The organism is Muriicola sp. E247, from assembly GCF_041358175.1.
In the GTDB taxonomy this organism is placed as follows: Bacteria; Bacteroidota; Bacteroidia; order Flavobacteriales; family Flavobacteriaceae; genus Muriicola.
The window spans coordinates 115,343-173,013 of sequence record NZ_JBGKBE010000007.1 but is presented as its reverse complement, the minus strand read 5'-3'; the positions used below and the strand labels follow the sequence as shown (position 1 = coordinate 173,013).

The 57,671-nt window shown below is 43.2% G+C and carries 44 protein-coding genes and 1 tRNA gene (2 of these 45 running past the window's edge); 23 read left to right on the top strand and 22 right to left on the bottom strand.

Going from position 1 to position 57,671, the window contains the following annotated elements; genetic code table 11:
- The 5 genes in view from ACA086_RS11320 to ACA086_RS11300 are tightly spaced (at most 17 nt apart) and all read right to left on the bottom strand, a layout consistent with a single transcriptional unit that may run on beyond the window.
- A protein-coding gene (locus ACA086_RS11320; protein WP_371003417.1) for a carboxylesterase/lipase family protein crosses the window boundary here: on the bottom strand, window positions 1–439 show its beginning. The gene continues 1,190 nt to the left of window position 1, outside the view; the window shows 439 of its 1,629 coding nt (coding positions 1–439); it begins with the start codon at window positions 437–439; its stop codon lies beyond the left edge, outside the window.
- A gap of 12 nt (window positions 440–451) precedes the next feature.
- Window positions 452–904, bottom strand: a complete 453-nt coding sequence (locus tag ACA086_RS11315; protein ID WP_369747501.1) for a nuclear transport factor 2 family protein — start codon at window positions 902–904, stop codon at window positions 452–454.
- 17 nt (window positions 905–921) lie between these two features.
- Window positions 922–1,353 carry a putative quinol monooxygenase gene (locus tag ACA086_RS11310; RefSeq protein ID WP_371003416.1) on the bottom strand — a complete coding sequence of 144 codons (432 nt, stop codon included), beginning with the start codon at window positions 1,351–1,353 and terminating at the stop codon, window positions 922–924.
- Window positions 1,354–1,366: 13 nt separating this feature from the next.
- Window positions 1,367–2,482, bottom strand: coding sequence for an alpha/beta fold hydrolase (locus ACA086_RS11305; protein ID WP_371003415.1), 1,116 nt, complete (start codon window positions 2,480–2,482; stop codon window positions 1,367–1,369).
- A gap of 10 nt (window positions 2,483–2,492) precedes the next feature.
- Window positions 2,493–4,724, bottom strand: a complete 2,232-nt coding sequence (locus ACA086_RS11300; protein ID WP_371003414.1) for a DUF5916 domain-containing protein — start codon at window positions 4,722–4,724, stop codon at window positions 2,493–2,495.
- Between the two features lie 140 nt (window positions 4,725–4,864).
- Here ACA086_RS11300 and ACA086_RS11295 point away from each other — a divergent pair, with 140 nt between their 5' ends.
- Complete coding sequence (locus ACA086_RS11295) at window positions 4,865–5,773, top strand: helix-turn-helix domain-containing protein (RefSeq protein ID WP_371003413.1); 909 nt, start codon at window positions 4,865–4,867, stop codon at window positions 5,771–5,773.
- A gap of 17 nt (window positions 5,774–5,790) precedes the next feature.
- On the opposite strand, the gene ACA086_RS11290 is transcribed toward ACA086_RS11295, so the two are convergent.
- Window positions 5,791–6,675 (bottom strand): dienelactone hydrolase family protein, encoded by an 885-nt coding sequence (locus ACA086_RS11290; protein WP_371003412.1) that lies wholly within the window; start codon window positions 6,673–6,675, stop codon window positions 5,791–5,793.
- Between the two features lie 173 nt (window positions 6,676–6,848).
- On the opposite strand from ACA086_RS11290, the gene ACA086_RS11285 reads away from it, so the two are divergent.
- Entirely contained in the window at window positions 6,849–8,921 is a 2,073-nt protein-coding gene (locus tag ACA086_RS11285; RefSeq protein ID WP_371003411.1) for a tetratricopeptide repeat protein, read from the top strand.
- Between the two features lie 166 nt (window positions 8,922–9,087).
- Here the strand turns inward: ACA086_RS11285 and ACA086_RS11280 are convergent, their stop codons facing one another.
- On the bottom strand, window positions 9,088–9,219 hold the full coding sequence (locus ACA086_RS11280; RefSeq protein WP_369747508.1) for a hypothetical protein: 132 nt from the start codon (window positions 9,217–9,219) through the stop codon (window positions 9,088–9,090).
- 107 nt (window positions 9,220–9,326) lie between these two features.
- On the opposite strand from ACA086_RS11280, the gene ACA086_RS11275 reads away from it, so the two are divergent.
- The 6 genes from ACA086_RS11275 (at window position 9,327) to ACA086_RS11250 (ending at window position 15,945) form a co-directional block, all read left to right on the top strand.
- Entirely contained in the window at window positions 9,327–11,399 is a 2,073-nt protein-coding gene (locus tag ACA086_RS11275) for a hypothetical protein (protein WP_371003410.1), read from the top strand.
- A 46-nt stretch (window positions 11,400–11,445) separates the two neighbouring features.
- The gene (locus ACA086_RS11270; RefSeq protein ID WP_371003409.1) at window positions 11,446–12,828 is read left to right on the top strand and encodes a caspase family protein; all 1,383 of its coding nucleotides are present in this window, start codon (window positions 11,446–11,448) and stop codon (window positions 12,826–12,828) included.
- Between the two features lie 79 nt (window positions 12,829–12,907).
- On the top strand, window positions 12,908–13,816 hold the full coding sequence (locus ACA086_RS11265) for a toll/interleukin-1 receptor domain-containing protein (protein WP_371003408.1): 909 nt from the start codon (window positions 12,908–12,910) through the stop codon (window positions 13,814–13,816).
- A 15-nt stretch (window positions 13,817–13,831) separates the two neighbouring features.
- Window positions 13,832–14,494: a hypothetical protein gene (locus tag ACA086_RS11260; RefSeq protein ID WP_371003407.1), complete on the top strand. Its 663-nt coding sequence runs from the start codon at window positions 13,832–13,834 to the stop codon at window positions 14,492–14,494.
- A 127-nt stretch (window positions 14,495–14,621) separates the two neighbouring features.
- Window positions 14,622–15,164, top strand: coding sequence for an RNA polymerase sigma factor (locus ACA086_RS11255; protein WP_371003406.1), 543 nt, complete (start codon window positions 14,622–14,624; stop codon window positions 15,162–15,164).
- A complete protein-coding gene (locus ACA086_RS11250; RefSeq protein WP_371003405.1) occupies window positions 15,154–15,945 on the top strand; it encodes an anti-sigma factor domain-containing protein in 792 nt (263 codons plus the stop codon). Before ACA086_RS11255 ends, ACA086_RS11250 begins: the two co-directional genes overlap by 11 nt.
- Before the next feature lie 60 nt (window positions 15,946–16,005).
- Here the strand turns inward: ACA086_RS11250 and ACA086_RS11245 are convergent, their stop codons facing one another.
- A complete protein-coding gene (locus tag ACA086_RS11245) occupies window positions 16,006–16,656 on the bottom strand; it encodes a TetR/AcrR family transcriptional regulator (RefSeq protein ID WP_371003404.1) in 651 nt (216 codons plus the stop codon).
- 197 nt (window positions 16,657–16,853) lie between these two features.
- Here ACA086_RS11245 and ACA086_RS11240 point away from each other — a divergent pair.
- Window positions 16,854–16,927 (top strand) — tRNA-Arg (locus tag ACA086_RS11240).
- Window positions 16,928–17,416: 489 nt separating this feature from the next.
- Here the strand turns inward: ACA086_RS11240 and ACA086_RS11235 are convergent.
- Entirely contained in the window at window positions 17,417–19,360 is a 1,944-nt protein-coding gene (locus ACA086_RS11235) for a helix-turn-helix domain-containing protein (RefSeq protein ID WP_371003403.1), read from the bottom strand.
- Between the two features lie 192 nt (window positions 19,361–19,552).
- Between ACA086_RS11235 and ACA086_RS11230 the strand changes: the two genes are divergently transcribed.
- Complete coding sequence (locus ACA086_RS11230; RefSeq protein ID WP_371003402.1) at window positions 19,553–20,254, top strand: hypothetical protein; 702 nt, start codon at window positions 19,553–19,555, stop codon at window positions 20,252–20,254.
- Window positions 20,255–20,375: 121 nt separating this feature from the next.
- Here ACA086_RS11230 and ACA086_RS11225 read toward each other — a convergent pair whose 3' ends face one another.
- Complete coding sequence (locus tag ACA086_RS11225) at window positions 20,376–20,789, bottom strand: hypothetical protein (RefSeq protein WP_371003401.1); 414 nt, start codon at window positions 20,787–20,789, stop codon at window positions 20,376–20,378.
- A 204-nt stretch (window positions 20,790–20,993) separates the two neighbouring features.
- Here ACA086_RS11225 and ACA086_RS11220 point away from each other — a divergent pair, with 204 nt between their 5' ends.
- From ACA086_RS11220 to ACA086_RS11205, 4 genes are all read left to right on the top strand, one after another.
- Window positions 20,994–22,124, top strand: a complete 1,131-nt coding sequence (locus ACA086_RS11220; RefSeq protein ID WP_371003400.1) for a glycerate kinase — start codon at window positions 20,994–20,996, stop codon at window positions 22,122–22,124.
- A 61-nt stretch (window positions 22,125–22,185) separates the two neighbouring features.
- Window positions 22,186–24,351: a DUF5916 domain-containing protein gene (locus ACA086_RS11215; protein WP_371003399.1), complete on the top strand. Its 2,166-nt coding sequence runs from the start codon at window positions 22,186–22,188 to the stop codon at window positions 24,349–24,351.
- Between the two features lie 42 nt (window positions 24,352–24,393).
- The gene (locus tag ACA086_RS11210; protein WP_371003398.1) at window positions 24,394–25,131 is read left to right on the top strand and encodes a prolyl oligopeptidase family serine peptidase; all 738 of its coding nucleotides are present in this window, start codon (window positions 24,394–24,396) and stop codon (window positions 25,129–25,131) included.
- A 46-nt stretch (window positions 25,132–25,177) separates the two neighbouring features.
- A complete protein-coding gene (locus tag ACA086_RS11205) occupies window positions 25,178–27,289 on the top strand; it encodes a thioredoxin domain-containing protein (protein ID WP_371003397.1) in 2,112 nt (703 codons plus the stop codon).
- On the opposite strand, the gene ACA086_RS11200 is transcribed toward ACA086_RS11205, so the two are convergent.
- The 3 genes from ACA086_RS11200 to ACA086_RS11190 all read right to left on the bottom strand — a co-directional run bounded on the left by ACA086_RS11200 (window position 27,246) and on the right by ACA086_RS11190 (window position 35,540).
- The gene (locus ACA086_RS11200; RefSeq protein ID WP_371003396.1) at window positions 27,246–30,572 is read right to left on the bottom strand and encodes an FG-GAP-like repeat-containing protein; all 3,327 of its coding nucleotides are present in this window, start codon (window positions 30,570–30,572) and stop codon (window positions 27,246–27,248) included. The genes ACA086_RS11205 and ACA086_RS11200 overlap by 44 nt on opposite strands.
- Before the next feature lie 104 nt (window positions 30,573–30,676).
- Window positions 30,677–32,362 (bottom strand): RagB/SusD family nutrient uptake outer membrane protein, encoded by a 1,686-nt coding sequence (locus ACA086_RS11195; RefSeq protein ID WP_371003395.1) that lies wholly within the window; start codon window positions 32,360–32,362, stop codon window positions 30,677–30,679.
- Window positions 32,363–32,366: 4 nt separating this feature from the next.
- The gene (locus tag ACA086_RS11190; RefSeq protein WP_371003394.1) at window positions 32,367–35,540 is read right to left on the bottom strand and encodes a SusC/RagA family TonB-linked outer membrane protein; all 3,174 of its coding nucleotides are present in this window, start codon (window positions 35,538–35,540) and stop codon (window positions 32,367–32,369) included.
- 303 nt (window positions 35,541–35,843) lie between these two features.
- Between ACA086_RS11190 and ACA086_RS11185 the strand changes: the two genes are divergently transcribed.
- From ACA086_RS11185 to ACA086_RS11175, 3 genes are read left to right on the top strand one after another with little or no spacing between them, the layout of a single operon-like run.
- Window positions 35,844–37,562: a GMC oxidoreductase gene (locus ACA086_RS11185; protein ID WP_371003393.1), complete on the top strand. Its 1,719-nt coding sequence runs from the start codon at window positions 35,844–35,846 to the stop codon at window positions 37,560–37,562.
- 4 nt (window positions 37,563–37,566) lie between these two features.
- Window positions 37,567–38,280: a gluconate 2-dehydrogenase subunit 3 family protein gene (locus tag ACA086_RS11180; RefSeq protein WP_371003391.1), complete on the top strand. Its 714-nt coding sequence runs from the start codon at window positions 37,567–37,569 to the stop codon at window positions 38,278–38,280.
- Window positions 38,281–38,317: 37 nt separating this feature from the next.
- The gene (locus ACA086_RS11175; protein ID WP_371003390.1) at window positions 38,318–39,154 is read left to right on the top strand and encodes a sugar phosphate isomerase/epimerase family protein; all 837 of its coding nucleotides are present in this window, start codon (window positions 38,318–38,320) and stop codon (window positions 39,152–39,154) included.
- 5 nt (window positions 39,155–39,159) lie between these two features.
- Here ACA086_RS11175 and ACA086_RS11170 read toward each other — a convergent pair whose 3' ends face one another.
- Complete coding sequence (locus tag ACA086_RS11170) at window positions 39,160–40,263, bottom strand: glycoside hydrolase family 130 protein (RefSeq protein WP_371003389.1); 1,104 nt, start codon at window positions 40,261–40,263, stop codon at window positions 39,160–39,162.
- 78 nt (window positions 40,264–40,341) lie between these two features.
- Here ACA086_RS11170 and ACA086_RS11165 point away from each other — a divergent pair, with 78 nt between their 5' ends.
- On the top strand, window positions 40,342–41,055 hold the full coding sequence (locus tag ACA086_RS11165; protein ID WP_371003388.1) for a M15 family metallopeptidase: 714 nt from the start codon (window positions 40,342–40,344) through the stop codon (window positions 41,053–41,055).
- On the opposite strand, the gene ACA086_RS11160 is transcribed toward ACA086_RS11165, so the two are convergent.
- The 6 genes from ACA086_RS11160 to tsaD form a co-directional block, all read right to left on the bottom strand.
- Complete coding sequence (locus ACA086_RS11160; protein ID WP_371003386.1) at window positions 41,036–42,226, bottom strand: class I SAM-dependent methyltransferase; 1,191 nt, start codon at window positions 42,224–42,226, stop codon at window positions 41,036–41,038. The two genes, ACA086_RS11165 and ACA086_RS11160, sit on opposite strands and share 20 nt — an antisense overlap.
- Before the next feature lie 7 nt (window positions 42,227–42,233).
- On the bottom strand, window positions 42,234–43,334 hold the full coding sequence (locus ACA086_RS11155) for an AI-2E family transporter (protein WP_369747558.1): 1,101 nt from the start codon (window positions 43,332–43,334) through the stop codon (window positions 42,234–42,236).
- 3 nt (window positions 43,335–43,337) lie between these two features.
- Entirely contained in the window at window positions 43,338–43,988 is a 651-nt protein-coding gene (locus ACA086_RS11150) for a DUF4159 domain-containing protein (protein WP_371003385.1), read from the bottom strand.
- Between the two features lie 92 nt (window positions 43,989–44,080).
- Window positions 44,081–44,788 (bottom strand): 16S rRNA (uracil(1498)-N(3))-methyltransferase, encoded by a 708-nt coding sequence (locus ACA086_RS11145; RefSeq protein ID WP_371003384.1) that lies wholly within the window; start codon window positions 44,786–44,788, stop codon window positions 44,081–44,083.
- 14 nt (window positions 44,789–44,802) lie between these two features.
- Window positions 44,803–45,147 carry a TfoX/Sxy family protein gene (locus ACA086_RS11140; RefSeq protein WP_371003383.1) on the bottom strand — a complete coding sequence of 115 codons (345 nt, stop codon included), beginning with the start codon at window positions 45,145–45,147 and terminating at the stop codon, window positions 44,803–44,805.
- Between the two features lie 74 nt (window positions 45,148–45,221).
- Window positions 45,222–46,247 carry a tRNA (adenosine(37)-N6)-threonylcarbamoyltransferase complex transferase subunit TsaD gene (gene tsaD / locus ACA086_RS11135; protein WP_371003381.1) on the bottom strand — a complete coding sequence of 342 codons (1,026 nt, stop codon included), beginning with the start codon at window positions 46,245–46,247 and terminating at the stop codon, window positions 45,222–45,224.
- A gap of 130 nt (window positions 46,248–46,377) precedes the next feature.
- Between tsaD and ACA086_RS11130 the strand changes: the two genes are divergently transcribed.
- The 4 genes from ACA086_RS11130 to ACA086_RS11115 all read left to right on the top strand — a co-directional run bounded on the left by ACA086_RS11130 (window position 46,378) and on the right by ACA086_RS11115 (window position 53,852).
- Window positions 46,378–50,769 carry a translocation/assembly module TamB domain-containing protein gene (locus tag ACA086_RS11130; RefSeq protein WP_371003380.1) on the top strand — a complete coding sequence of 1,464 codons (4,392 nt, stop codon included), beginning with the start codon at window positions 46,378–46,380 and terminating at the stop codon, window positions 50,767–50,769.
- A gap of 148 nt (window positions 50,770–50,917) precedes the next feature.
- Window positions 50,918–51,907, top strand: coding sequence for a 6-phosphofructokinase (gene pfkA / locus ACA086_RS11125; protein WP_369747564.1), 990 nt, complete (start codon window positions 50,918–50,920; stop codon window positions 51,905–51,907).
- Between the two features lie 10 nt (window positions 51,908–51,917).
- Window positions 51,918–52,919 carry a type I glyceraldehyde-3-phosphate dehydrogenase gene (gap, locus tag ACA086_RS11120; protein ID WP_369747565.1) on the top strand — a complete coding sequence of 334 codons (1,002 nt, stop codon included), beginning with the start codon at window positions 51,918–51,920 and terminating at the stop codon, window positions 52,917–52,919.
- An 81-nt stretch (window positions 52,920–53,000) separates the two neighbouring features.
- The gene (locus ACA086_RS11115) at window positions 53,001–53,852 is read left to right on the top strand and encodes an N-acetylglucosamine kinase (RefSeq protein ID WP_369747566.1); all 852 of its coding nucleotides are present in this window, start codon (window positions 53,001–53,003) and stop codon (window positions 53,850–53,852) included.
- Here the strand turns inward: ACA086_RS11115 and ACA086_RS11110 are convergent.
- Window positions 53,845–54,231 (bottom strand): RidA family protein, encoded by a 387-nt coding sequence (locus tag ACA086_RS11110; RefSeq protein WP_369747567.1) that lies wholly within the window; start codon window positions 54,229–54,231, stop codon window positions 53,845–53,847. The two genes, ACA086_RS11115 and ACA086_RS11110, sit on opposite strands and share 8 nt — an antisense overlap.
- 19 nt (window positions 54,232–54,250) lie before the next feature.
- Entirely contained in the window at window positions 54,251–56,959 is a 2,709-nt protein-coding gene (locus ACA086_RS11105; protein ID WP_371003378.1) for a putative LPS assembly protein LptD, read from the bottom strand.
- Between the two features lie 170 nt (window positions 56,960–57,129).
- Here ACA086_RS11105 and ACA086_RS11100 point away from each other — a divergent pair, with 170 nt between their 5' ends.
- Window positions 57,130–57,671, top strand: the 5' end (the start) of a protein-coding gene (locus ACA086_RS11100) for an N-acetylmuramoyl-L-alanine amidase (protein ID WP_371003426.1). The gene runs 700 nt beyond the window's last position; only the first 542 of its 1,242 coding nucleotides appear in the window; its start codon is at window positions 57,130–57,132; its stop codon lies beyond the right edge, outside the window.

Genomic DNA, 57,671 nt, shown 5'->3' with positions numbered 1-57,671 from the left:
CAAACTCATCACCGGCAATTCCAGCTCCGGAACCACTACCACCAACAAAGCCTCCGCCATGAATCCAAACCATAACGGGTAGGTTCGCACCCGTTTTTACATCAGCAGGTTTCCACACATTCAGGTATAGACAATCTTCGGATGAACCTTCACTAATGGTTCCCGGGGCCCCACCCCAACCAGACTGTGCGCAGTTAGCGCCATATTCCGTAGCATCCAATTCACCTTCCCAGGCTGATAATGGTTGAGGAGCCCTCCAACGAAACTCACCAATTGGAGGAGCCGCAAAGGGAATTCCTTTAAAACTATCTACTTTATTGTCAGTAATTCCACGAATTACACCCAATTCAGTTGTGACCCTTACGGGATTATAGACCTTTTCTTGTGCTATTAATATTGAACTGAATACTAACGCTAATCCTATTATAATTTTTTTCATCTTACATCTTTCTTAGTGCTCTATTTTATGGGTATCCCGAACACTACTAAAAGTAAGATCCAGCAATTTCCATTCTCCTCCCTCTTTCTGATAGAATTCAGTGACTGTAAATTCATTAGAAACATCGTTACCACGAACATGGGCCATAAGCGTAATTCGGTTCCAAAGCACCACTGTATTTTCATCAAATATTTCTACTACCACATCGTGTACATCGGCATTTTTATACCAAATGCTTCCGGTCTCGATAATTTCAAGTTCCCTATCTTTTTTCCAGGAGCCGCTCATATGAACAAACCTTGATTTGTCATGAAATAAACTGGCCAACTTGTCCACATCTTTATCGGCCATCCATTGCCATTTGGCTTTTGAGATTTCTTTGATTTCCTTTTCTATTGTGGATTCCTGTGCAAAAGACAGGGCTCCAATTGCTGTAAATACAAATCCAATAATAAGTGACCTCATAATGTTTTTATTTTAAGTTAGTAATTAAATTTTTTAAAAATCGCCGGCATGGTTTCGGGGTCAATCGCCTCAACATCGATTAATCGCAGGGATTTGACCATATGCAGTGTAGATTCTTTGTAAACTTTGAAATGGGGAGTTTGGAGATGAGATTCATATGCTTTTTTATTCGCATAGATCTCAAGTAACCTGATTTGCGTTGGATTTTCTTTTTGAAACATGGGATAGATACAAATGACCCCGGGTTCTAATCTTACAGACGCTTCTGATTCCTCCCTGAGTATATCCAGGTACTCATCCAAATACACAGAATCGATATCAATTTCTGCGATCCTGATCATTGCATCTTGTGGGTCCGTATCAACATTTTTAGTCTTCGATTCGCCAATACAGGAAATAATCGGGAGGCAAAGAAACATAAGGATCAAGGATGATTTCAGAACTTTCATTGATATTGTTTATTTAATCTAAGTTTTTCTCCTTTAACCAGATTGACAAGTGGTTTGCGATCTCCAGGTTGTTCAAGTCAGAAAACGGAAAATGAGTATTTCCCTCAATGCCGATTTCAGGGAGATGAACCACTGTAACATCGCCTCCGTAATTGTTAACCACATCACGCCATTTACGCGCCATTTCAAGGCGAACGCGCCAGCCGTCCGTCCCGGGATTGGGGTCGTACTCTTCAGGAATAAAGTCCCCGTAATAAATGATTATGGGAATTTTAGTCAGGTTTAAAAAATCTGCTTTGGTAACACCAATAGCCTGCAAATCACCTGCTGAGCTTTCCAAGGGCCCCGGCACTTCTCCTTCAGGAAACGGGAAGCCGGAACCAGGTTCGTAGGACGCAATAGCCTTCACTTTGTCATTTTTTATGGCGGTTGCCCAGCCAAAGCCACCTGAATGGGAATGGGTGATCAGGATGCCTTCCCCAATCTTGTCAAAAAGCCGGGATACAGCATCTGTAATCACTTCGGTGTCAAATCCCCCGATATTGGGTGTTATCTGCCTGAAATACTGATTGAGTGTTTCCTTATCTTGGGCAAATTGAACTCCGGGGAAATAGTCCGGCCAGATCCCTATACGAAATGTATTGAACCAAAACTGCTCATCGGGGGTTGGAGTGATCGTGGCTTCAACAGTACTTCGCCCGGCTCTTCCCCGTCTTGGCTGGTCTATGATATAGGTACTGAAATCTCGTCTTAAAAAGATGTTTTGGTATCCTTCCCGCCCGTCTGGGGTAGTTTCCCAGGTCTTGGCGGATTGTCCGAAACCATGCCACATCACAAGGGGATATTTTCTTGGATCAACCGGAATTTGGTAAAATACATAGGCGTGGTCACCGTGATAAGTCTGGCCTTCAGGCGTGCGTTTAATGGCATCAAAAGTCCCTGGATTTTCGATAACACTACCGCCAACTGCAAAACTTCCCTGATCCTGAATTATCATTGGTTTGTTCTGGGAAGATAGGATTACAGGTATTATAAGCAGAGCGATAAGCAAACTCCATTTCAATAAGCTTACGTCTTTAGGATTGCTTTTCATTTTCATGACAACTAGAAAATATTGGATTTGATTCATTTGGAAGAACTTATATGTTTAACCAGTACGTTAATTTAAGGTTTATAGACCGGAATCTCGGTGCAAATGTCTCTGTAAAATAATTATCGTTATAGACAAGAAACAGATCAGAAAGGGGTGCGAATCGCCATTGTAACCTCGAATTGATCCCAAGGTTTTCCTGTCGGTTACTGTACTGCACCAGGGTATTCCAGAACAGGCTCTTACTGAAGGTGATATCCGATCTGAAGGTGGCAAAAAAGATGTTTGCATCCGCATAGGGATCGGGAAGTCGTATCCCGTTATAGTCTAGTCTTAGACTGAATTGGGCCTTAGGTTGCACTCTGAATCCAAATTGTGCTCCAAGGGCGGTAATATTGCCATTAAAAAACTGGCCTATTGTAGCATTAGCACCATAGGTAAAAACACTAGTGTTATTAGAAGCAAATTCTATGCTGGCCTGGTTAAAGGTGTATCCCTGATCGCCCGGTAGAGGTGTCGCTCCTGCGGTTCGGGAAGGATCGAATGGTGCGGTAAGAAAAATATAGTTGTTGGTAAAGGAAAATTCTGCCGTAGCCTGATCCCGAAAGGCAAACTCCCAGCTCCCCGTATAACGATGGTCTGTCTTTTTATAATCAAGCGAGGGCCGCCAGTAGACTATAGTTAGTAAACGGGGTGCATGCGTATTGATGATCCCATTTTCGGGATAAAAGATATGCTGTATTCCATTACCCCATTTCAATACATCGGTTCGTGGAACAAAGCCAAGGTCTGCTGTAAAATCCTGGTCAATATAAACCAGGTCCTCAGTAATTCGCCATTTACGGGGATTATAAGTAACAGTGGCCTGGGAAGAAAAATTTCCTGTGTTGTCTCCTGGCTGAAAAGACTTGTGGAGGTAGAATTTTCCATTCCAGTTGTTGTCTTCTGAAGCTAGATTATAATCCGCCCCTATGACCCGATTGAAATTATCATCAGGGGTAATATATCCCTCATCGCCCATCACCTGTCTGTTGACCCAAAACACGCCAATGTTAGATCTGGCACCAACTTTCCGCTGAAGGGCCAGCATCATATTATTATTGGAAGCAATTTCATTGGCTTCGTCCTTGGCAGTCTGTATGTTAAGCACTCCCAAACGCCAGTCTTTATTAAGTTTCCCACTGAGACGGACACCGCCAATAATATCATTTTGAATGAGGTTCCCTTCGGCATTCCGTGCAAGACCAATCCTCCGGGAAAAGAAAGGTTTGGCTTCATTAAAGGTATTTCCGAAATTTTCAAAAAGATCGCTGTTATCTATAAAGAACTGACGCTTTTCAGGTAATCTCACCTCAAAACGGGTCAGGTTTGTAAAAATATCATCCACTTCCACATTGGAAAAGTCGGGATTCAGTGTGAGGTCGAGATTCATACCGTTGCCAATTGAAATTTTAGCATCGCCCCCGGTTTTAAATTGTGTGTCAGACTCATCTGCACCATAGTTTTTGTCCGCAAGGATATTGATATATGGAATCAAAGCAATGGGCATTCGCGATTCACCCAGAGGTTTTTCAAAAATGAGTTCCCCCATATCAGCCAGACTGGATAGCAGTTGTTGCTGAGGAACTTTTACCCAGCTATCCTGCTGGTTCGACTGGTTATTCCAACGATAAGGACGGAAACGCCATGTTGAGGTCCCTTCCGGAAATTTTAAGGAAGTAAACGGGATGGCGACTTCTATTACAAAATGATCATCAAATCGACTCGCCTCAGCCTGCCATTTGATATCCCAGGTATTGTTAAAAGAAGCCCCGCCCTCTGAGACCAAGCCTTCACGCAGTACACCATAGGGGGTAACTCCAAAGAAATAGGCTGTAGTGCCGTCGCTGAAGGTATCGAATAGGAGAGAGATATTATCATTCGTAAGGGCACCAAAATCTCTTTTTAAGGTGGAGACTACATAATCCCCTGGAGCTTTTTCAGCGTAAATACCCACATACAGATGAGTCTCAGAATATAATACTCTTACTTCGGTTGTGTATTGTGCCTCAACCTGGTCTGAAGGAAAGAATTGCTGAAAATTACTGGCAACTTCGGCAGTTTGCCATATTGTTTCATCCATCAACCCATCCAATACAATGTTATCAGTGATGAGTCTGGCAGTAATTTGCTTACTAGTACTTTGCCCAAAGGACAAACCACATACAACAAACAGCAATCCTGAAAAGATCATTCTGAATCTGGAATATTTCCACCAATAGTTTATCCTATTCTCTGTCATGCAACAAAATTAAAGCCTGTCTATGATCTATTAATTACCCGGATTACGGATTTATCTACCATTATTACAGAATTCTCTAAGGATGTTTGATTCGCTGGTTATCAATGTCTTATCTTTAACAAAATATTAATAACGGGATAATGAAGGTGTATGAAATTAAAGCAGTAGGAGACTACCTCAAATTGCGCAACCAGGAGGTTTTACACCCATTAGTTGGGGTGGTTGATTTTCAGGATGTAGATGAAGACGGAAAGACCATTAAAGACTTTAATGCTCTGCGATTTAACTGCTATGCCATTTTTCTAAAGGACGCTACCGGGTGCAAGTTGAAATACGGCGGAAAGCCCTATGATTATGATGAGGGTACTCTGGTTTTTGTTGGACCCGATCAATTGGTTGAGCTTTCATATGATGATCCAAATTATCGTCCGAAAGGCTATGCCTTGTTGTTCCATCCCGATTTATTTTTGGGCACCGAACTGGGTCGTAAAATTCATCATTATAACTATTTCTCGTATTCACTTTTTGAAGCACTACATCTTTCGGCCAAAGAACGAAAGGTGATCGTAAGCTTGTTGGATAAAATTCAGTTTGAACTGGACCAGACTATCGACAAGCACACCAAAAAACTCATTACTGCTAACATCGAACTTCTGTTGGACTACTGTGTGCGATTTTACGATCGACAATTCCTTACCCGGGAAAAAGAGAACAATAGTTTCCTTGAGAATTTCGATGTGCTCTTAAAGGAATACTTTACTTCTGACAGACCTCAAAAATACGGAACACCCTCAGTGGCGTATTTTGCAGATCAATTACATTTATCTTCTAACTATTTCGGAGACCTCATTAAAAAGGAGACAGGCCATTCTGCCCAGGAATACATACAGAATAAATTAATCGAAGAAGCAAAGGAGAGGGTATTCGACCCCACTAAAACAGTCAGTGAAATTGCCCATGAACTGGGGTTTAAATATCCGCAGCATTTCACCCGTCTCTTTAAACAGCGCGTAGGTCACTCCCCAAGTGAATTCAGATCTATGAACTGACTCATTTTGCCGGATAACTAATTCAATTTCTCTTTAAAAAATTCAATAGTCCTCCCCCAGGCCAGTTCCGCAGCCTCTTCATCGTAACGTGGCGTACTCGTATTGTGAAAGCCGTGGTTGACATCCGGGTAGGTGTAGGCCACATACTCCTTTCCGTGTTTCTTTAAGGCTTCTTCATAGGCCGGCCAACCCGCATTGACGCGTTCGTCGAGTCCTGCAAATTGAAGCATCAGAGGTGCTTTGATCTTGTCGATATCTTCCTTGGGCTGTCCGCCGTAAAAAGGTACGGAAGCAGCCAGGTCAGGTACTTTTACCGCCATCATATTAGAGATCCAACCCCCAAAACAAAAACCAACCACCCCGATCTTACCGTTGCAGTCTTTGTGTTCCTTTAAATAGTTAAATGCGGCAATAAAGTCCTCCAGCATTTCATTCCGATCGCGTTTTCGCTGCATGGTCCTTCCTTCGTCATCATTTCCCGGATAACCGCCCAGGGGCGAGAGTGCATCGGGCGCCAGGGTAATAAAACCGGCAAGTGCTGCCCTTCGCGCAGTGTCCTCTACATAAGGATTTAGACCCCTGTTTTCATGAACCACCACGATTCCGCCCAAAGCAGATTTGGCTTCTTTGGGTTTTGAAAGCAGGCCCTTGATCTTACCGCCTCCCTTCGGAGAGTCATAGGTAATAAATCCTGAATCCAGGCCGGGATCATCCTGTTTTACTAGGAGGGTGTCCTTGTAATTCGGCATAAGGAAACTCATCAGTGAAGCAACGGTTATCCCGCCAACGGCATAGACTGATAGCTTCTCAATAAATTCCCTGCGTTGCAACTTGTTGTGGGCATAAGCATCGTAAAGCTCAAACACCTCCTGTTTAATTTCACCTTTCTTTAATTTTTTCATGAGTACTTTAATTTAGAGTAAAAGCCAAAAGCTCTTTTTGCAACTAAAAAGATACCAAAAAAATAGGTTAGGACATGTTGTATATACAATTATTCCTGGGGTGATCTATCATTCAGTAAGGTTGTCTTAAACAATTAATTATTATCTTGAAGTGTTACTAGCCAACCACAAGAATGAATTTAAAAGAATTTGTAAAAGAATGCCATCAGAAAGAGGTATTTAAAAATCTTTCCATTTACGTCGTTTCCAGCTGGGTATTGATACAGGTCTTTTCGGAAATGTGGGAACCTTTTGGACTGCCTAAGATCTCCATGACCTACCTCTTGCTGGTATTGATTGCAGGTTTTCCATTCTATACTTATCTCATCTGGCGGTATCGCCTAAAACCATCCGAGACCAAACTGAGTCGGCGTGAAGGGATGAAATTCGTAAAAAATAAAACAGGAGATAAAGGGGTAGAATCTCAACTTAAGAAACGAAAGGTACATCTCCCGGGGATCCATTTCTACAGTCCCTTTCAAAAAATGTATTTCACCTTTCTCTTTGCCATCCTGCTTATTTCGGTATTTGCTGTAGCCCTGATTGTCCGAGCCAATTTTATCAACGAACCTGAACCGGGCGTATTTGCCTTCGCCAAAGATGATAGCAATGACAAGATCGCCGTGCTCTCCTTTGAAAATAACACAACCAATGAAGAACTTGATGTGGTGGGAAAAATGGCGGTCGACTGGATTATTCACGGAATTACACAAAATGACATGGGGCAGGTAATATCCCCAAAAGTGGTAGAGCAGTATGCAACGGTACTAAAGGCTTCCCTGGTACCGGATGAAGACAATGGAATACTGACCGAATACCTGAAGCCCGGTAAGATCATTTCGGGGAATTACTACCTGAACAACGGAAAACTTTTGATCCAATGCACCATTCTGGATGGGAATATGAATGAAACCCTGGAGACCATTGAACCGGTTTCCTGCGACTCAGACAGTCCGCTGGTCTGCATAGAAATGCTCAAACAAAGGCTGCTCAGTGCGCTGTTAGAGGAAGATGAATTATATACCGTATATGAAGAAACACCCCCTAATTACGAAGCCTACAAGTTGATGCAGGGAATGAATAAATTTGAGAGCCATACCCCCGAATACTTAAACCTCCTCAATGAGGCCATAGCCCTCGACAGTACGTATTTTGAGCCCAAACTGCACAGGATGGCCTATTATTATAACCTGGAAGATTTTGCCATGGCCGATTCCATGGCAAGGGAGCTTTCATCTGCAAATCTAAAAAGCAAAAGGCAACAAAATCTTGTAAAATTATGGACTGCTCTTATTAAAGGCGATAATAAGAGGGCATTTACCTACCTAAAGAAAGAGTATAATACCGAACCCGATGATCTCAACAACAACAGTAGTACCATGGTGTTGGCGCTTCAGTTTGTAAACAGGCCGGAGGCAATTGATTCCATCTATAACAAACAGCCGATCATGGCTAATATAGACAGTTTAAGCTGCCAGACCTGTGAATACCGTCACTTTAGCAAAGGCATGGCCGATATCGCCCTCGGCAAACCTGAAAAGGCCATAGAGATGTTTAAGGACTATGGAAGAGTAAAGGAGTTTTACTGGATAAAAGACGTCTTAATGTATGCCAATATGCGCATTAGCGATCATTCGGAAGTCGATAACATTATGAACACTATTAAGCTTACTGGCGATCTGGATACCTGGAGAGAAAAATGCCTGTTGGTAGCCAAACAATACCTTCTGCAGGAAGACCGTTCACGAGCCGATTTGTATTTAAATAAGCTGCTCGGATCACTTGAAGATCAGTCGGCTGAGTTGACTATTGAGGAAAAGGAATTAAAGGCGTTCACCTATTTTTATTTGGATGAATTCAAAGAAGCAAGTGAGATCTTTCAAAGTTTACAGGAGATAGACCCTGAAGATGTGGACTACATCTCTTTTCAAGCGATGTGCTTGTTTGAGGAAGGGGAGTTGGAAAAAGCGGAAAAGCTGATGGGGGATATCGACCGACTAAGGGCTGACTATCAGTATGGTAAAATCGACTATGCGAAAGCCAGATATTATGCAGTTAAAGGGGATACCGATCTACTAATTCAAAACCTGATCCGTGCGGTAGCAGCAGGGAAACGGTATAATCCAGGGACATTCCATGACGATGTCCTGATGAAGCCTTATACAGAATTAGAGAGTTTTAAGAATGTTCTCAATTTCTGGCATTGAGTCAAAGTCTATGAGGTAATTTGGTGTAGCTTTTTCAGAATGTAATTTCACAGATATTTATTAAAAAACCGGACACAAAAGTGCCCGGTTCTGATTTCTTGAAAATTTAACAGCAAACTGCCTATGCGATTCTGCCCAAATTAATTAGGAGATAATTCTCGCAGATTTACTTGGTCTTTGGAACATGACCTCCTTTAGAGGTTGCTTTCGTCTTTGGAACGTGGCCTTCCTTTGAAGTTACTTTTGTTTTTGGAACATGTCCTCCTTTGGACGATGCTTGTGGTTTTGTGGTCCCCATGGTTATAATTTTTAGAGTTAATTTATCACTATATTAGTGAAAAATTAGCTCGATTCCTAAGGTATTTTGTTAAGACTTCTATATAAATCCCATACCGATTCTATTAAATGAATTTTAAAGCCTTTGTTAAAGAATGTCATGAAAAGGAGGTTTTTAAGAACCTTTCCATTTATATTGTTTCCAGCTGGGTCCTGATACAGGTGTTTTCGGTAATCTATGAACCCTTTGGGTTGCCTAAAATAAGCATGACCTATCTTTTACTTGTTTTGCTTATCGGATTTCCCTTTTATGTTTATCTGATATGGAGGTATCGATTAAAGCCTCTCGAGTCCAGATTCAGCCGAAGAAAGGGTTTAAAAGTAACATCCAAGTCGGCAAACTCAGCAGAGGAAATCAAGGGTCTGAAAAAAAGGAAGGTACATTTGCCCGGGGTACATTTCTACAGCCCTTTTCAAAAATTGTATTTCACTTCCTTGTTTGTTATAACCCTCGTATCTCTCTTCTCTGCCGCCCTGATCGTAAAAGCAAACTTTATCAATCAGGAGAACATGAGTGCCTTTACTTTTCCCGAGGAACCAGACAACGACCGAATTGCCGTTCTGCCCTTTGAAAATAATACGACCGACCCCAATATGGATGTTGTAGGTAAAATGGCAGTAGACTGGATTATGCATGGGATTACCCAGAATAAAGTAGGGCAGGTGATCTCACCGCAGGTGGTGGAAGATTACACCAAAGTACTCAAGGCCACCCTTGTGCCGACAGGAGAAAATGGTGTACTTAAGGAGTATTTGAAGCCCTCAAAAGTCGTCACAGGCACTTACTATCTTAAAGACGGCCGATTGTTACTGCAGTGCTCGGTTCTGGATGGCAATATGAACAGGACACTGGTATCATTTGAAATAACAGAGTGTGATGCTGATAGTCCGCTTGATTGCATTGAAGCAATAAAACAACGGGTGCTGGGCTATCTGGATTCAAAAGGTATGGCTCAGTTGGCCCTGGAAGAAACTCCTCCTAATTACACTGCATACAAGTTATGGCTGGAAAGTGATGCCCTGCTCGAATTGCAATCTGATGAACAATTAAAATACATCAATGAGGCAATTGCTGCCGACAGTAGTTTTTTTAAACCCAAGATAGACAGAGTTGCTTACTACTATAACCGGGATCAGTTTGCGGTGGCTGATTCACTGTTACAGGTGTTGGCTGCTGAAACTGGCACCAAGAAGGAACAACTCAATATGATACAACATTACGAGGCCTGTTTTAAGGGGGATAACCGTACTGCATACAGAACCTATCAGGAAGAATACAACGTGGCACCGATAGAGATTGAACTCAATTTGAGTACTATGGTCCTTGCCCTTCAATTTGTAAACAGACCCCAGGATGTGGATAGCATTTATGCAGCGATTCCTAAAAACGACTTTGATCTTGACAATTGCATCTCCTGTGAATACCGGTATTTTGTCAAAGGCATGGCCAACCTGGAACTGGGAAAGGTAGACGAGACCATAGAATTGTTAGAACCTTATGCCCGAACCGCAGGACAAGAGTGGATCAAGGAAGTACTAATGAAAGCCTATGTGCTGGACGAAGATCACGCAGCCGTTTATGAATTGTTGCAACACATCCGTCTGCTAGGGAGGATAGACTACTGGCAGCTGATGATGTTAAAAACCGGACTTGAATACCTGAAAACCGGGGACGAAACCAATGCGAACCGCTATTTTGATGATGTTCTGGCATATCAGGAGAAAAGGGGGAATTTATTAACCCCGGCAGAAAAAGAACTCAGTGCGGAAATCACATTTTATAAAAAGGACTTTCCTGAGGCCGAGAAAAGAATTGAAGAGGTTTTAACAGAGAGTACAAATGAAATACCGATGCTTTCTTTTTTAGCGATGTCTTCTCATAAGAATGGGAAGGATGAAAAAGCAAAACAAACTCTGGAAAGAATTGAAAATCTGAGAGCCAAATATCAATTTGGGGAAGTAGACTATGCCCTGGCCAGATATTATGTATTTACAGGGCAGGATGCGTCTGCCCTGGATCATCTTACCAAAGCCGTGGCTGCCGGAAAACGATTTACAAGTACTACCTTCCAGAATGATGTCCTCTTTCAATCATTAAGATCATCAGAACGATTTAAAAAGATACTCACCTTCTGGTACTAATCAGAAAATAATTCTAACAGCAGTCAACCAGAAAAAAACCAACTCAATGTTCAACTCGGAAAATAATTTTGCCCTCATCATCGGGGTGGGAGGGGATAAAATAGAATATACAGTCAACGATGCACGGATGCTTCAGGAAAGCCTGATAGATGATAAACTTATTGGCTATCCAAAAGACAATGTGATCGTCAGGACGGAGAAAGAAGCCAGCAGGGACGGAATTCTTAAAGCCTTTGACGAGTTAAGGGAAAAAACCAATGAGGATTCTACAATTCTGTTGTACTATTCAGGGCACGGCGGTAAATACAGCGACCAGCATAAATTTTTTCTGCAACCCTCAGACATGACCGCTGATAATATTGAAGAGACCATGATCACGGCTGAAGAACTCCGGGAAAAGATCAATGCACTTCCATCAAATAAACTGGTGCTTTTTCTCGACTGCTGCCACGCTGAAGGAATGGTGCAAAGTGGGATCAAAGGCCTGTACGGGATGGCCCAAAAACTCAATGACGAACAGGGAATCTGGATTATGGCTTCCTGCCAGGACAATCAAAAATCTTATGGTTACGGAGACCATAGCTTCTTTACACAGGCATTGCTCGACGTACTGGCCGGACAGCATGTTAGGCCGTTCACAGACCCTGAAGTTAGTATGATGGATGTGGTGGAATACATCTTTAATGAAGTTCCTAAAATGGCTAGTAATTGTGAGGACGAGGAAGGTAATGCTATAGTACAGACTCCGTATTTTAAAACGCAGATGTCTGAAAATCTAATCCTGAGTCACTTTCCTCAGAATGCGCATGATCACGAAGCCATCATAGCCGAATTAGAGCCCAATCTGGAAGCCCTTGATGAGGAGAGTTTTATAAGGTTGATTAAATCTATGGAGGCCGTCGGCAGGGTGGAAGACGCAATAGTTGCTCTGAATAAAAACAAAAGGACTAAGTCTGATCCCGACCTGATGGAAACCCTGGGCGATTTGTATCGCAACTACTACATAAAACACAGGTTGCAGAAGGAAGGACAGGAGGCCCTGGAGATCTATAAGAAGGCTTATGAACTGGCAGTTAAAACTGATGATGAAGAACAGGTTTTTACCAATGCGGTAAAAGTAGCCTTTATGATGGCTAAGCTCGATCTCAGTAAAAAAGATATGCGGGAATACGCCGCGGTTGCCTTAAGCGCTGCCGACCAATATCCCTACGATAGTGTACCGAAATTTGTAACGATGGCCGAGGCGAGTATTTTTCTGGGCGATCTGGATGCTTCTAAAAAGCACTACACAGTTGTGGATGAAAAGGCTGGGATCAGATACAAAATGAAGTGCTATGAAAGGGCTGTTCTTATTTACGACACACTCTATGACACCAAAAACGAGAAAGACCCTTATATCGAATTTTTAAAGGATACGCTGCTGAGTTAATGAGAATATTAATTTGTATTCAATAATTTTAACAGTTCAAGAAAAAATAGTAATTTTCTGAACCAACAAAACCAAACCAATGTCTTCTGAGTCGGCTTTTATCATGTATTCTTCCAAAGATTCGCAGCAGGCCCATCAATTTGCTGAAAGGCTGAGCGATGCAGGAGCATCTGTTTGGATTGATACGATTAATCTTCGCGATATCACTGAGGAGCTAGATGAAGAAGAAGTAATGGAGTCTGCACTTCTCGACTCCAAAGCCGTACTTATTCTCACCTCTCAAAATGCCCTGAATGACCAGTTTGTGAGAAATGACAAGCGCTTTGCCCGGGTGAATGACAAAAAGATGATTCTGATTATGCTCGAGGCATGCGATCTGAGTAAAAAAATGAGATGGAATAATCTCAAAACGATAAATTTCCACCAAAACGAGGAAGCGGGGATTGATGAGATTCTCGAATTACTTCAGGTGACGCGGAAATCTGGCTCCGCAGCTGCACCTTTATCCTCTGATGAGGAAGTTGAAACTCCGCGGAGCGGGCAAAAGAAAGTAAAGTCGGTTACTTCCAAGAGTAGTGTCAAGATTCCTGAAGAAGAATTAGCGTTGCTCAATGAACTGAAAGACGATATAGAATACTACAAGTTTAAGATGAAGGAGCAGATCTCAAAATCCAAGATGTATGCCTATCTGGGTATTGGGGGAGCGGTGATTATTGCCGTAGCAGCGATTTTCTTTATCCCGGAACTTGTTACTAAGGTTTCAGAAGTTCAGGATAAAATTCAATGGGCAGGAGGATTATTTGGGGGTACTTTACCTACAACCTTTAGCTTTTCATCTTTAAACAGTACCAAGGACAAAAAAAAGCGCCTGGAAGGTGTTCAGTTATTCGAAAAGAAAATATCGAGATTCGAACACGGAGTACTTCCGGTGACTAAAGCCGATCTGTTGGCCCTGGAAGATGATTTTGGCATCTACATCAATACGTAATAATCCCAAATCAATATGAGTAAATTAAAAGACAGAATTGAGGAGATTAATAAAACGGTCCAGAAAAGCCGTAGAATTAATAACTTCCTCTGGATAGTTGTGATCATCTTTGTTGGCACTTCCATTTATTTTGCAATAGATTCTGAAATATCCAAAGAACAGGCTATTGATAATAAAGAAGAGGCATTGGCAGCGAGAGACTCCTTAAAGCTGTTGGAAGAAGATCTGCAGGGAGAGAAAAACAAGCTTGAAGAGTTTAAAAAGAAATACGATTCACTTGTTAAAGAGAAGCTGGAAACAAACGATGATTTATGGCAATATACTGTTGAAGCTAATACCTTTGAAGCTTATATGGACTATATCAATATCAAGGGTGAACAAGGTATTTCTGAACACGAAGACGAATTGAATTCCAAATTAAATTCTTTCTTTAATAGAACGGGTTATGTTCAATTTCAGGAATCGAATTCTAATATTCTCTTTGAACCTATCTCTTTTGGCAATAGGGAAGACTTTTATACCCCTAAATCAGCTCGCAGTGTACGAAAAGGAGTAATTGGTGTTGATCAGTCCTATGGGCGCAACGGTGATGTAATCCTTGAAGGCCAGATAGTGCAGGTAGTCGAAACTATTCCAAGCGGGAATTCAAAATGGGTAAAAATCAGATACAGTAATTAAAACACAAACTTATTTCTGAATATTATAACATTTAACAGTCGATTGCCTTCGGATGGAATATATTTCATTGTAACTTCCACTTTTTTAATTTTTACTTATTTAAAAGTTAACACTTTTTCGGTTTTCTATGGACCTTGACCTTCTTGTACAACGTTTTCAAAAAAAAGACATCAAAGCGTACGAGCAATTGTACGCTATGTATGCTGAAAACATAACAGGGGTGATCCATACCATTGTAAGGGATGAACAGCTGGCACAGGAGATTTGCCAGGATGTCTTTCTGAAAATCTGGGACAAGGCAGATAGCTACAATAGTTCCAAAGGCCGTTTCTTTACCTGGATTCTCAATATCGCCAGGAATGCCGCCATCGATAAACTGCGTTCAAAATCCTATAAAAAGAATAAACAAAACCTTTACACAGATAATTTCGTAGGTACTTTAGAAGATAGCATGGAAGATGACTCCAGGCCTGACACTTCAATTTTAAAAAAGTTGTTGAAAGGGTTAAAGGGAAAATGTGTTTCGGTCATTGAAATGCTTTATTTTAAAGGTTATACACAAAAAGAAGTTGCGCAGGAATTGTCAATTCCCCTGGGGACGGTAAAGACCAGGAACCGGGATTGTATTGGTAAACTGCGAAAAAATATGACATTGTTGCATGGACATTAAGGACTACATAGTATCAGGGGTACTCGAGCTCTACGTTGCCGGTAAGCTCTCCGAAACGGAGAACCTGGAGGTGGCTGCTATGGCCAAGGAGCATGTAGAGGTCAGAACCGAAATTGAAGCAATAGAAAAGGCGATACTTGAACTTACCCGGGCGACTGCACCAAACACTGTTCTTGATTTTGAGGAGATCAGAGATAAAATCGCTGTATCGGAGCCCAAAGTGATTCCAATCACAAAACCAGGAACTGCATGGTTTAACTATGTGGGATGGGCAGCTTCTGTACTGCTAGCCGTGGGCTTGTTATGGATGTACAATAACAATCTAGAGCTGAGAACTCAGATGGAGGCCGCATCTGAGGAAAAACTTCTGCTCGAAGAACAGATCGCCAACGCCAATAATTCTCTTGAACAAACAACAGACCTGCTCAATACCATCCGTGAAAAGGGAATTTCAGTTACTTCCCTGGCAGGGCAGCAAGTTTCACCTGATTCCTATGCAAAGGTCTATTGGAATAAGACGGAAGAGAAAGTTTATATCGATGCCATGGGTCTGCCGGAGCCGCCTCCGGGGATGGTCTATCAGGTCTGGTCGTTAAAACTCGACCCACTGACTCCTACCAGTGTGGGACTGCTAGAGGACTTTACTTCTGATGAGAACCGGATTTTTGCCCTTACTAACTCCAACGAATCAGAGGCCTTTGGTATTACCCTGGAACCTGCAGGAGGTAGTGAATCCCCTACATTGGAGCAACTATATACCTTAGGGGTAGTTTCCTCTTAAAAGGAATTACGGGAAATTAAAAAAGAGACCTGCATTCACAAATCCCTTATCATTCTGCAGTTATTCAGTCGAACTAAGATCTTGTCTTAGCTTTTCCAGGAATCTTTTATTTGCTTCGACACCTTTTTCTGTCAAATATGGATATATAAGACTGAAATTTGATTCCATTCCTTTGAGGACCAAATCCTCTTCGTAGCCTTTTATACGTGCATATGAGATCCAGAAATGGGTATTCCTCCATTGATGTGCAGCCAGTTCATCGTAAAGACTCGGAAATTCTTCTGGTTCAGGCTTCATATATCCCATACCTATAGCGAGGTAATTAACGCCTTTGATCATTTTAAAGGCTTCTTCGATCTGCTCTTTGATCAGTTTGTTGACCTCAGGATACGTTTTTAATATATTGGGAGTGTCGAGGAAGAAAAAGCAAAATTGCTGCTGGAAGACGAAGAAGCTTTTGGTGATCACTAGGCCTTCACCTTCCATGATAAAGGTTTTGTTGCCGTAAACATCTTCAACAAGGACTTCTGTCATATAATCGAAGATCGCTTTAACCAGGTCTTTTTTGGTGGCGTAATGATAATTGAAATTACTAAGGCTTATCCCACTTTTTTTGGCAATATCCTGATTCCTGACATTGTGGATTCCGGATTCATTGAAGAGTTCTACCGCGGCAAGGATGATCTTTTTTTTCGTTTTACTTATGGGCATAAGATCTCTGTTTCAAGCTCAATTATAACTTATATATACTATATCGCTTTATTTGGAAAATTAGTGTATGATATACTAACATTATTTTCACATAGTCTCTTAATAAATACGATGGAAGTGGGCGGGAGTATAAATAATGAGATCAATACCTTTTATACTATACAATACATTAGTATATTTGCCCCGCAAAAAAGAGAGGTCGCGTAGCTCAGCTGGATAGAGCATCTGCCTTCTAAGCAGACGGTCACAGGTTCGAATCCTGTCGCGATCACTTAAAGCACAAACCCTGCAACCTGGTTGCAGGGTTATTTATTTCATGAAGCCTTTCAAATATGTTTGAAAAAGGCGAAATGAAATAAATAACCATAAAGCGCATCGCGCTTTGCCGGTTTGTATTTTCACATGGGAATGTCAAGGATCACTGTAAGTAATCCTGTCTCTATCCCAAGGAATAAAAATAAAAGCAAGAGTTATAACCCTTGGATTTTCTACCTGCCTGCCGGCAGGCAGGTTTGCAAAGGGGAGTACAAAGGATCACTGTAAGTAATCCTGTCTCTATCCCAAGGAATAAAAATAAAAGTAAGGGGTGGTAACCCTTTGGTTTTCTACCTACCTGCCGGCAGGCAGGTTTTCACATGGCAAAGCAAGGGATCACTGTTAGTAATTCACATCATTTTTCTTTTTTTTGAATTTCAACAAGGGGTACTGTCAGGATCACTGTAAGTATTTCTCTTTATTTTCAAATCGGAACTTTGCAGGATCAACGCAGGACAACGTCCCCTTCATCTATATTGAGCATTTTATCCCAGGCGGGATCCCAATCCCACTCCGCCTTTAAGTATGCGATGACCTCAGCCCGCATTTGGTGCATTTCTTTTTCAATATCGTTGTTGAGTTCCAGGAACTCCGGATTATCCTCAAAGGCGGCATACTTCGAACATTTTAAATTTCTGTAAAAGGCCAATCTGTTCTTCTCCTCAAAAAAGGTTTTCCTGGACAGACTAACAAACCCATCAATATCATTTTGCAGATAGAAACAATCTAATGGATCAAATTTCTTGCCTATGGAATTTCTGTCGTAATACTGCTCATAATAGGAGCAAAGGAAATCGGCAAAGATATCAGCCTTTCGGTGTTCTTCTTGCTTTCGCAATGCTTCCACATAGGTACTGATAGGTTCTATATCTGAGTTCCTGATATATTCAGGGCCGTAATTTCCTGTCTCAATACTGTCATAAAGACTTGTAAATTGTTGTAGGAGTATACGTTCTGAATTCTGGGCATCTCCCTTTAGAAGATGGATCTTCGCTATTCTGGCTATGGCCAGATCTTCCTGCAGACCCTTGTTCACTTGCCAGATGATGGTCAGGTCTAACGCATCTTCATACCTGCCTTCTGCGATACAAAGAGCAAACGCAGGTTCGTAGGTATAATATGTATTTTCCGGATATCGTATTTGGATCAGCTGACTGTATTTTTTAGCCATAGGTAACAGGTCCAGGTCAAGTGAGATCATGCTGTTCCAGTACATAAAGCCATACAAGAAGGGAGAAACCTTTAGTGCTTTATGAAAATTCTTAAAGGCCTGCACATGTCCGTCTATGGAACTCTCAGCCAGAAACAATGACTTGAAATATAAGCCTCCTGGTCGATCACTGTTAATGATGACCTCCTCTATCATATCCATGGCTCTTTCTCGCTCATTCTTTTTCCAGAACAGGTCCCTGGCCAGTACAGTTTTATAGAAGTAATTTTGTGGTTCCAATGAAGACGATTCCAATAAATGAGCATGAGAGGTTTCGTACTGGCCCAGGCTTCGATACACCTGGTACAAACGATAATGGGCCCTGTCATTTTCCGGATCCTCTTCCAATACGCTTTGGAAGGCTCCGATGATCAATGAGGAATCCCGGGGGAAAACCCGGTTCTTCCAGGCCAGATCTGCTTTTGCCAATAGTACTTCCGCACTTTCCGGGTCTAGTTCCAGGGCCCTCTGGGTATATTTTTTCATCATCTTGTCTCGCTCCTGTTTTTTCAGGCTGCCGTAATAGTGCCACTGTCCATACAGGAAAGACAACTCTGCATGGGCTTCGGCAAAGGACGGATCGAGGGCAACAGCCTCCTCCAGCAGGCCAATAGCCTTGGGCAATATACTATCTATTCTTTGTTCTCCTAACTCCCGGGCTTCAACATATAATTTGTAGGCTTTCAGGCTTGTTCTGCGGTTGACTGATAAATCGACGGTGATCTCTTTGTCGGACTTTGAGCCACCAAGTGCGCCCATTGACCAGAAGACAAGGATTAGGACTGCTATGGCTCCCAGAACAAGAGGAATGGTCCTGTTTTTTGTTTTTGGAATTTTCTCGGATTTTGAAACATTTCCATTCTGTTTGGAAACACTTGGGGAAAACCCATAATAATCCTTGAAAGCGGTGGAGAAATAAGTTGGGCTACTAAATCCGACCATAAAAGCGATCTCCCCAATGGAATAGGATTCGGTTTTAATAAGTTCCAGGGCCCTTTCCAGTCTGATTTCACGAATAAACTGGCTGGCCGACTTATTCTCAAACTTCTTGATCCTCTTGTAGAGCTCAGAACGGCTTACCCCTAATTCCTTAGCGAGCATCTCCACCCCGAACTGAGAATTGAGAAGGTTGTCTAAGACGATCTCCCTGGCCCTGTAAATAAAGTCTGAAGCATTCACGAGGTAGAAGTAAATTAGGTACCTATTAAAGTTAAGGGATTCGGCTGATTAATAAAAATGTAACTCATTGAAAGTGAATGACATCATAATTTAAAACCTTAAAAAAAATTTTAAAGCATCCGCCACATGGTTAAAATGCTCTTTTTCTGTTTTTAGGGAACTTTAATTCACAACCTTAAAAACACTCGCATTATGAAAACTAAAGCACTGATTTCACTGTTTACAATTTTCTTCTTTTTTTCCTGTTCAACAGAAGAAGAATCCGACCTTCAATTAAATGACATGCAAACTCTGCAAACTAAGCACCCCCTGGCAGGCATGCTTGCTACCGAAAGTGGCAGGCAGTCCCTGGCGGCCTTTGTCAATGCCCGAAACACAGCCAAAGGCAACGGTAATGGGGTGGTCTTTATCAAAAATGGGGCAGACTATGCTGCCTGTGGATGGGACGATAAGAACGCGGTCTGTGTCTATGAGATCGATGAGAATGGTTTTTACCGCTCGCCTATAGACGTGCATTTACTGCCTAATGGAGAAGCCCAGTTCATTGGGCATTCTAAAGATTTCGCCGTGGAAGTATACGCCCTCCCTGAATGGGATCTTATCTATTCTAACCTCTGTATGGATAAATTCAGAGGCAACCTTCACATCAACCTAAAAGGCACATACGAACTCATCACCGACGATCCCTTTGTGGATTTTGATTACTACACTTTTGTTGAGCCTTCTTCTGCTAATAATATGCAGATCACAACATGGGTGGATGATGCAGTGCGGAACCTGGATATCGATCTCCTGACCTGGGATTGTGTAGAACCCACTACAGAAAAGAAATTAAAGGTCACTAGTCTCTTTAAGCAAAATGGAGGGATGAATTTTAAGATCCGGGGACTTTAATGGTCTGGAGTAGTATTACTCAGAATTTATTCAGCAAACCAATACTTATTCGAGGAAAGTCCACCCTAGTGGACTTTCTTCTTTTCATTATCTATAACACAGCCTTCTGAATATTCTGGCCTTAAGGCCTTTCCCATCCAAAATGCTCCTTTACCATGGCCTTCACCTGATTATCTGTCATACTATCGGCTGTATCAACCGTCTTTACTTTAGCCGCTATTTCAGGATACTTTTCAGACAATTCTTTGGCAAATTTTTCCTTCACCTCTGCGGGTCCGAAAACTGATATCACATCCGCACTTTTTATTGCGTTGGCCAGATTTGTAAAATAATCCCGCATCTGATGCTTCTCCCGCTCCAGATACTTGCTGTCATGAACCACCTGTTGCGGGCCCCAGCGGGTCTTGGAACGCGATCCCCCGCGTACATTAAACGATTCCAGTTCTGATGCTATCGTTTTAAAGTGCTCTTTTTCTCCCTCCAAGGTGACGATATGTACCTTTTCCTTATCGATCCAGATACCAATTTTTTTCATGACCGTAATTTTTAATTCAAACTATAATACGCCTCCAGTTCAAGGCGATAATTCAAATTACAACTTATACATGGAGGTTAAAATGATAATTGTCAGGCTGCCATGACAATTGATCTATTCTTTTTATCGAGTCTATCCAACTATTGATTATTTTAATGCGATGGATAGATTGAAACTAATACGTCCTTCTAAGCTTTTTGTCCTATGAAGAAGTTTGCGCTTGCCCCGGATAAGTTTAAAGGTTCCCTCACAGGTATGGAATTTTGTGAAGCCTTTGAGACCGGATTGCGAAAGGTATATTCGGAAGTTGAAATAATCAGATTACCTCTGGCCGATGGAGGCGACGGCACCATCGAAGTGGTTCGATATTACCTCAATGCCGATACCTTTTTAGTAACCGTAAACGACCCCTTATTCAGATCAATACAGGCATCCTACCTCTATTCACCAGACTCTGCAACGGCATATATCGAAATGGCCGAAGCTTCGGGTCTTAAGGTATTGCAGGACCATGAAAGGAACTGTATGAGAACCACAACCCTGGGGACAGGACAACTAATAGCAGATGCCATTAGCAAAGGAGCTAAGGAGATCATTCTGGGTATTGGGGGCAGTGCCACCAATGATGCCGGAATGGGGATGGCCACTGCCATGGGTTTTCAATTTTTAGACGAGTATGGAAAGACCCTTAGTCCGGTTGGAGCTAATCTCCTCCATGTTGCCAGCATTGATACCTCTGGGGTGATCCCTGAACTAAAGCATGTACTTTTTAAGGTAGCCTGCGATGTGACCAACCCATTCTACGGTCCCAGCGGGGCAGCTCATGTCTTTGCCAGGCAAAAGGGGGCATCTGATACAGATATAGTAGAATTGGATAAAGGATTGAGAAGTTTTGCCAAGGTTCTTGAAAGTCATTTTAATATAGACGTACAGGGAATAACCGGGGCAGGAGCCGCCGGTGGAATGGGTGCTGCCGCCTGCGTTTTCCTCAATGCGGAACTCGTCTCGGGGATTGAGATGGTCAAAGACCTGGCAGATTTTGACAGCAAAGTAAAAGGGGCCGACTGGATTATTACCGGGGAGGGAAAACTGGATGATCAGACCTTGTCGGGCAAAGCCATACAGGGAGTCCTTGATTCAGCTAATAAATTTGGAATTCCGGTTGCTGCTTTTTGTGGGATCATTGATATCTCCGAAAGCACTGCTAAAAAATTAGGTCTGGCCTACTGGGTTTCCGTATCCCGTGACATGCCCAATTTAGAAGAAGCACTTAAGCATAGTTATGCCAATGTGGTAAACGCCGCAGCCGATTTTGCCGAAAAACAGCTCAAATAATACATCCATATTTAGGGCAGATTCCCGTATCTTTAGTTTCAATTTTTCATGAAATTACCTGGTGTTCCGAAATCTCTTTTTTATTTTTTTCTTCGCACTCTTTAGCAGTATTCTGCAGGCTCAGGTGGAGGCTAGACCCTCGCTGGCGGCCGGGAGATTTGAAAGAGAGATCAGGATTGACGGCCTGCTCGATGAGGAGGAATGGAAGAATGCACCTGTGCTTGATAGCTTTCTTACAACGGTCCCTGAGGAAAAAGGTACTCCCTCTGCCCGTACCCTGGTAAGGGTACTGGTCGATGAAAGAGCCGTGGTCATTGGAATCCAATGCTTTGATCCCGAACCCGATAAGATTGTACGTTTCTCCAAGCTTAGGGATACGGATATATCCGAAGAAGACCACGTAAAAGTCGTGATAGATCCTTTCCTTGACGGCCAATCTGGGTATATCCTGGCTGTGAATGCCAATGCAGCGCGTTACGATGCCCTGGTCTCCAACAGGGGCGAGTCTGAGAATGAGGACTGGGACGCTATCTGGGAAGCCCGAACAAGTATTAATGAAGAGGGATGGGTGGCAGAGATCCGTCTGCCCATCCAAAGCATCTATTTTGATAAAAGCCTCAATGAATGGGGGTTTAATGTGGAAAGGCGCATTCAAAGAAATCAGGAGACCATCCGATGGGCCAATGTACAGCGGGATCAATTCTTCGGGCAGACCAGCAGGGCCGGCTTACTCACCAACCTACCGGTTTTCAACTATGGAATAGGCGCTAATATCAGGCCCTCCCTTGTGGGGGCCATGAATAAGGTTGGGGAAGACGGGGCCGCAGTGGTAGATATGGCCACAAGCCTGGATGCCAGTCAGAGATTGGGTGCCAATGTGCTGGCTACGCTTACCGTAAATACCGACTTTGCAGAAACAGAGGTAGACACCCGTCAGACCAACCTCACTCGCTTTCCGCTCTTCTTTCCTGAAAAAAGGACATTCTTTCTCGAAGGCTCCGACATATTTGAATTTGGTTTTGGAACTGGAAACAGGACCGTTCTCCCCTTTTTCAGCAGGAGGATCGGGCTCTTTGGGAGTAGTCAGGTCCCCATTATGTTCGGGGGTAAAATAAACGGCAGAATAGGGAATACGGCCTTCGGGGGCCTGGGGATAAGAACAAACTCCTTTGAGGACGACGGCACCTCCTACGACGCTACCACCATGGGGGTAATGCGTGTTCGTCAGAATGTTTTTAAAGAAAGTACGGTGGGCATGATCACCTCTTTTGGGGATCCATCAGGGAGGGAGGGTAGTTTTATGTCGGGCCTCGATTTCACCTACCAGACCACCCGTTTTAATGGAAACAAAAACTTCATTGCCGGTGCCTGGGCACTCTATACAGACCGGGAGGATCTTAGTGACGATCGCTCCGCTTTCGGTTTTAAGGTAGACTACCCCAATGATAAATGGGACCTTTCCTTAACCTATGCGCGGATCGGTGAATTCTTTGACCCTTCCCTAGGCTTTGTTCCGCGAAAGGGCATTCACTCTCTGAGGATAGGCTCTATCTACGCCCCCAGGCCTGAATGGCCATTGGTGAGGCAGATGTTTTATCAATTCTTTCTCACTTATATCAAAGGCATAGGGGAAGAATGGCAGTCCTATAGTGTTTTTACAGCACCGATAAACTGGCAAATGGAAAGTGGGGATCGCATTGAAATGAATGTGAGGCCTGCAGGGGAAAATATTCTGGTGCCTTTTGAAATTGCAGATAATGTGATCATTCCTGAAGGCAAATATAATTTTATGAGGTACAGGATGGAGATCGAGTTTGCGCCAAAGAGACGCTTAAGCGGACAGGCTACCTGGTGGTTTGGAAGTTTTTATGACGGTACCCTGGATGAACTGGAGCTGGAATTAAACTGGAATCCCACTTCTTTACTCGGGTTCGAATTTAATGGCTTGAGGAATATAGGCAGGCTGCCCTTCGGGGATTTTGATCAAACCCTGATAGGCACACGGATTCGTTTTAATGTTACATCAGACCTGCAACTCAACAGTTATGTTCAGTACGACACAGACAGCAGGATATTGGGGATCAATGCGCGTATTCACTGGATATTTTCACCTTTAGGAGATGTATTCCTTGTCTTTAACCACAATACATTTAATGACATAACCGACCGGTGGACGCTTCAGAATGAACAGATCTTGCTAAAAGTGCGCTATAACTTTAGATTGTGAATGTGGAACGGGCTTATTTAACGATTAAACGATTAGTAAAAAATGGAATCTATAAAGATGTACAACAATCTGTCAATTAAGATGTTAATTGGCGTATTTCTGATGATATTTTCTTCCTGCAGTGCCCAGAAACAACTCATTGAGGGGGAAGAAGAGACCCTGATCAGGGAAAATCTGCAGTACTATCTCTACTTTCCCGAAACCTATGAGAAAAATGAAAGCGAACTATTTCCCTTATTGCTTTTTCTCCACGGGGGAGGGGAGTCCGGGGATAGTCTGGCGGTGTTAAAGAAGAACGGTCCGCCTAAAATGCTGGCCGAGGGGAAGCAGTTTCCCTTTATGGTGCTGGCCCCTCAGAATCCCCATAAAAAACAATGGTGGAATGTTCGTGCAGTGATGAAATTACTTGACACTGTGATGAGCCAATACCGGGTGGATCCAAAAAGGATCTACTTGTCGGGTCTAAGCAGGGGTGGGAGTGCAGCCTGGGAACTGGCGGTGCAGTACCCTGATCGCTTTGCTGCCCTGGCCGTCGTTTGCGGTATGGCTCCTGTACCCTATGCATCCTGGATCAATAAAGACCTGCCTATCTGGGTCTTTCATGGCACCGAGGACAGGTCCATCCCCTTTACGGAGTCCGAGGCTATGGTTGCCTCTTTAAAACAAATGGGATACGATGTCACTTTTACGGTCTATGAAGGTGTAGGCCATGACTCCTGGATACAAGCCTATCAGACAGAGGCATTATACGACTGGATGATGAAACAGAAGCTGGAATGAAGATGCGTAAATATTGTATTTTCGTCATTCAAACTGCACAATTACAATGAAGCTGCATTACCGTTATTCTTTTCTCCTGATTACAGTCCTTGGTCTTATCTTTTCAACTTGCAAGGAGAAGGCCGATAAAGGAGAAGAACACGCCTATACCAATGCCCTGGTGCATGAGACCAGCCCTTACCTGCTGCAGCATGCGCATAACCCGGTGGATTGGGTTGCCTGGGGCGAAGAGGCTCTGGAAAAGGCTAAGGAAGAAGAAAAACTAATCATTGTAAGCATAGGGTATTCCTCCTGCCATTGGTGCCACGTAATGGAGGAGGAATGTTTTGAAGATGAGGAGGTAGCTGCGCTGATGAATGAGAACTTTATCAATATAAAAGTAGACAGGGAAGAACGGCCCGATGTGGACGAGGTGTATATGACGGCGGTACAACTCATGACAGGTAACGGGGGATGGCCGCTGAATGTGATCCTTTTGCCAAATGGTAAACCGCTATATGGAGGAACCTATCACACCAAGGCCCAATGGATGGAAGTCCTGAGTGAAGTCAATGCCAAGTACAATAACGACAAGGCCGGGGCCGAAGACTACGCCAACCGGGTGGCCAAGGGAGTAGCTGAAGTCAATTTTATTCCAAAAGTAGCCTCAGAACAACCCCTTCCGGATGATTTTCTGGAAAAGCCAATGGAGTCCTGGAAACTGCAATGGGATATGGAGAAAGGCGGGAACCTTGGGCGGGAAAAATTCATTATTCCGGCCAACCTGAATTACCTTCTTAATTACGCCCGACTTGTAGATGATCTGGAAACTGATGTTTTTGTAAAAAATACCCTGGATAAGATCCTTCAGGGCGGAATCTATGACCATGTAGGTGGCGGATTTTTCAGATACAGCACAGACCCCTCATGGAAAGTCCCTCACTTTGAGAAAATGCTTTATGACCAGGCACAACTCCTAAGCCTGTATTCAAAAGCATATGCCTTGTATAAAGAGCCGGCCTATAAAAAGGCAGTATTGCAGACCATTTCTTTTCTCGAAAGGGAGATGAAGGGATCGGATGGGGGATTTTATGCGGCTATGGACGCCGATAGTGAAGGGATGGAAGGCGCCTATTATACCTGGAAGGAAGAAGAGTTAAAAAGCATATTGGGAGACGATTTTGGGTTGTTTGCTGAATATTATTCCATTAATCCTGCCGCAGCCTGGGAAGAGGATCGTTATGTTCTTTTTAAAGAAGAGCCCGATGTTGCATTTGCAAAGGCACACGATATTACCCTTGCCGATTTATCATCCAAGACAGATACCTGGCATAAGGAATTGCTGGAGGCCAGAAAAGAACGTATCGCTCCACGGAAAGATGATAAGATCATCACCTCCTGGAATGCCTTGTTGATCTCTGGTTTTATAGATGCCTATAAGGCTTTTGGAGATCCGGTGCTACTGGAAAAGGCAATTGTGATATTCCAATCTTTAAAGTCATCCGCATTTACAGATGGAAAAGTATTACACTCTTATAAAAAAGGGAGCACTCGTGAAGAGGGATTCCTGGAAGACTACGCTTTTCTGGCTCGGGCCAGTTTTTCCCTCTATGAGGTTACACTGGATACTACTTATCTCGATTTTACTGAAAAACTTATGGGGGAATTAGAATCCCGTTTTTCAGATGAGGATTCGGGAATGTTCCGCTATAATGAGGGGGATGAGCTCATCGCCAGCATCATCAAGATTGACGACGGGGTGATTCCATCTCCCAATGCCGTAGTAGCGGAGAATTACCTGTTACTGGGGCATCTCAAGTACGACAAGGCTTACCTGGAAAAAGCCGATCAGATGTTAATGACTGTAAGTGCGCGAGTGGGCCAGGCCATAAACAACTATTCATATTGGTCAGATCTTATCTTAACCAGGGTGAATCCATTTTATGAGATCGTGACAGTAGGGGAGGAAGCTGAATTGCTTAGTGCAGAATTCCACAAGCTGTTTTTACCGAGTGCCCTGGTTGTCGGTAGCCCGGTATCTAGCGATCTGGCCCTGTTTAAGGACAGGTATATGGAAGGGGAGACCTATATCTATGTCTGCACCAATAACACCTGTAAACTGCCTGTTAAAACCGTTATTGAAGGCTTGCAGCAATTGCGGGACTTTCAGGGGAATTGACCTTGACCAGTTGCAGGGAATCGCTATTCCTCGCAACCAGGACATATTCATCCCTGTCTATTTCTATTACCGCCATATCCTTTACATCTCCGGGGGTAAACCATCCACTTTCAATTCCAGTTTTTGCAGTAAACTGTCCGTTGCCATTTCCTTTTAGGAAAAGTCCGTTGCTGGCATCATTCCTGGGAGTCTCTACTTCTGAGCTGTACAGATTACCTGCGATGACGATATCCAGGTGGGAGTCACCATCGTAATCGTCTACCAGGATCTGGTTGATGCTGGAGAGTTGTGCCATATTAGGCAATTGGTGAGAAACGAATCCCTGGTCTGTATTTTCCAGATAAACACTGGCAAATGAGGTAACCTGGTAATGCAAAGCCTCTTCCAGGTATTGTTCGGTATAGACATCCTCCAGGGTAGCTGTTGAAAAGGAGGCGTAATCCTCAAATTTTTTCTTGATTCCCGGCATTTGCTGGGAGGAGCATTCGCGTCCGCGTAGCGGATATTTCTTCCCGCCATTGAAATAGCTCAGAACAATGTCAGAGGTTCCGCTTTTGTCAAAATCGTGGTAGTAAATGTCAAAAGTCTCCTGTTCGTTGGCCTTGTATTTATAATTCAACCCCAGGTTCCCTGCGATATAATCCATATCCCCATCCGAATCGAAGTCGCCTTCCTGAACACTAAACCACCACCCGGTAGAACCTGCCAGTCCCACATTTGTGGTCACGTTTTCAAAAGTCCCTTTCTTGTTCTCAAGCACCGTTAGTGGCATCCATTCTCCGGTTATAAGCAGATCCTCCCACCCATCATTGTTGTAGTCCGTCCAGATGGCATCGGTTACCATCCCCAGGTCATTGAGGTAAGGAGCTACTTCATCTGTGATGTCGGCAAAGAGGGCTCCCCCTTTATCGGTACTTATATTTTCGAGAATATAACTTGCGGCTGGCAAGGGATACTGTCCGGGAACAAGCCTTCCTCCAACAAACAAATCCAGGTCTCCATCCTTGTCAAAATCAGTTGCTTTTACTCTCGATCCACTGCTGAACATCTGCGGAAGCGATTTTGGAGCCTTAACGAGTTGACCGCTTCCGTCATTGAGGTAGAGTCGGTCCTGTAGTAATTTTGATCCTGGGCTGAATTCATTTCCCCCGCTTACCATATACAGGTCATTGTCACCATCACCCTCGGCATCAAAAATTAGAATGCCCAGGTCTTCATAAACACTGTCGCGGGCTACGGAAGGCATCACTTGTCTTTCGAACCCTTCAGTGCTTTTAAAATAGATTCCTGCAGGGTGATTAGCAGCTCCTCCCACCACAAAGTCGTCTTCCCCGTCTCCATTGAGGTCCCCAACCCCAATCCCAGGGCCAAACATGGAAGTCTGGTGGGGGAGGAGGATCTCCTTAAGGAAATCGTTGTAATAGTTTTCCTCATGCCTGAAATCTATCCCCTGCTTTCCAGGATCTACCTTAGTAAAAGGTTTTTCCCGAATTGCAATTTCATTTCTGATCGCCTCTCCGGCTTCCGAATAATCAATTAGCATCCTGCTGTCTGAATTCAAGCCGGTGAGTAGTTGTTCCTTTCCATCGGGCCAACGTACCAGAAGGCTGTCTAGTTGCTCCTGCTGTCCCAAACCGAAATGCAGTTGTGGTGCCACAGACGACTGAAATCCCCTGCTGAGGGTCATTTCCTGAAACTGTTTTTCCCCCTGCCTCATCACCGTAACCTTTACACCTATACCAAAAGGATTCTTTTCGGGCCCCTTAAAGTTTAGGGTGAGGGAATTGTTGCTCCCTGAACTCAGGTTTTCAAAAACTGAAGCTACGTCGTCAATATTATTGGTGATGACCTCCAGGTCGCCATCATTGTCCAGATCGGCATATACAGAACCATTGGAAAAACCTTCGAAGCTAATACCCCAGGTCTTGTTCATCTGGGAGAAGGTGAGGTCCCGGTTATTTCTGAATACAAAATTATCTATGGGTTCTGATGGAATGGTTTGTGATCGCTCAAGAAGATTATCCATAGGCCTGCCCTCTTTTTCCCAGTTCAGGAAAAAGTCGCGGTTGTTGATCTCTCGCCGCGTCCCGTTGGAAATAAAAATATCTTTCCACCCATCGTTGTCGAGGTCAGCAAATAAAGGGCCCCAGCTCCAATCTGTGGAAGAGACTCCTGCCAGCCTTGAGATATTACTGAAATCCGGCAGGCTGTCATAAAGAAGGCCGTTGTTGAGCTGCAGGCTGTTCTGCATATATTGATAGTGGAAACCGGAATTTACAGTAGACCAGAAGAGGTCGGGATTCATACTGGCCATGTTGGCCTTTGATCTGCGGTTTACATTGGCGGTCATGTCTACCTGGAGGATATCGAGGAGTTCATCGTTGTTAAAATCTGCGATATCGGCTCCCATGCCGTAAAAGGCTGTATTCTTGGTTACCTGTCTTACGACTTCAGAAAATGTACCGTCCTGGTTATTGACAAAGAGATAATCGGGTGTGGAGAAGTCGTTCGAAACATAAATATCGGGCCAGCCGTCCTTATTGAGGTCTCCAACAGTGGCGCTGAGGGAAAGCCCAAAGGTCTTTAATCCTGCTTCTTCTGTAACATCAGAAAAGAACTTCCCATCATTTCGGTATAGCTTATCTATTTCCAGGGGTTTTGGATATTGCTGCTTAAAAGCATAATGACTATTAGGTGCATTGAATGGAGTAGGAGGATAGTTGGCCAGGTACATATCCAGATCGCCATCCAGATCATAGTCAAAAAATGTAGCCTGTACGCTATTTCCGGTATCTGCCAGGCCGTAGGCTTCAGCTTTTTCTGTAAAGGTATTGTCGCCGTTGTTGATAAACAGCTGATTTTCTTTATTCCCATAGCGTCCTCCTACAGAGCAGTAAATATCGAGCAATCCATCATGGTTTACATCTGCCATCGTGGTTCCAGTATACCATCGATCGTCTCCCGAAATACCAGCGGACTCTGAAATATCTTCAAAGGTCATATTTCCTTTGTTGAGGTAGAGTTTGTTGGGGACCATATTTCCTGTAAAAAAGAGATCAATAAGTCCATCATTGTTGATGTCTCCTGCCGAAACACCTCCCCCCATGTAGATATACGCATAGGTAAAATAATTGAGGGAATCACTTTCTACTAGTCGGTTTTCAAAAGAAATCCCGGTTTGATTCATTTCCAGTTTTCTGAAAATGGGGTCATTTTCCTCTTTATTTGATGAACAGGATAGTAGAAGTAAAATTGAAAATATGGCTAAAAGAAAACGGTTCATGAAAAAGATTTTGCAGAGAATATAAAAATAGAAAATCTCGGGGTACACCTAATAAAAAAACAGGGCATTTAACATGCCCTGTTTTCTAAAAAGGTTGGTTTGGCCTAGAATCCCGGATTCTGTGTCAACACTCCTCCACTTAAGTCGATAGCATTGATCGGAATCGGCATTAGATTCATATTTGGCATATAAGTTCCAGCTTTGGTTCCAAAGTTGGGAATTGTTCTGGCTTCATTCTGTACATAAGCGTTGAGTACGCTTTCAGAAACCCCCCATCTTCTGAGATCAAAGAGACGGTGGCCTTCCATGGCCAGTTCCAGTCTGCGTTCGAAGCGAACAGCCTTACGGGCTTCAGTCTGATCAGCAAAAGAAGGATATGGCTCTATCTGGTAATTAGCCGCAGGCCCTGTACCCGTATCGTTTTGCACATAGGTCATATTCTTGGCCCGGTTTCTAACCTGATTCACATAATCAAGAGCCGTTGCCAGATCATTAGCCTCAACAGCTGCTTCTGCAGCCATCAGCAATACATCTGCAAATCTGATAATATGGTAGTTAACTCCGGAATGCTGCTGTCCCCATGCTCCTGTTCCCACATTGCCATCTTCGCCAGCCTGGTAAACATTCTTTTTAGAAAGGTAAGGACCTGATATATCGGCATCAGATGCCCTTATCCAGTCCTGACCTACATGTGGTCCGTATCCATTATAGTCGATTCCCCTTCTCCCCACAGTATAATCCAATCTTGGATCAAGTGGCCCGGCATGTGGAGTAAAAGGATCAGCGCTTGCCAGATCCTGATCATTTGTCACATCGGTCTGATTAAAGGTATCGAGTAATGGTAACCCTGTACCATCGGTCTGATATGCATTTACAAGGTCCTGAGTAGGCTGATAGAAACCGCAGCAGGATCCAAAGGGTCCCGGATTGGGAAAATTCAAAGTACCTCCTCTGTTTCCATTAAAAGACTGTCCTCCATCGGTAGTAAACTGAATGGAGAATATAGCTTCAGATCCGTTCTCTCCTGCAAGGGAGAAATTGGCAAGGAATTCAGGGTTCAGTGAATAGGGTCCATTGTTGATAACATCAGTAAATAAAGGAGCCGCTGCCGCATAATCTGACTGGTGCATATGCACTTTTCCCATATAAGCTTTTGCTGTCCAGGAAGTAGGACGCCCTACATCTGCCTGAGACGCAGGCAAATTGTCGATGGCGTACTGGAAATCAGCTTCGATCTGGTCCCAGATTGGTCCTGAATTGGGCTGATTAAATTCCGTGTTAGCAAAATTCTCTTCAGAGATGTAAGGAACATTACCGAACATCTTTTGAAGTTCAAAGTTATAATGTCCTCTGAGAAACCTGGCTTCTGCCAATTGAGAAGAGAAGTCTCCCTCGGGAATGTTGTTTATAAGATTGATTACAGCGTTAGCTCTGTTCACCCCTGCAAATCGACCATCCCATACTGTAAGATAAGGATTAGCTGATGTCCAGTCGTAAATCTCCAAAAGGTAAAGGTCGGCCTGATCTCCGTCAGTACTCCCTTTATGGGCGTCATCCGAGATCACATCAAACCACCAGTTATCACCACTAACGGTCCAGTCGGCGCCTCCCTGGTTATTTCGAATTCCGTCCAATACGGAATAAGCCCCAACCAGTAAGAGATTCACACCTTGTTCATTTTGCAGTGTCGCGTCACTCAGGGCTCCAATAGCCGGCACGTCTGTAAAATCATCGCTACAAGCAAAAATTGCAGCGAATAAGGTTAAATAATAAAAGATTCTCTTTTTCATTTTTTTAGAATTTTGTGTTTATACCAATTGTAAGTATTTGTGCAAGTGGGAATACAGGATTTGGTCCATCCACACCTAAAGATAAGTTATCTGTAGAAATTACTTCAGGATTTAATCCTTCGTAATCCGTGATAGTGAACAGGTTGGTACCCTGTATATATACCCGGAACATATCCAGTCCGATAGAGCTGGCGATGTTTTCATCAAAAGTATATCCTATCTGTAGATTCTTCAATCGCATAAAGGATGCGTCTTCTACAAAATAAGAATTAGGCTGTGTTTCTGCATTCGTAATGGACTGACTCAATGCAGGTAATGTAGCATTGGTATTTGATGGTGTCCAGGAATCCAGTACACGAGTACTTCGGTTACCGTTAAAGAAGGTAGGGAAGTCTGTAAAGATCTTCTGATAGTTGTACGCATCATTCCCTGAGGATCCTGAGAAAAATGCTGACATATCAAACCCTTTAAAGTTCAAGGCTATGTTGATACCATAGGTGAAATCAGGGTGTGGAGATCCAATATAGGTTCTGTCGTCATCATTGATGGTTCCGTCTCCATTGACATCTTCATAGGTGAAACGTCCACTGCCGTCAAAACCTGTTACCCTGCGTCCGTAGTATTCAGAGATTGCTCGTCCGACCTCGGTACGAGTTACAGCCCCTCCCCTGAGATCAGTTCTTCCTATCTGGAAATCACTGATCAGGTTCTGAACTTCATTCTTATACCTGGAAATATTTGCATCGATGGAATAATTCAGGCCAAAAGAGGTCTCATCGCTATAACCTAAAGCTAAATCAAAACCAGTGTTTTGGATATCTCCAAGGTTTACCAATGGCGCCGTAGCATCAATTGCTGTTGTACTGATAAGGCTCAGATCACGGGTGATCAAATCCTTAGTATCAATATCAAAGTATTCGAAGGATACAGAAAGTTTATTGTTGAATAACCCCATATCAAAACCAAAGTTGGTTGTGACACTGGTCTCCCAACGCAAATCGGGATTTCCTACCTGACTCAGAATCGCCCCGGTAGAAATGGAACTTCCATTTAAGGCGTAGTTAGCAAGACCTTCGTTAAGATTTGAAATATTAATAGTTGGGTTACTAGACGGCAAGGTCTGGTTTCCTAATTCCCCGTAAGAGGCTTTCAACCTTAATCTGCTTACCCATCCATCCTGAGGGAAGAAATCCTCGTCGCTGATCTTCCAACCTGCACTAAAGGAAGGGAAGGTCTGACTCTGATTGTCCCCTAGGAATCTTGAGGATTTATCATTACGCAGGGTAACCGTTGCAAAATACTTGCCCTGGTACGAATAGTTGGCCGTACCGAAGATGGAGAATAATGTATTTCCTCCGTCGTAGGCAAAATCTACGTTAGGTGTTCCACTACCATTACTCAGCAAATAGAAATCGGGTGTTTCAAAAAGAAACCCATTACGACTAATTTGCTTCCCTTTGCTGTTTTCCTGAACGGCCTCAACCCCGGCAAGGGCATTGATGTTGTGCTCTCCAAATACTCCGTTATAGTTAAGAACGTTGTTCCATGTCCAGGAATAATTGTTGATATCCTGCTCAAACAGTGTATTAGTAGACAATGGCTCTATAAATTCAGGATCTAAAGCCTGGAATCTTCTTTGGCTGAAATTCTCTATGTTTCCACTCACTGTTGTTTTAAAGGTCAGACCTTCGTAAAGCTGAGCTTGTAAATACACATCTCCGAAAACACGGAAGATTTTGTTGTAATTGTCTGAACCTCTTGAGAGCAATGCCACAGGGTTACGCGTATTACTCAAACCAGGACCACCTGATCCGGCAAAATCTCCTTCATCGTCAAAAACGGGTACCAGCGGTGTAAATCTGTAAGCCATATTGATGGCCTCGAGCGTTCCCTCTTGTTGGCGGGAAAAAGAGGCATTGAGGTGTTCCCCAATAGTGATGAACTCGCCAATTTTGAATTCAGAGTTCAATCGGGTTACTCCTTGTTTAAATCCGGTATCATTTAGGATACCTTCACGATTCAGGTAGTTAGCAGAGAGGAAGTATCTCCCGGTTTCATTACCATTGGAAATCGATAGATCAAAATTTTGTGTAGGTGCATTCTGGGTGATTTCATCAAACCAGTTTGTTCCGTTTGGTTGTTTAACTGTCGCCGTACGAGGAGCTCTTGTTATAGGGTCGTAGGAGACAACTCTAGTGTAGTCCTGAACAGTGGTTGGTACAACCGGCGAAGGACCATTTCCGTATTGAGGGTGTTCAACAGATGCCCCGTCATTGGCAAGACTCTGGAAAATCATTTCCCCGTGTTGCTGCACGTTTAACATGTTGGGCAGATTCGTCGCTCTGGAAATACCGGTGTAAGCATTAAAAGTCACGGTAGGCTCGGCCTGGTTGTAACTTCCGCTTTTGGTAGTGATAATAACTACCCCGTTAGATGCCCTGGCACCATAAATCGCCGCTGCTCCATCCTTTAAGACGTTGATCTGCTCAATATCTCCAGGATTTATACTATTAAGGATAGAAGGATTGTCTGTCTGTACGCCATCAATAATATAGAGTGGGTTGGTATTATTACTGGTTCCAAAACCACGGATGACAATTTTCGGTGAGGAACCCGGTGTACCGGCATTGGTCACTGTAACACCAGTAACCCGTCCTTCGAGTGCCTCTGCGGCATTCACCAAAGGTGCTTTGGTGGCCTCACTGATATCAACGGATGCAACAGAACCGGTAATATCTCCCCTGGTCTGGGTAGAGTAACCCGTTACGACAACTTCAGAGAGCTGACTGGCATCTTCTGCCATTTGAACGTCAATTCTGCTTTGTCCGTTAATGGGCACTTCCTGCCGGGCAAATCCGATATAACTAAAAACAAGTACATCGTTGGCATTGGCTGTGATGGTGTAGTTTCCATCAAAATCGGTTTGGGTACCATTGGTGGTTCCTTTTACCACTACGTTTGCTCCCGGAAGTGGAGCTCCGAGGTCGTCGGTTACCGTTCCGGTGACTGTTTGCTGAACATTTTCTTCAAGTCCATCGTCCGGAATCATAACCGGATTGGCAAATGCGACGGATACTGAAAAAAATAAGAGCAGAGAAAACATCCCTGCTAATGCGGATTTCGCGAATGAATTCCACTTCCCCGGATTTAACCCGGGTTGGGTAAATTTTCGATTCATAATCGTGTCTCGTTTAGTTAGTTAATGACTATCTCTTTAATTAATTCATCCTACGATATCGATTGCGTAAAATGTTAAAAAATTAAAAATCAAATATAATATTACTAAAATAATGTGAAAGCCTCCAAAAGATTCGCGAAATTTTTACGAATTAATCATGTTAAATTATTGTAGACTTTATAGGATATGTCTTCAGAAACAAATGTAATCCTAGGTCTCATTTATTTTTTTAAGCTAAAATTTAAATAGACCAGATGTCCAATTTAATTTTTAACTTGTCTCCATATCCATAAACTATTTCCAATGCAAATCAAAGAATCTACTGCTCTGTACGATGCCATCATTGTTGGCTCTGGGGCGGGAGGCGGTATGTCTGCTAAAGTTCTGGCTGATGCCGGACTAAAAATTGCTGTCGTGGAAGCGGGGCCCTATTTTGATCCGGCAGATCCAAAGCAAATGACCCAGTTGAAATGGCCTTATGAATCGCCCAGAAGAGGTGCGGGAACCTCCCGGTCATTCGGAGAATTTGATATGGCCTACGGTGGATGGGAAATTGAAGGAGAGCCATATACCCAAAAGGACGATACTAATTTCTGGTGGTACCGATCACATATGCTTGGAGGTCGGACGAATCACTGGGGCAGGATATCCCTTCGATTTGGCCCCAAGGACTTTAAGCACAAGGATGTGGATGGCCTGGGTGATAACTGGCCCATTGGATACGAAGATGTAAAACCTTATTACGATAAAGTAGATAAACTAATAGGTGTATTTGGAACCAATGAAGGATTACCAAACGATCCAGATGGTTTTTTTCTCCCCCCACCCAAACCCAGGCTACACGAGTTATTCTATATCAAAGGTGCCCGGAATTTAAATATTCCGGTGATTCCTTCGCGTATGTCAATGCTCACCAAAAAGATCAACAATGATAGGGGAGTTTGTTTCTATTGTGGACAATGTTCCCGTTCCTGTCAGGTGTATGCCGATTTCTCATCGGGTTCCTGCCTGATATTTCCCGCCCAGAAAAGTGGAGGGCAGGTAGACCTGTATGTGAATTCAGTGGTGAGGGAAGTGACCACAAATGAAGAAGGAAAGGCTACAGGCGTATCTTATATTAATAAAGAAGATCGGAAAGAATACAAATTAAAGGGAAAAGTGGTCGTCCTCGCAGCGTCAGCCTGTAGCTCTGCACGTATCCTTTTAAACTCAAAAAGTAAACAACATCCCAATGGCCTCGGGAACAGTAGCAACCTGGTTGGGAAATATTTGCACGATTCAACCGGGAGCAGCAGAGCTGGTTTTATTCCCGGCTTGATGAATCGAAAAATGTACAATGAAGACGGAGTAGGAGGGATGCACGTCTACACCCCCTGGTGGTTAGATAATAAGGATCTCGACTTCCCCCGTGGTTACCACATTGAAGTGTGGGGTGGCATCGGTATGCCCAATTATGGATTTGGATTTAATCCCAATGACTTCAATAAATTTTTTGGGCTACCTACCGGAGGGTACGGACCTTCCCTCCGGGAGGACGTAAAAAAATACTATGGCTCCGTTATCGGATTCGGGGGAAGGGGTGAAGCCATAGCACGGGAAGACAATTATTGTGAGATTGACCCTACTACAGTGGATGAGTTCGGGATTCCGGTACTCCGCTTTAAGTACCAATGGTCTGATTTTGAAAAGAAGCAGGCAAAACACATGCAGGAGACCTTTGAAGAACTAATCCACAGTATGGGAGGGGAACCACTGGGCGATACGCCAACCAAGGAACAGGATTACGGACTACTTGCACCCGGGATGATCATTCACGAAGTGGGCACTACCCGGATGGGTGACGATCCTAAAAAATCGGTCGTGAATCGTTTTCAGCAATTACACGATACTGATAATGTCTTTATCACTGATGCCGGCCCGTTTGTATCACAGGCAGACAAGAATTGTACATGGACCATCCTGGCACTATCATGGAGAGCATCAGATTATATTGTAGAACAATTGAAGCAACAAAACATTTAAGGAGATGGACAGAAGAAAAAGTATAAAATCGATCTTACTGGGTTCTGTGGCCGGAGGCTTGGCCATTCACGGCTGTAAACCGGGTGAAGAGAACGAGGCATTGGCCCAGGAAATTCTCAAGGACACCAATTACTTTGGTCGTACTCAGGAAGAGTTGGAGGAGATCGAGAAACTCAATGCAGAGCAATTTTTTAATGAACACGAACTCGAAACCATTGATGTACTGAGCAATCTGATCTTGCCCCCGAATGAAAACGGAGGCCCGACAGAGGCAGGGGTTCCCGATTTCGTTGAATTTATGGCCAAGGATATTCCGGAGTTGCAAACCACCCTCAGGGGGGGTCTAATGTGGCTCGATCACAAAAGCAATACCGATTACGGTACAGAGTTCAAGGTAACGGAGGAGGCCTCCCAGAAAGAGATCCTGGATGCTATTGCTTTCTACGATTCGGAAATCCCCATGGACGACCACCCTCTGGAAGTTCAGTTTTTTAACCTGATGCGTAACTTAACCTTAACCGGGTACTACACTTCTAAAGTGGGGATTAAAGACCTGGGATACCAGGGAAATATGCCCAATATCTGGGACGGGGTTCCTCAGGAGGTGCTGGATCAACACGGAATGGCATATGAGGAGGAGTGGCTTGCGAAATGTGTGGACCAGAGCAAACGAGCGGTGATCGCCGAATGGGATGAAAATGGCAATTTGCTCACTTAAAGAATCAACAATCTGATCAAAATCATTTATAAATACTATGGATAAATTTAAAAGTTTTTATTTACTCGTTCTGATAACTTTAATGGCAATGCCTTCCCTGATGGGACAGGAGGTGGGACTGCAGCTATACAGCCTGAGGGATCAGTTTAAAAATGACGTTGAAGGTACGCTGAAAACCATACACGATTGGGGCATTACTAAGATTGAAGGGGGCGATACCTACGGCCTGCCACTTGACGAATTTATCACTCTCCTGAAAAAGTACGAACTCGAAGTAGTTAGTGTAGGTGCCTCATTTGAGGAATTAGAAAACAATCCGGAAGGGGTGGTTGAAAAAGCCAAAGCTTATGGTGCTTCCTATGTTATGTGTGCCTGGATCCCTCATGATGGGGATAATTTTACTATAGAAGACACCAAAAAGGCAGTTGATGTTTTCAATACCGCAGGGGAAATTTTAGACAGGGATAATATTATTCTTACCTATCACCCTCATGGATATGAATTCAGGCCTCATGGGGAAGGCACCCTCTTTGATTACATGTCTGAGAATGCCGAAGACTTCTATTTTGAAATGGATGTCTACTGGGTGCAGCACGGAGGAGCAGATCCGATGGAGTTATTGAACAGGTACTCCGATCAGTTTGTCCTTATGCATCTGAAGGATATGGAAAAAGGAGTGAAAGGGAATGATACCGGACATGAAGATGTAGAAACCAATGTTGTTCTCGGGACCGGGCAGATAGATATGTCCGCGATCGTGGCAAAAGCAAAAGAACTGGGAATTAAATACCTGTTTATAGAGGACGAATCTTCCCGGGTAGTGGAACAGGTCCCTAAGAGTCTGGCCTATCTCAAGACCCTTAAGAACCAATAAAATTCCTATTCCTTTTGTGATTCTGCTATGGCAACGCCTACCATGGAATCGGCTGTGCCGTAATAGAGGAACCATTTATTTTTATAGTATACCAAACCTTCCACAAAGGTAGTTCCGGCCTGGTATTGCCCGCTGGTCTCATGAGGCAGGCTTGGACATATAAATGGTTCGGAAAGACGTTTTAAGAACTTAGCTGGATTCTCCCCACTGAATAACACCTGCCCGCCACAATAGGTATTCTCCGCAACCATCGTTCCTGCGCCCTCACCACTGAGATTTTTCCCATTGTAAAGTACCAGGATACCATTATCTGTATAGAGGGCCGGTGGTCCGGGTTCTACCAAATGACTGTCGAAATCCTCCAGTGTAGGTTCTAAAACATGAAGTAGTTCCCCCTCATCATCCAGTAGGGGTTCCCAATTGACACCATCCTCAGAGCTGGCTACATTCATAAATAATTCACCCCAGTACATCCAGTATTTATCCATTATTTTCTTAGCGATGAGTCGGCCATCCACCAATTCGGTAACGACAGAGCCCGACTTGCTCCAGATATCGAGGAAACGACCCTGATGTGCCTTTTGGAAAACAGGACCTTTCTTTTCCCATGATCTTAAATCCTGTGATACGGCTGCAGAAAGTCGTGCCGTTTTTGCATTCCAACTGGTGTATAACATCAGGTAAGTTCCATCAGCTAATTCAACTACTCGTGGGTCCTCAACTCCACCGGGTTGATCCCAAATGGCAAAGTCGTCATTGTCCGGATATAGAACCGGATCGTCATACTTGGTAAAATGAATGCCATCTGTGCTATAAGCCAGCCCAATTCTGGAAGTTCTTCCTCCCAGGATGGCCGTGGGATCGTCTTCTGCCCTGAAGAGCAGAAATACAGTGTCGTTTCGCACTATGGCGCCGGGATTGAAGACATCTGCCTTTTGCCATTGAACAACGGTTTTATCTATTGGATCATTGAATACTGCTGTACTATCGGCCTGTAGGATTGGATTGGTTGCAGGTTTTTCAAAGTTGAGAAGCCATGGACTCTGAGCTGTTAAGGAACATCCACAAAATGTTAGGACAAAAAACGAAATTACTTTGAGGGATTGCATCTGTATCTTGATTTACCTTGTAAGGTACGCCTTTTTGATATTATCCTTACTTTTAAATCGGTATATAAAAATCTCGACTTGAAAATAAAATTTCAGCTCCTTCTGATACTACTCTTCATCTTTGGCTGCAAGGAGAAAGGCAGTGATAAATTGAAAGAAATCCCATTAGAGGTAAAAGAACAGCCAGTAGATACAGTAAAGGCTACTGAAGTTAAGGAGCCTTTGCCTTCACTTATTGAATTGGCCGATACTACCTTTGTACGGCTTGCAGATTACAGCTCTGATTTTTCTTTTGATATGCGATATGCCACAACAAATAACTTCCTTAAAACCAAGGTGTACGATTGTCCGGAATGCTATACCCGAAATAAAACGGCTCAGGCGCTTATCGCAGCAAATACAGAATTAAAGAAAAAGGGATTCAGGATCAGGTTCTTTGATTGTTACCGACCCAATTCCGTTCAATACAAGATGTGGGAAATATACCCCAATCCGCAATATGTAGCTAACCCGGATAAAGGATCAATTCACAATAGGGGCGGGGCTGTAGATATTACCCTTGAAACCCTCGATGGGAAAGTACTGGATATGGGTACCGATTTCGATTTCTTCGGCAGGGAGGCGCATCACGATTACTTCGATTTACCGGAGGAAGTACTCCGAAACAGGGCGCTTCTCAAAGAGGTGATGGAGGCTCACGGTTTTTGGTCGGTACGAACGGAATGGTGGCATTACAACCTGGGAAAAGCCACAAGGGATCCGGTTGCAAACTTTAATTGGAAGTGTCCTTAGAACATTGAATAACAATACGTTGATTACCCTTATTTGTAGTAAAAAATAAATAGTTGTCCCCTCCGTCTTTTATCTGGTATTTTTTCCTGATTCCGGCGACGCTTTCAGGAAAATTCCGGGTGCTTACATTTGCTTTAACGCCTTTAAACCTTTTCATGGATTTATTGCTGAAGGGTATAGTTTCTATGATTTTGAACACCCGTCCCGGGAAAGGAAGCAATGAATCTGAAGTATAAAGATGACTGTTTTCATGAAGTTTATTTACATCAAATGCTGCGCACAATGACCTGAATCCGCCGGCTTTGAGTATAGCACTGTTGGGCTCGTACAAAAAGGTCTGTGGATCGGTGTAAGAGCACATGGATGACTTTTCTTCCTGCCGATGAAATTGGAAGGCCTGTTGCTCATTCTTCATAAAATTAATCGTCCTGATTTTTATATCTGAAACAGGCTTGTCATTTCTGAGGATCCACAATAATTCCTTTACCTCATTGCTAACGGCAATAATATGGATCTCGTCAACATGTTTCAATTGCCCTATGCCGGCGCTGAGGTCGAGCAGGGGGGAGGTTTTAATCATTATCGCCCGGGCTTTTGAAAGCAGAAGATCGAGGTGCATTACTACATCAGGGGTGCAGTCGGAGAGCTGGAATACTTTGTTTTTAGACTCATCACGTCTGCTGGGATCGATATAGATCCAGTCGAATCCCAGGCTTGTATTTCTCAGGAACTCTATCCCGTCCTCACTGCGAAAGTCCACATTGTCAATTCCTAAAGATGTGGCATTGTGACTCACTATTTCATGCAATTCAGGGTCTATTTCACAATGAGTTATATGCGGTAATTTCCGACTGAAAAAATAAGTATCTACTCCGAAGCCTCCTGTGAGATCCGCAAGCCGGTTTCCACTGACCAAAGCCGCTTTGTATTCTGCGGTTTTTTCGGAAGAGGTCTGCTCCAGATTTACTTTTTCAGGGTAGTATATCCCGGGAGTTTTAAACCAGGTTGGAAGCTTTTGTTTTGCCTTTTTCTTTCCCTCTAGCTGTTGTGCAAGTTCCTGTTGGGAAATTTCAGGAAAATGGGGCTTTGAAAGCAAAACTGACACGATGTCAGTATCGTAATTATTTTTTATAAAAGACTGTACACCAGTTTTTAATATATTTTTATTCAAACTAAAACTATAAATCTTCAGTGAGTTTATTTACGATCTTATTATCGGCCAGAAACTCCTTTAAAATCACCTTAATTGCCGTATATCCGGGTACGGCTACAATCATCCCCAGGACACCGAAAAGCAAACCGGCTATAATAATCACCAGGAAGATTTCCAGCGGATGAGATTTTACACTGTTTGAGAAAATAAAAGGTTGTGAAAAGAAATTATCGATCAGCTGACCAATTGCAAAACCGATGAGCACATATCCGGTTTTTGGAAGGATAACCTCGGTAAAATCTGCCCCCAGGTTTGAAGTCATGGAAAGAGTAACCATAAGTACTGCTCCGATAATAGGTCCGATATATGGAATGATGTTAAACAGGGCACAAAGGAAGGCGATAACAATCGCATTTGGTATGCCTACGATCAACAGAACGATGGTATAGATAACAAAGAGGATCATGATCTGAAAAAGCAGGCCAACAAAATAACGGGATAGCAATCCATTTATCTTGTTTATGGAATTCACCATTCCCGACTCCTTATTATCCGGAACGAATGTCAGGAGTCCACGTTGAAACAGGGAACTGTCCTTGAGAAAGAAAAACGAAATAAACAGTACTGAGAATAATCCAATTCCGGCAGCGCTAAGGGTATTGACAAAGGTGTTAAGGATGTTGGGGATAAAGCCAATGTCGAGGCCTTCGATCATATTTTTCTCCAGTTCTGTACCTTTTATCAGATCATTGACCTGATCGGGCGAAGCCCCGAAATAGAGGATAATCTCCTGATACAGTGAACCGATTTTTGACCTCAGTTCCTCAATATTTAGTAGAGAAAGATTTGCAGCCTGTTCAGCCACTAAGGGAAAAAACAAGGCAATAATCCCTGCAAGAACGGCAACCATGAGTAACATGGTTGTGATTACAGCCAGTGTATTTGCGAATTTGAGACGCTTCCTTAGAAAAAGCACAACAGGCCTTCCGATAAGCGCGACGACCGCCGCCATAGAAAGGTAAGCCAGGACCGATCTGATCTCGTAAAGAAAGTACATGAGAATAGCGATACCAGCCAGTATGCCGATCGCACGTACTATACCTTTGGAAATTGTAATGGAATTCATAATCTAATTCTTAAAAGCATACTGTATGATGTTCGCCCCCATTTGAAGCGCCTTTTGCCTTACCTCCGGAGGGTCGTTGTGAACTTCCGGGTCTTCCCATCCATCACCCAGATCACTCTCAAAAGTAAACAGGAGTACTAACCGGTTTTTGTCGAAAATGCCCAATGCCTGCGGCCTTTTTCCATCGTGTTCATGGATCTTGGGCAGGCCGTTCGGAAACTTAAATCGTTCTGAAAAAATGGGGTGTTCAGTACTAATTTCCTCCAGTTCCTTTTCGGGAAATATCTTTTTCAGCTCTTTCTTAAGGTAAGGTTCCATCCCGTAATTATCATCGATATGTAAGAAGCCACCAGCTAGGAGATAAGTCCTGAGGTTGCTCGCTTCTTCATCACTAAAAAATATATTGCCATGGCCGGTCATGTGTATGTAGGGATATTGAAACAACAGAGCGCTTCCGGGTTCTACGGTCTGAGGTTTTGGGTTGATCTCCGTACGGATAGTTTGATTGCAATATCGGATGAGGTTGGGTAAGGCAGTGGGATTTGCATACCAATCACCTCCGCCCTTGTATTTTAAAACGGCGATTTCCTGTGCTGTTGCTGTCTGGAATATCATTCCAAAACCAATTGTGATTAACAAAGCGAAATTTCTCATCCTTTTGTCATTTGAGCACTCAAAAGTACATAATAAGAGGCGTAATCTGCGATCCGGGACTTTCACAACTGTTCCGGGTACTTATTCTACATTTATCTGCTGTTAAAAACAGCTACCGCGGTGCATGCGTATATTGCTGCGGTTTCGGTGCGTAGCCTGCTTTCCCCGAGCGAGACTGATAAGAATCCTTTCTCGTAGGCCAGATCCACCTCTTTCTCCGTAAAATCGCCTTCCGGCCCTATCATGATAGTAATACGCTTATCCGGGGCGATCCTTCGTTTGAGCTCCACTTTTTCTTCTTCATGACAATGGGCAATAAATCGGATCCCAGGATGATCCATTTCCAGAAATTCTTTCAGACTCACTGCCGGATGCAAAATGGGAAGATAGGCCCTTTGAGATTGCTTCATCGCTCCCTGAATCACCTTCTGTAACCGATCCATCTTCAGTGATTTTCTTTCAGATCTGGAACATATTATAGGGGTGATCTCATTGATCCCGATTTCCGTGGCCTTCTCCAGAAACCATTCAAAGCGGTCGTTACTTTTTGTTGGGGCAACCGCCATATGGAGGGAATGCATCTTAGGATGTCTTTTCTCTGATGATACAATGGTGGCCGTAGTGTTTTTAGGATCGGGGCTCTCCAATGCCGCTACGAAAATCCTGCCCCTGCCGTTGGTCACATGGAACTGATCTCCTTTTTTCTTCCTCAGTACTTTTAGCAGATGTTTACTTTCTTCGGGACTTAAAGTAAATTCGCTTGACGATTTGGTAATTTCCGGATTGTAAAATAATTGCATATGCCTTTGGTGTATTATAATTTTAATTTGCGACGAGCATGTTCAATACCCAAAGCAATCCATTTCTGCAGTTCTTCTTCACTTTGATAGGCCTCCTGCGAAACAAAAATAAATTCTTTCATCGGTTTTTTGGTAAAATCCATAGCTCGGACACTTTCAATAGTGAGCATGTCCTCCATTTTTTCCTCAACGACCCTTACTACCAGTTCGTCGCCAATGATTCCGATTGTCATTTTGCCTTTCAGAAGAAAAGCCAGTCCACCAAACATTTTCTTTTCCGTAATATCAGAACGTAAAGTTTCTGGATAAGTGTGGAACGCTATCCGAATTCTTTCGGCCAATACATCGTCAAAGGGCATGGACTATGAGTTGTGGAATCGAGAGTGATAAATATAGCTCATTTTCCGAAACAGTTTATTTTTCGTTTCCTGATTCAGGGAATGATATATCTCGCCTTGGCTGTTACACTTTGATCGGTAAACTTCCCTTCGCGAAATTTCAGATACCCCACGATCCCAATCATAGCTGCATTATCTGTGCAATATTCGAACTTTGGAATATAAGTGGTCCAGCCCAATTGGCTCTCCGTATTTTTTAATGCGATTCTAATTCCTGAATTGGCAGAAACACCACCCCCGATGGCCACCCGTTTTATTCCGGTCTGTTTAACAGCTTTTTTAAGTTTATCCATCAAAATTTCAACAATAGTATATTGGATGGAAGCACAGATATCTTCCCTGTTTTGTTCGATAAAGTTCGGATTTGCTGCAGTTTCCCGTTGAATAAAATACAGTATACTGGTTTTTAGTCCGCTGAAACTGAAATTTAGCCCTTTTACTTTTGGTTTTGGAAAGGGATAGGCTTGGGGATTTCCTTTTTGCGCCAGTTTATCAACCAGGGGACCCCCCGGATAAGGCAATCCGATAATTTTTGCCGTTTTGTCGAAGGCTTCACCCACCGCATCATCGAGAGTTTCACCCAGAATTTCCATGTCGAAATAATTACGGACAAGCACGATTTGTGTATGGCCTCCACTTATCGTTAATGCCAGGAAAGGAAAATCAGGACGCTCAAAGCCTTCTTCCCGAATAAAATGTGCGAGGATATGAGCTTGCATGTGGTTTACTTCGATAAGTGGAATTCCCAGACCAAGCGCCAGAGATTTGGCAAAGGAAGTACCCACCAGAAGGGATCCCATAAGGCCGGGTCCTCTGGTAAATGCTATGGCTGATAGCTGATTTTTGTCGATCTTTGCCTTAGCCAGAGCCTGGTGGATCACCGGGACAATATTTTGCTGGTGTGCCCTTGATGCTAATTCCGGAACCACACCGCCGTATTCTTCGTGAATTTTCTGTGTGGCTACCACATTGCTAAGCGTGGTATCATTGCACATAACGGCAGCTGAAGTATCGTCACAGGAAGATTCTATGGCCAGTATGTATATATTTTGTTTTTTCACCTAGCTTTGGAATAATTATTGGTCGCACAAAGGTAAATCATATCGTCCTATCAAAAAATTAAGAAAAATAGGGATTAGAATACTGCTGACGGTATTACTGGTCTTGGTCTTAAGCTCCATTATTCTTTCTTTGCCGGTTGTCCAGACTAATCTGGCTAATTATGCTACCAGATCGATTAACGAGGAGTTTGGAACCAATATCAATATTGATCGGTTGCGAGTGTCTCTGATTTCCTGGGACACGGCCCTGAAAGGAATCTATATTCAGGACTATCAACAGGATACTTTGATTTATATTGAAGAATTAAACACTTCCATCCTCAGTATCCGGAATCTGCTGGCCGGTAGCCTGGAATTCGGGGCAATTGATATTGACGGCCTCAATTTTAAGCTCAGAACCTACCAGGGTGAGACCAGTACCAACCTCGATGTTTTTGTCGCAAAATTAGATGACAACAAGCCCAGAGCTCCGGGTAGTCCACCTTTTTACCTCTCCTCTTCAGATATCGATATAAAGAATAGTGTCTTTCGGCTGATCGATGAAAACCTGGAAAAAGAAGAAACCCTTAATTTTAGAAATCTCAATCTCAATGCCCGGGAATTTCAGATTCTTGGGCCGGAGGTAACATCGGAGATTGAAGCTTTGTCATTTAAAAGCAAAAGGGGGATAGAACTCAGTAAGCTGGGCACTTCATTTAAATACACCAAGCAACAGATGCGTTTTGATTCGCTTGAGATTATGACGCCAAAATCCCATCTTATCGGAAACCTGGTTTTTGACTATAACCGTGAAGATTTTGCCCAATTCATTGACAAGGTGAATCTCACAGCCAACTTTGTTGATTCTAAGGTTTCTCTTGATGACATCAATACGCTGAGTGACCAGTTCGGGACAGGAAAGGAAGTACTGTTTTCAGCATCCCTGAACGGAGTGCTGAACGATCTAAATGTGAACGAAGTATTTCTAACTACAGAGAATACCGGAATCCGGGGGGACTTTAATTTTAAAAATCTTTTTACTAAAAGCGAACCCTTCGTCCTTGAAGCGGGCATCAAGAATATTACTACCAGCTATTACGAACTTAGGTCACTGATGCCCGAAGTACTGGGTACTTCAATCCCCAGCACATTTTCCAAACTAGGCCAGTTCACCGTAAGGGGAGATGCCACTATCACAGAATCATCCGTAAGGTCGAGGGTAAATATAAACAGCAGTCTGGGAAGTAGTTATGTAGACCTCACCCTTACGGATGTCGACAATATCGATAATGCCCGATACAAGGGATTTGTATCCCTTATAGATTTTGATCTAGGTAGATTCGTCAATGACAAGAGTCTGGGGCTGGCTTCCATGGACGTCAATGTGGAAGGGCAGGGGTTTGCCCAGGATAAGTTGAATACCGAAGTAATCGGACAGGTGTATACGATCGACTTCAACGACTACAATTACCAGGATGTTGCCGTTTCAGGTATCCTGAAAGACCAATTGTTCGACGGTTCACTGGTAGCCAAAGATCCCAATTTTAATTTTGAATTTAAGGGGCTGGCCGACTTCGGGGGCACCGTGAATAACTTTAATTTTAATGCCTCAGTGGCCTATGCCGACTTAAAGAAACTGAACTTCATAAGAGATAGCGTATCGGTATTTAAAGGGGATGTTAAAATGGATATTTCCGGAAGTAATCTCGATGATGTTGTGGGGAATGTTTCCTTTTCGAACACCAACTATCAGAACATCAACAATACCTATTACTTTGAAGATTTTAAAGTAACCTCTTCCTTTGATCAGGACAGTATCAGGACCGTTGAAATAAATTCTCCTGATATCATAACAGGGTTTATGAGGGGTCGTTTCAAGGTCAACGAACTCGACAAGCTCCTAAGAAATTCCATAGGTAGTATTTACACCAATTACAAACCCTTCGAAATTTCGGAGGGACAGGTACTCGATTTCAATTTTAAAATCTACAACAAGATTGTAGACGTATTTTTTCCTCAGGTGGCCTTTGATCCCAATACGTTTATTAGAGGCAATATTGTTGCCGATGAGGGCGACTTTAAGCTCAACTTTAAATCACCACGGATAGCTGCCTTTGATAATGTCTTTGATAGTATAGACGTAAAGATTGACAATAAAAACCCCCTTTTCAATACCTATGTGTCGGTATCCGATGTCAAATCAGTCTACTATGACCTTAAAGACTTTAATCTGATCAACACCACACTTTCTGACACCCTCTTCTTCAGAACGGAATTTAAAGGTGGAAGGGATTTCAACGACAGTTATAACCTTAACTTTTACCACACCTTCAATGCACAGAACCGTTCGGTCATAGGTCTAAAACGCTCTGATGTTAGTTTTAAAGGAAATACCTGGATCCTTAATAAAGATGGAGATCAGAAAAACAAGGTCATCATCAGCAGATCGCTAGACAGCATTCAGATCCAGGAAATCGTAATGAATAATGACAACCGGGAACAAATAAGATTAAGGGGCGAACTGGCCGATTCTACCTATAAAGATCTTCAGCTTGATTTTAAGATTGTTTCCCTGAATAAAATTACTCCGACCATAGACAGCCTTAAACTTCAGGGGGAGATCAACGGAACTTTAAATATCCTTCAGAAGGATGATATTTATTTACCCTCCTGTAACCTGCAAATTTCAGATTTCGGAGTTAATGAAATTCCACTTGGCGAGTTGAGTATTGGCATTGTAGGGAACAGAGATCTTACCGAGTACGTGGTAAATTCACAAATCTCTGATAATGGCATTGAAAAATTCAGTCTGTTAGGAAATTTCAGCAACAGGAATGATATTCCGGATGCCGATCTGATGGCTAATTTTAACAACTTCAGCCTCGAACCTTTTAGTCCGCTTGGGGAAGGAGTCATTACCAACATCCGGGGATTGCTCAATGGCACGGCTCAGATCAAAGGCGATTTGCGAAATCCCGATATCAGTGGCCTCCTCAGTTTAAATGATGCAGGTATTGCCATACCTTACCTCAATGTAGATTACCAATTCGGGCCGAACTCTAGTGTTCGCCTGTATAACCAGACTTTCGATTTTGAAAATATTCAACTGACGGATATTGCCATGAATACCACGGCCGAACTCGACGGTACGATCAAGCATCAATTCTGGGACGACTGGAGCCTTGATCTCGATGTGAATACCAATAACAATCGATTCCTGATTCTCAATACACCTTATGAGGAGGAGGTGTTGTATTACGGAACCGGGTACCTTAACGGGGAAGGGAGGATATTTGGCCCCACAAAGGCTCTAACAATTAAGGTCAACGGCGAAACCGCTGAAGGTACTTCCCTTAAAATCCCTCTGAGCGATGTAGCTTCTGTGGGAGATTACTCCTTTATCAATTTTATAGAAAAGAAGGATCAGCAAACCTTTGAAATTGAAAAGACCCTGCAGGATTACGAAGGCCTCGAACTCAATTTTGACCTCGACGTTACACCTGATGCCGAAGTGGAAATAGTGGTTGATCAGAAAACCGGGTCATCCCTGAAGGGAACAGGGGAAGGGATTCTTCTCATCGAAATAAATACCAAGGGTAAATTTAATATGTTCGGGGATTTTGTAGTTGTGACCGGGACGTACAATTACCGTTTCGGGGGGGTCATTGACAAGTCATTTAATGTTAAACCGGGTGGAAGTATCGTATGGGATGGTACTCCCCTCGCCGCCCAGTTAAATATGGAAGCTGTGTATTCGCTCACGGCAAATCCGGCGCCCCTTCTCGATAATTCTGGGGTCACCAGACGAATATCCACTGATGTGGTGGTGCAGCTTACAGGAGAACTGGAGCGGCCCACCATCGATTTTAACATAGAATTTCCGGGTACAAGTTCCATCGTACAGTCGGAGCTGGAATACAAGCTTCAGGATCCAACGGTGGAAGAGCGCAACGCCTTTTTCCTGCTTGCCCAGGGCACCTTTGTGGATGAAGGAAGTGGTTTGAACCAGCAGGCAGTAACCGGAAATCTCATCCAGACAGCTTCAGGCCTGGTAAATTCCCTTCTGGGTGGGGGTAACGATAAATTTGATTTTGGCTTTTCTCTGGAACAGGGTACCCTAGACCCCACTCAGATACAGACCGAGAACAGGCTGGGGGTTACGGTATCGACCAGGATAAGTGACAGAGTATTGTTTAACGGTCGGTTCGGTGTTCCGGTAGGAGGTGTCAGTGAAACCGTTGTGGCCGGAGATGTGGAAGTACAGGTGCTTTTAAACGAAGAGGGAACCTTGAGGGCTAAGATCTTTAACCGTGAAAATGAAATCCAGCAATTCCTGGCAGACCAGACCGGCTATACCCAGGGGGTAGGTTTATCATATGAAGTAGATTTTAATACCTTCAACGATCTACTGCGTAAAGTGTTTAAACCCAAGCAGGAGAGTCAGGATACCAAGTTAAAAGTTGAACAAACAAGGGCGACAATGGGCAGGGACAGTCTGATTAAGTTTTATCAGAAACCGAAGACACTTCCAGATCAGGAATAGAACAACAATTGTTATTTCCGCAATATTGTAAACCATTCCTTTATTTTTATTAAACTACATCGTTTGATTAGTTGATAAATGGCAATTAAGCCTTTGTATATACTATGATTTCATAATTGTTTGCTATTTTTGAACTTCGAAATTTTTTATGGAAGCAAAAATTCAGAAAGTAGCGGTTTTTACCTCCGGAGGAGACTCTCCCGGAATGAATGCTGCCATCAGATCAGTCGTTCGTACCTGTGCCTTTATGAAAATTGATTGCGTAGGGATTTACAGGGGATATGAAGGAATGATTGAGGGGGATTTCCTTCCCATGAATGCTCGAAGTGTCAATAATATTATCAACAAAGGAGGCACCATATTAAAATCTGCCCGCTGTGAAGAGTTCAGGACAAAGGAAGGAAGACAGAAAGCATACGATCAGCTCAAATCGGAAGGTGTAGACGCCATGGTCGTAATTGGGGGTGACGGTAGTTTCACAGGTGCCCTTTTATTTAATGAAGAATTTGGCATACCTGTCATAGGAATACCCGGAACTATTGACAACGATATATTCGGCACCCGTTATACCCTTGGTTTCGATACGGCTATCAATACGGCTATGGAGGTCATAGATAAGATCCGCGATACGGCCAGTTCTCATCACCGACTATTTTTTGTTGAGGTAATGGGAAGAGATGTAGGTCATATTGCATTAAATGCAGGGGTAGGAGCAGGAGCGGAAGAAATTCTGATACCAGAGGAAAACCTGGGTCTGGAACGTCTTTTAGATTCCCTTAAGCGAAGCAAACTCACCGGGAAGTCTTCTAGTATTGTGGTTGTAGCCGAAGGGGATACAACTACCGGTAAAAATGTCTTTCAGCTAAAGGAATATGTAGAAGAAAACCTTCCCATCTACGACGTGCGTGTTTGTGTACTGGGGCATATGCAGCGCGGGGGTTCACCCACTTGTTTTGACAGAGTACTGGCAAGCAGGATGGGAGTGAAGGCGGTAGAAGCACTTTTGGATGGAAAGACAAACCTTATGGTAGGAATCCTGGATGACGATATTGCTTTTACTCCGATAAGTGAAGCGATCAAAGGAAAAACGAAAATAAACAAGGAGCTCATAAGAGTCTCCGATATAATGAGTACATAAAAGAAAGAATATGGCAACATTAAAAGTAGGAATAAACGGATTTGGTAGAATTGGAAGATTGGTCCTCAGATCTATCGTAAAAAGAGATGGGATTGAGGTAGTTGCAATCAATGACCTTCTGGACGTAGAGCACCTGGCCTACCTCCTGAAATACGATTCAGTACACGGAAGGTTTGACGGAACAGTGGATGTTAAAGATGGCCATCTGGTTGTTGATGGGAAAACTGTAAGGATTACAGCAGAAAGGGATCCAAAAAATGTAAAATGGGATGCCGTAGGAGTGGATATTGTTGCGGAATGTACCGGTATTTTCACTACGATGGAAACTGCTCAATATCACATCGATGGCGGGGCTAAAAAAGTAGTGATCTCTGCACCATCAAAAGATGCGCCTATGTTTGTCATGGGAGTGAACCATAAGGAAGTAAAAGCTTCGGACAAAATCGTTTCCAACGCTTCCTGTACCACAAACTGTCTGGCGCCAATGGCCAAAGTACTTAATGATTCCTTTGGAATTGAAGAAGCACTGATGACTACAGTTCACGCCACCACAGCTACACAGCTCACCGTAGACGGTCCTTCAAGAAAGGATTACAGAGGCGGTAGAAGTGCCATGCTTAATATTATACCTGCCTCGACAGGTGCGGCAAAAGCTGTAACAAAGGTTATTCCTGCACTGGAAGGAAAACTTACCGGAATGGCATTCAGGGTGCCTACGGCAGATGTTTCAGTGGTGGACCTTACTGTAAAACTTCAGAAAGATACTTCCTATGAGGAGATTAAAAAAGCCTTTAAAACAGCCTCCGAAGGAGAATTAAAAGGAATTCTTGGATATACGGAAGAACTTGTTGTTTCTCAGGATTTTGTCGGTGACCCCAGAACCAGCATATTTGATGCCGATGCAGGAATCGAATTGAATCCGAGATTTTTTAAAGTGATTTCATGGTACGATAACGAAGCAGGATACTCCAATAAATTAGTAGACCTGGCTCAATATATCCACAAGCTCTAAGGGCTGATTCTTAACTCTAAAAAATCCTTAGAATAGGTATATTTTGCTTATTTTAAGGATTTCTTTTTTAAGCGTAATTCTATGATATTAATAGTAGATAGCGGAGCAACAAAAGCAGACTGGATCGCACTGGATGAAAAAGGCGAAGAGGTTTTTATGACGCAAACCCTTGGCCTGAGTCCGGAAGTATTAACCAGGGAGGTCATCGAAGATCGACTGGCAAATAACTTTGAGATTTCAAAGAGTAAATCCAAGGTTAAACGACTTTATTTTTACGGAGCCGGTTGCGGTACAGATCGGATGAAGAAGTTTCTGCGGAATATCTTTAAATCGTTTTTCACTAATGCCAAGATTGAGGTAAAGGAAGATACCTATGCTGCGATCTATTCAACAACCAAGGTAGGATATCAGGGAATAGTATGTATCCTGGGAACGGGCTCTAATTGCAGTTACTACGATGGTCACCAATTATTTCAAAAGGTGATTTCCCTGGGGTACATCCCCATGGACGATGGAAGTGGTAACTTTTTTGGAAGAAAACTGATTCGGGATTATTACTTCCATAAGATGCCTCAGGCCTTAGGTCATAAATTTGCCAGTGAATACAACCTCGATCCGGATGTGATCAAGGAAAACCTCTACAAACAGCCCAACCCAAATACCTACCTGGCTACTTTTGCCCGTTTTCTGATTGAAAACAAGGACCATCCTTATTGCAAAGGAGTAATAGACAAGGGATTACAGCAGTTTGTAAATAACTATATTATGCAGTTCGAGCTGGCTACCAAGGTGCCCATTCATTTTGTAGGGAGTATCGCCTATTTCCTGCGTGATGAGTTAAAAGCCGTACTGGAACGGAACGATCTTGTAACCGGAGTTATCAGACAACGACCCATTGAAGGCCTGGTTGAATTCCACAAAGCAACTATCTGATCGCGATCATCGAGATCTCCACATTGACAAACTTCGGGAGATTGGCAACTTCAACCGTTTCACGGGCAGGAGCGTAATCCGAATCAAAATAAGAAGCGTAAACTTCATTGATTTCTGCAAATTGCTTCATATCCTTTACAAAAATAGAAGCCTTAACAACCTGTTCAAAGCTCATACTGGCCTTGGTAAGAATTGCTCTGAGGTTTTCCATGCATTTTCTGGTCTCCTCTTTAATATCTCCTTCAATCAGTTCCCCGCTATTCGGATCCAGGGCGATCTGGCCGGAAATAAAAAGAGTATTGCCGGCTAGTATGGCCTGACTATAAGGCCCGATGGGGGAAGGGGCTTTGGAAGTGTGAATAATTTTTCTACTGCTCATTTCCTGTAGTATTTTGGGTTTATCTTCTGGGTGGCTGACTCCGGTTTTCCCATTTGAGATCCTGCAAAATGGAACTCTTGATCCCAATAAAGAAATACCAGCGTTCAAAGTCGCCGAAAGGTGTCCAGTTAAATCGCAGATTAAAACTCTTTAGGTCGCGTTCAAATCGCAATTGGGTTACCGTAAAACCTTGGTTTTTAATATCATAACCTGACGAAACTCCTACCTTCCAGCGCGGAGCCAACTCTATATTTCCCGAAAACATCAGGGAATGGCTCGAGAATTCGTTTTGTCGGTTACTGTTATTGTAGTTCGCTGCATATTGAAGCCTCAGGTCCCAGGGAATCTTTGTTCTGTACCTGGGGTTTTCTATATCGTCAGGGTCACGATTTTTAAAACTACTCTCATTAAAATTGTCGGCAGCACCAAAAAGGTCATCCGTCCTTCCCCCGCTGGCTGCCACGTAATTCTGGCCGTCATAAGGATCCTCCTCTTCTCTGTCATCCTCGTCCTTTGCTCCGAAATCCTTGCTACTGATATTGTAACTGATATTCATCCTTGCATTTGTAAGCCTCAAAAGACTCCCGCCATTATTAATATTAAAGGTATTTATTCTCCTACCATTATTGTCAATAGCATAAGGATCAAGGCTGGCGCCGAAGTTTACAGACATTTTGTTTTTCAGCAAATTGGTACCCCCACTCATGCTAACCGGACTAATTTTTAAGGAATCGGCTTCAAAGTTGTACCCTGATGAGAAATTAAGGCTGTTGAGGAGCTGTATCTTTTTAGGTTCGGTTGCTGTTGAATCCTTATCCCGCACTTTTGCCTCAAGAGTGTTTTGCAGTGAAAATGTCAGGGCATTGGATTTTCCAAGTCGGGGCGCTCCGTAAATTGTATTCTGAAAACGACTGTATTGGACAATATCACCACTAACTTCATTTAGGTATTCGTCGTAATACTGCTCAAAAGAAGGAGCGTATCCATAACTTACCGTAGGTCTGACTACATGTCTAAGTGCCTGGAATTTTTTTCCCTCCCCAAAAGTGAAGGTTCCGTAAAGAGTAGTTCCCACACTAGCACTAAAGTTGTATTGATTATAGCGGTCAAAACCACTTATGGTGTCTGTTACAACGGTCTGGGAATCGGGATCAAATCGCTGCCCAAAAGTCTGGAGCGACCAGATATCTTCATAATTCCCACCCATAGTTACACTAAAATGCTTGGCCACCTTGAAATTGGTGCTTATAGGAATCCTATGTCTGACACCTACCTTTGCATCGTCGAACATTTTACCGGTCAGGAAATCCTCATCATTTGTTCTGATGCTGTTTCTCCCATTGAGATCGTATTGAAAGTTGATGTTCTGCAAAGCTCCTTTTTTGATTCCTTCCCGCGGGGCGAAGGGAAATACACGTTCCATACTTGCCTGCAGGGTAGGCAGGGTAACATCAACTACATTGGTGTTTGTGTTCTGGTTATGCGTTGCCGTCAAACTCATATTTACCGAAGGATAGGCCGGAAAAGTTTTCGAATAGGAGATGGAAGATGATAAGTTATTGGTCTGTGTCAGGGCCAGGTTCTGCTGTAGCAGAGAATTCCGGTAATACTGACTACTACCCAGGTTCACCGAGGCCGATAGCCTGCTATTAGGGTTTGATTTAGGATCCTGTGAATGTGAGATCTGGATGTTGTAGATCGTACCCCTGCTGTAATCATCGAAACCTTTCTGGCTCACCACCTGATTTTCATATCTGAAATTGAAATTACCCCTGTATTTATATCGTTTAGAATAAACCGATTGTGCGCGGATTCCATAACTGCCGTTGGTGTAAAGGTCACCTGTGAGTGTAAGGTCTACATAATCATTAATGGGGACGTAGTACCCGGCATTCTGGAGGAAATACCCGCGGTTGGGATCATTCCCAAAAGTGGGCATCATCACCCCGGCCGTCCTTCCCACGGTAAGCGGAAAGTAGGCAAAGGGCAGGGCAATAGGTGTTGGCACATCTACTATGTATAAGTTGCTAAAGCCGGCTATCACTTTTTTCTTGGGAACAAACTTTGCTTTTCGAACCCGGATGTAGTAATCAGGATCTATAGTGTCTTTGGAAGTAGTGAGTTTCCCTTCACTTAGGAAGTAGACCGAATCATTTTCCTTCTTCGTACGTTCTGCATAGACTTTCATGGCATCACTCCCTAATTGTCCGAGACCTGCCTGTTGCTCGGTTCTCGAATTCCATATGACTGCCTTCTGGGTGTCAAAATTAAAGCGGATGGAATCGGGTATTACCACATTTTCACCTTGCTTAAAATAGGGGAGTTGGCTATAATTCCCCAGGGAGTCTTTTAACCGTCCGGCATAAACCTCGTTCTTTATATAGTCGAGAATTATGATTCCTGCTTTTAATTCCGTGTCCTGATAATATATTTCAGCCTCGTTGTAGAGGTAGATCTTTTGATCTTTCTGACTCAGTTTTACGTAATCTTTGGCCTTATATTTGATATTATCCAGTAAGAGAGCTGGCTTTTTGGGGAGTGAATCTGTGCGGACTGTGTCGGTTTGAACACTATCCTGAATAAGGCTCTGAGGTGGTAGCGGAGCTTTGATACTGTCCTGTACCGCTTTGATGGGCAAAGGTTTTTTCAGGTCCTCCTGTCCAAAAATCATTGTTGCAACCAAGAGGAACAAAGCAGAGAAAAGAAAAAGCCGTTTGTTTGATTGCAAAGCTATATATCCTATTTTTGTAATGATATGGCTTGATATTTGGAAATCAAACTTACATATATTTTTTTTCTGCCCGTAGCAGATTACAATAAATTTAACCTGAGAAAAAGAAGTAAAATTCCCCGAATACTATGAACAAAAAATTGCTTTTTACAGCTGGTTTTTTTCTCATGTTTTGTATTCAGATGATCGCGTCTAACCCACTTCCTGAAGTCAGGGGAGATGAAGGTTTTGTTGTGGTCCTCGATGCAGGGCATGGTGGTCATGATCCTGGTAACCTGGGAAATGGCTATATGGAGAAAAATATCGCCCTCAGTATCGTCCTTAAAATAGGGGAAGAGCTTAAAAAAGTCCCGGGTATCAAAGTAGTCTATACCAGGGACGATGACTCCTTTGTAGACCTTTTTGTAAGGGGAGAGATCGCCAATAAGGCAGGAGCCGACCTGTTTGTGTCGGTTCATTGCGATTCGCACACTTCCAATGCGCACGGCGCCGGCACCTTTGTTCTTGGACTCCATGCCAATAAACAGAATTTCGAGATTGCAAAAAAGGAGAACTCGGTAATCTATCTGGAAGATAATTATGAAGCCCGATATGCGAATTACGATATTAATTCTCCCGAATCGGTAATAGGCCTTACCATAATGCAGGAAGAATTTCTCGATCAGAGTATTTTACTAGCTAAACTGATTCAGGATAATTTCACTGGTAA

Bases quoted from the DNA above. Each gene is read 5' to 3' on its own strand.
- ACA086_RS11190 (WP_371003394.1), bottom strand. From the start codon at position 35,540: ATGAATCGAAAATTTACCCAACCCGGGTTAAATCCGGGGAAGTGGAAT.
- ACA086_RS11110 (WP_369747567.1), bottom strand. From the start codon at position 54,231: ATGAGCAGTAGAAAAATTATTCACACTTCCAAAGCCCCTTCCCCCATC.
- ACA086_RS11170 (WP_371003389.1), bottom strand. From the start codon at position 40,263: ATGCAATCCCTCAAAGTAATTTCGTTTTTTGTCCTAACATTTTGTGGA.
- ACA086_RS11300 (WP_371003414.1), bottom strand. From the start codon at position 4,724: ATGACAGAGAATAGGATAAACTATTGGTGGAAATATTCCAGATTCAGA.
- ACA086_RS11255 (WP_371003406.1), top strand. From the start codon at position 14,622: ATGGACCTTGACCTTCTTGTACAACGTTTTCAAAAAAAAGACATCAAA.
- ACA086_RS11245 (WP_371003404.1), bottom strand. From the start codon at position 16,656: ATGCCCATAAGTAAAACGAAAAAAAAGATCATCCTTGCCGCGGTAGAA.
- ACA086_RS11280 (WP_369747508.1), bottom strand. From the start codon at position 9,219: ATGGGGACCACAAAACCACAAGCATCGTCCAAAGGAGGACATGTTCCA.
- ACA086_RS11310 (WP_371003416.1), bottom strand. From the start codon at position 1,353: ATGAAAGTTCTGAAATCATCCTTGATCCTTATGTTTCTTTGCCTCCCG.
- ACA086_RS11220 (WP_371003400.1), top strand. From the start codon at position 20,994: ATGAAGAAGTTTGCGCTTGCCCCGGATAAGTTTAAAGGTTCCCTCACA.
- ACA086_RS11195 (WP_371003395.1), bottom strand. From the start codon at position 32,362: ATGAAAAAGAGAATCTTTTATTATTTAACCTTATTCGCTGCAATTTTT.
- ACA086_RS11150 (WP_371003385.1), bottom strand. From the start codon at position 43,988: ATGAGAAATTTCGCTTTGTTAATCACAATTGGTTTTGGAATGATATTC.
- pfkA (WP_369747564.1), top strand. From the start codon at position 50,918: ATGGAAGCAAAAATTCAGAAAGTAGCGGTTTTTACCTCCGGAGGAGAC.
- ACA086_RS11290 (WP_371003412.1), bottom strand. From the start codon at position 6,675: ATGAAAAAATTAAAGAAAGGTGAAATTAAACAGGAGGTGTTTGAGCTT.
- ACA086_RS11145 (WP_371003384.1), bottom strand. From the start codon at position 44,788: ATGCAATTATTTTACAATCCGGAAATTACCAAATCGTCAAGCGAATTT.
- ACA086_RS11285 (WP_371003411.1), top strand. From the start codon at position 6,849: ATGAATTTAAAAGAATTTGTAAAAGAATGCCATCAGAAAGAGGTATTT.
- ACA086_RS11225 (WP_371003401.1), bottom strand. From the start codon at position 20,789: ATGAAAAAAATTGGTATCTGGATCGATAAGGAAAAGGTACATATCGTC.
- ACA086_RS11260 (WP_371003407.1), top strand. From the start codon at position 13,832: ATGAGTAAATTAAAAGACAGAATTGAGGAGATTAATAAAACGGTCCAG.
- ACA086_RS11180 (WP_371003391.1), top strand. From the start codon at position 37,567: ATGGACAGAAGAAAAAGTATAAAATCGATCTTACTGGGTTCTGTGGCC.
- ACA086_RS11205 (WP_371003397.1), top strand. From the start codon at position 25,178: ATGAAGCTGCATTACCGTTATTCTTTTCTCCTGATTACAGTCCTTGGT.
- ACA086_RS11115 (WP_369747566.1), top strand. From the start codon at position 53,001: ATGATATTAATAGTAGATAGCGGAGCAACAAAAGCAGACTGGATCGCA.
- ACA086_RS11155 (WP_369747558.1), bottom strand. From the start codon at position 43,334: ATGAATTCCATTACAATTTCCAAAGGTATAGTACGTGCGATCGGCATA.
- ACA086_RS11210 (WP_371003398.1), top strand. From the start codon at position 24,394: ATGGAATCTATAAAGATGTACAACAATCTGTCAATTAAGATGTTAATT.
- ACA086_RS11185 (WP_371003393.1), top strand. From the start codon at position 35,844: ATGCAAATCAAAGAATCTACTGCTCTGTACGATGCCATCATTGTTGGC.
- ACA086_RS11140 (WP_371003383.1), bottom strand. From the start codon at position 45,147: ATGCCCTTTGACGATGTATTGGCCGAAAGAATTCGGATAGCGTTCCAC.
- ACA086_RS11250 (WP_371003405.1), top strand. From the start codon at position 15,154: ATGGACATTAAGGACTACATAGTATCAGGGGTACTCGAGCTCTACGTT.
- ACA086_RS11230 (WP_371003402.1), top strand. From the start codon at position 19,553: ATGAAAACTAAAGCACTGATTTCACTGTTTACAATTTTCTTCTTTTTT.
- ACA086_RS11305 (WP_371003415.1), bottom strand. From the start codon at position 2,482: ATGAATCAAATCCAATATTTTCTAGTTGTCATGAAAATGAAAAGCAAT.
- ACA086_RS11295 (WP_371003413.1), top strand. From the start codon at position 4,865: ATGAAGGTGTATGAAATTAAAGCAGTAGGAGACTACCTCAAATTGCGC.
- ACA086_RS11275 (WP_371003410.1), top strand. From the start codon at position 9,327: ATGAATTTTAAAGCCTTTGTTAAAGAATGTCATGAAAAGGAGGTTTTT.
- gap (WP_369747565.1), top strand. From the start codon at position 51,918: ATGGCAACATTAAAAGTAGGAATAAACGGATTTGGTAGAATTGGAAGA.
- ACA086_RS11265 (WP_371003408.1), top strand. From the start codon at position 12,908: ATGTCTTCTGAGTCGGCTTTTATCATGTATTCTTCCAAAGATTCGCAG.
- ACA086_RS11270 (WP_371003409.1), top strand. From the start codon at position 11,446: ATGTTCAACTCGGAAAATAATTTTGCCCTCATCATCGGGGTGGGAGGG.
- ACA086_RS11315 (WP_369747501.1), bottom strand. From the start codon at position 904: ATGAGGTCACTTATTATTGGATTTGTATTTACAGCAATTGGAGCCCTG.
- ACA086_RS11200 (WP_371003396.1), bottom strand. From the start codon at position 30,572: ATGAACCGTTTTCTTTTAGCCATATTTTCAATTTTACTTCTACTATCC.
- ACA086_RS11175 (WP_371003390.1), top strand. From the start codon at position 38,318: ATGGATAAATTTAAAAGTTTTTATTTACTCGTTCTGATAACTTTAATG.